Origin of the sequence: Paenibacillus sp. FSL L8-0436, assembly GCF_038593025.1 — a bacterium.
Taxonomy (GTDB): Bacteria; Bacillota; Bacilli; order Paenibacillales; family Paenibacillaceae; genus Paenibacillus_AQ.
On record NZ_CP151955.1, the window covers coordinates 7,026,008 to 7,083,678 of the forward strand.

Sequence of the window (57,671 nt, forward strand, 5' to 3'; positions counted from 1 at the left end):
GGCTACCAGGCTGATTCCGGTCTCCAGGCTCTTCAGCGCATCATCGGCCTTATACAGGGAGCCGACACCAATAACCGGAACATCATCTCCTGCGCGGTCCACAATTTGCTCAATCCTTGGACGGCTGTCGTCCGTGCCGCGGTGAGGCTTGGACCACAGATCCTGCTGCGAAACATGCAGATAGTCCAGCCCTTCCTCCTTCAGCGCATCAATCAGCGCAAAGGTCTCAGCCATCGTAATCCCCGGCGTTTCCGGCTCCTCGGGTGAGAAGCGGTAGCCGACCAGAAACGGCGACGAAGCATGCTCCTTCACCGCATGTTTGACCTGACGCAGCACGGCGAGCGGGAAAGTCAGCCGGTTCTCCAGGCTGCCGCCCCAGCGGTCTTCGCGTGTGTTGGAATGCGGGGAGAAAAATTGCTGCAGCAAATAGCCGTTCGCCCCATGAATCTCCACGCCGTCGAAGCCGGCCTCGATGGCCCGGCGTGTAGCCGCGCCGAAGTCGGCTATAATGCCGGTAATTTCTTCTTCGCTCAGCGCACGAGGAACAGGTCCGTGACCGCCGCGCGGCAGCTCAGCCGGAACATTGCTCGCGCTGACCGTCTGGCCATCCGGAAGCAGCTCAGGAGGACACTGGCGGCCGCCGTGGAAAATCTGCAGAACTGCCTTCGCGCCTGCACCCTTGATTGCTTCAGCCAACTCGCGCAGGCTTGGAATCAGTTCATCACGGTCTGCACCGAATTCGCCGGCAAAACCTTTACCGCCCCGCGTCACATATACACAGGCCGTAATCACCAGTCCCGCACCTTTGGAGCGGCGGGCATAATATTGCAATTCGGGACCGGATACCGTACCGTCCTCGTTGGAAGAAAAGTTGGTCATCGGTGCCATAACGACACGATTTTTTAATGAAATCCCGTTTTCGAACCGGTAGGATTCCAGCAGTGGACTATAATCTGTAGACATCTTTGATTTCCCTCCATTATATACTTAGTGCTACTGGCTCCACGCTTGCAGCTTGGACCGGCAGTCTGTAATCTATTGCTAACTAACGTTATCTATCCCCCTCAGGTATATCCTTCCAGATGACATTATTCCCGTAGTTTTTGCCCCAATCGTACATCATACGCAGTACAGGCAGCAGGCTCTGCCCGTATTCCGTCAAAGAGTATTCTACTCTCGGAGGGACCTCAGCATACACCTTTCTCAGCACAAGCTGGTCTTCCTCCAGCTCACGAAGCTGATTGGTCAGCATTTTTTGCGTAATATGAGGAATAAGCTTCTTCAGCTCACTGAAACGTTTGGTTCCTTCAAGGCCTAAGTGCCATAAGATGATCAGCTTCCATTTACCGCCGATAACGGCAAGCGTAAGCTCCTTCTCGCAGTTGATTTCCTTCAGATTGATACGGTCTTTAATATCCGTCGCCAAGGTATGCGGCCCCCTTTCGTTCTTTAACATCATACTACAAAACACCCGGGGGCCGCACATCGCCGGCAGGCGCACCGGGGCCATATTCCCTATGTACGCATACAGACCGCAGGCTCGGCCTGCGGTCTGTATGCTGCGTATGCGTTTTATTTGCTGGACAGGCTTCCCTGCAGGCTGGCTGCGCTGAAGTCCGGCTGCGCTTCAATCGTGGTGTCACCCGCTGCTTTGGCTTTTTCCAGTGCTTCGTTATAACGGGTATTCAGATCCTGAAGCTCCTTGTCCAAATCTCCGCCGTCAAAAATATATTTGTTGAAAACATCGACTTTCTTCGTTCCTTCCAGGCGTCCTTCGGTAGTCACCAGCGGAGTTGCCGGATAGATGGCATCAAATTTCGTTGGCAGGAAGTTCTCGATTCCCGGAATATCCGGAGCTTTCGCTGCAGCAGCAACGGAAGGAATAACCGAAACCCCGTATCCGCCTTCCTGATAGGCAATCTGCACCTCATCGCTGTACATCCACTCGATAAATTTCCAAGCCGCTTCCTTCTGCTCCGAATCCTTGCTCATCGCCAGGTAGCTGCCGGAGATAACCTGACTGGCACCATTTTGCTGGCCGTCCACTGTTGGAGGAAGCGCTGCGGCCCAGCGGATATCGGTCGGGAACTGGGTTTTGTATACGCTCGGCTCGACAGAATGGTTGAAGTACATCCCGATTTTACCCTGGGCGAATTGCGCACGCAGCGGGTCAATATCCAGCGATTCCGAGCCCGGCATCATGCTTCCGTCCATCGTGATCTGCCGCAGTGCTTCAAGCGCTTCCTTATACATACTGAAGTCGAACTGGCCGGTCTGGAAGTTGAAGCCCTCTGTACCTGCCGTTTTGCTGAGGGTCGTGATCGGATAAGCGATACGTTCAAAGCCGCTTGCGCTTTTGAAATTTCCGGCGAAGCCATAAGCACCGCTGGCTTTACCCGCCTCGGTAATCTTCTTGGCATCCTCCACCATTTCCGCCAGTGTGGTCGGCGGCTCGGTAATTCCGGCCTTCTCGAACAGATCGACGTTATAGATCAGGCGCCAGAACTGGCCGATATTCGGCAGGGTGTAGATTTTGCCGTCCACGGTGTTCTTCTCATTAATGAGTACCTTCTCGAACCGGCTTTTCATTTCCGGTGTAATATAACTGTCGAAGGACTCCAGGTAGCCTTTTTTCACCCAGGTTGGCACATTCCCCGTATCCACACGCAGAATATCCGGTGCTTGTTTACTGGAGAAGGCAATATCCACCGATTGGGCGTAGTTCTCGGCCATCACCTTCATTTCAATATCGACATCGGGATTGAGGCCCTCATACTCACTGATTTTCTGCTCTATAAAGTCAGAATCATGACGGTCGATGGTCCAGTAGACCAGCTTTGTTTTCTCAGCGGCTGTATTGCTGCCCTCCGCCTCCGTATTTGTATTGGACGAGGAGCACGCAGCCAGCGAACCGGCCAGCAGCAGCGAAACTCCAGTCAGCATCCACTTATTTCTTTTCATCTAAATTGCCTCCCTTTTCTTTTTGTAATCGCATTCATTTCATATAAAAATTATAGAATGTCCGCCCGATTCTAAGTGAAGGAGAAAACAACTATTCATGGGAGACGAAATCACTGTTTCTGCGCTGCGTGACCGAAGCGTATTTGGAGCGGAAGTCGGTAGGGGTCATGCCGGTATATTTTTTGAAGAGTTCAGTAAAATAGGGGCGGTCCTCATAGCCCAGCGAGACGGCGATATCCTGAACCTGCATGCCTTCCAGCACCAGTTCCTTGGCCTTCTCCATTCTGCGGCTGATAATGTATTGGGCGAGCGTCATCCCCATCTCCTTTTTGAACAGATTGGAGAAATAGCTCGGGCTGAGATGAACCTCTCTGGCACAATCAGCTACGGAAAGGTTGCGGTGCAGATTTCCATTGATATGGACGATGGCCCGCTCCACCAGCACACGCGCATCGCTGGACTGGCGGATTTGCACGTACGCACAGCCCTGGCGGCAAAATTCCCGGATCTGCCTGCGCAGCTCCTCAAAGGAGGCGGCTCCGTTCATGTCGGCCAGCTTCTTCTCCAGCGTCTTAACCTCCAAGTCTGAAGCCTTGTCGGAAAAGACACGGTGGATCGAATGAGCCAGTTCAAGACACATTGTCTTGACGATTGCCGGGCCCGGCAGGGCGGGAGCGCTCAGCCATTCATTCCAGATGTCGCCTAGCTGTTCCTCCGCTTTGGCCAGATTGGCCGAACGCAGGCAGTAGAGCAGTTCCTTCTCTTTGTCGTAAGAGTACCTGGGCAGCGCGGCATCCCCCTCCAGCGATTCCACATAACGGTATACGCTGTTCCCGCCGGTCAAAAAAGTATTCGCCAGCGCAGACAACGCCTGGGCATAGGACACGGACAACTGGCCGGCCTCCTCGATCTCCCCGCCGAGTCCGATCGACACCGTCTGGTACGTATGACGGCATACGTTCTCCCGGCATTTCTCCGCGAGCTGTTCCGCATCCAGCTCCGCCGGGGGATTCATGACGATGACGAATTGATTGACGTGCTCGCGGAAGACGAGGCCTTGCGTATAGGCAGCAACCGTCTCTTCCAGAATATTCTGCACCGCAAAACGGATCAGCTCGACCTCGGATACTGGCAGGGCGGCCGTGCGCTCTGCAAAAAAGTCTATTTCCGCCACCAGCACACAAAAGTCACGGCTGTTCATTGTAATGGCATAGAAATCCCACTGCTGGCTGAGGTGCTGCTGCCTGCTGCCATAGCGGATGAGCAGACGCATATACTCCTGGCGCAAATAAGGCATGCTCTCCCGCAGCTTCTGCTCCATCCCCCGCATCTGTTCGGCCTGGGAGCGTTCCCGCTCCAGCACCTCTTTGGCCTTCAGAACCGATTCAAGCACCTGAGGCTTGGTAAAAGGCTTGACGATCAGGTCAAAGGCCCCAAGCTTCACCGCTTCCTGGGCATATGTGAAATCGGAGTAGCCCGTCAGGAAAATCAGCTTGATGTCCGGCTGCTCCGCCTGAATGATCCGCATCATCTCCAGTCCGTCGGTAAACGGCATGCGGATGTCGGTCAACACAATATCAGGCCGGTGCTTGCGGATCTGCATTAGCCCTTCTTCTCCGTCGGCCGCTGTTGCTGCAACTACAATGCCGTGCTCCTCCCAGGGGATTCGCTGTGACAAGCCCCGGACAACGGCCGGGATATCGTCAACAATACATATTTTAATAGGTTCAGTGTGGTTCAGGATAAACTCCACCTTCCATTGGAAATGAGAGAACCGCTTCGGTTTCGATAAGTGGACGGCTGCAAAAGGATAATCCGGCCTCCTTGCTGTAATACAGCTGCAACCGGCTGCAAATATTGGATAGAGCGTACCCTCCGCTGCCGACAGGCTCCTTCAGCCGGACATTCAGCTTCTCCGCATCCATGCCCGCCCCGTTGTCGGTTACCCGGATTACAAGATTGTGCGCCTCCACTGCCACGGAGATCCGAATCCTCCCTCCGTTCCGCAGCTCCTTCAGCCCATGCAGAATGGAATTCTCCACGAGAGGCTGAATGATAATCTTCAGCACGGGAAGCTCCAGCAGCTCCGGCCCTGCGGTTATCGTATATTCGAACAATCCCTCGTAGCATTGCTGCTGTAGGTTCAGGTACTGGCGGACATGCTCCAGCTCCCTGCCCAGAGTCGTAATTTCCTGCCCGTTGTTCAGGCCCAGCCGGAACAGGGCGGACAGAGAAATCACCATCTGCTTCACATCTTCATATTCATCCATTTCGCATTTCCAGAAGATTGTATTCAGTGTGTTATATAAAAAATGGGGCTCAATCTGCGCCTGCAGCGCTTTGATCTCCGCTTTCCGCTTTTCTTTTTCCGTATCCTTGACTTCAAGAATCAGCTCGCCGATCCGGTCCAGCATCTGGTTGAATTTACGGCCCGCTTCCCCGATCTCATCCTGAAACGGACTCTGGAAACGGGCGCCCAGATCCTCCTGCTCCACCCGCGACATCGTCTTCTGCAGCTTCAGCAGCGGCCCAAGCAGCAGTGCGGACAAATATCTCGCCAGCAGCAGCGCGATCACAATACAGACAGCCATGATCATCAGCACCAGCCACTGAATGCTGCGCACAGGCTGGAGCAGCTCCTTCTTCGACTGGTAGCTGACCAGCAGCCAGTCGTCCGCATACCGTGATTCGGCATAGCTGACCAGCATCGGCCCGCCGCCGGCGGAATACTCGAAATTGCCGCTTTTTGCTTCAAGCAGCTTGTCCATAAATGCCGCCGAGCGTGACCATTCCGGCCGCTCCTTGTCTCCGAAGACGCTTGCCCCCGTCTTATTGATCAGCAGAAACTTTGCGCTGCCGAGGCTGGCACCTCCGCTGACCGTATCTTCCAGGATGTCCTCCTTTACATTGACGGTCAAAAAGACATCCGGCACGTAATTCTCCGTAAGCGGCTGCAGCAGCAGGGAAATGACCTGATGCTTTCCGGCGAACAGCTCATCCTGGTGGCTCTCCACCCAGTTCGATTCCGGATTGTCCTTGATCCGCTTATACAGCAAAGACTCCATAAATGGAGTCGCTGTTCTGCGCAGATTGCCGGCGGAATAGAAATCCCCGTCCGGCGTACTGATCAGTATAGATTCAATGGAGTTCTCCGTCAGCTCCGCCTGTGTAAAGGGGCCTTGCAGCAAGGAGAAATTGGCGAAAAACCGGTCTGTGTTATGCGCTTGTATGTCCCTTATGGTCTGCTTGTACGCTTCACTCAGCATCATCGTGGAGGAAGCCACAATAATCTGCTTCAGCTTCTGGTCCAGCACGTTGACCGACTGGTTCAGCACATTGCGGTTCAGGTCGATGGAATTGCGCTCCATAGCCCGCGAAGCAATGGAGTAGGCCCACAGGCCGGTAATAGAGATGCAAAAGACCGTCAGTGCAGTAAACGACAGCCATATTCTTTTCTTCAGCGAGGTCCGGTAAAGCCAGGCCTTCAGCATGGTTCCACATCCTTTGTTGACCGGCCGCCCGGAGAATCGCTGCGTTAGCCTCAGCCCTTTACAGAGCCGGCCGTCATCTGCATGAATGATTTGTTGGCAAAAATATAGACAATAATCATCGGCAGCATGGACAAGCATGCGCCGGCAAGCATTAACTGGGGCTGTGCCGCATCCCCGATACCGTATTTCAGCCCGGCCAAACCTACGGTCAGTGTCTGCAGGGCAGGCTGCGTCATGGTAAATACCAGCGGCAGAATATATTCATTCCATGCGCCGCGGAAGGTCCAGAGCGCAGTCACCCCCAGCGCGGGCGTCAGGAGCGGCAAGATAACACGAAAGTATACGCTATAGAAGTTGCAGCCGTCAATAAACGCCGCCTCGTCAAGTTCCTTCGGGATCGCCCGCACAAAACCGATCAACATAAAGAATGCGGTCGCATGGGCACTGATCAGAATGATGATGACGCCCCAGAGCGATTTTTGCAGATGAAGCGATACCATAAGATCAAACTGGGGACGCAGCACGACAGCACCGATGGAGATAAACAGAGTGCAGGACTGAATGACCACATACAGCCGTTTCCCGTAGAAATCAACCCTTGCTACTGCATATGCAGCCATCGTTCCTATCAATAGAGTGCCTATAGTAGTAAATGTGCTGATAAATACGCTGTTCCAGGTGAAGCGTGCGAAATTCGCTGAAGTCCAGGCCTGCGAATAGTTATCGAATTTCCATTCCTTCGGCAGCAGGGTTGTTCCTGTAGTCAGCTCCAGATTGGACTTAAGCGACCCGAAAAAGGCCAGAACAATCGGGAACACCGCAAAAGCCGCCACCAGAAGCAGGAAAATCCACAGCAGTACCTTGGACAGCAGCGCTTTGGTCTTAACCGAACGCTCAGCTTGTGCCGGAGACATTTTCGTTTCCGCATGCAATGTGCTCACTGTACATTCTCCTCTCTTTTAATAGATATCATTCAGCTTCTTGGATACATAAAAGTAAACCAGCGTGATCAGACCGACGATAACCGCAGTGGTGAACCCGACCGCGCTCCCGTAACCAAACTGCTGGATGCTTGATCCTCCACTCGATACAGGGAAAAACAGTTTATAGAGATACAGATACATGACTTCCGTCTTGCCGTACGGCCCGCCCTCGGTCAGCACCATAATGCTCTCGTAGCCTTTCAGAGAGACGGTAATGGCCAGCATGATGATCATTTGCAGCACAGGTCCCAGCATCGGAACGGTAATGCTCCACATCTTCCGCAGCGGCCCCGCGCCGTCCAGGGAAGCGGCTTCATAAAGATCCTCCGGAATATTCTGCAGCCCGGCAATAAAGAGCAGCATATAGTTGCCGACCGCACCCCAGATTGCGATAATAATCGCCGTGATTAAGGCGTGTTTGGCGCCCAGCCAGTCTATGGGAGCGGATACAATTCCGGCGCCCATGAGCAGCTGATTCACCATTCCGTTGTAAGAGTTGAAAATAACGTAGAACACAATCGCCATCACCGAAGCACTGATCACGGTAGGCATGAAATAAATCGCCCGCAGCAGCTGGCGCCCCTTCAAGGCGCGGTTGAGAATTACCGCCAGTACAAACGACAGCGGGATGGTAATCACAAGCTTGCCGCCTGCATAGATGAAGGTGTTGACCACGGACTGCCAGAAATCCTTATCACGGAACAGCCGCTCGAAATTATCCAGGCCGATGAAAAGCGGTGTGCCGAAGCCCTGATAATCGTAGAACATGTACTTTAAAGCCCAAAAGATAGGGTACACCCCAAAAATCAGTGTCAGAATCAAGCTTGGCGCTACAAAGGTCCAGGCGTTTATTTGACGTTTCGTTTCATTCATTGATTGTTCCTCCTGTCATTGGACTTGCGCTTCTGTCCTAATCATACGTCCCTCTGTGCATACACAGTTAGGGAGAAACCGACTGCGCTAAGGGGGAGAATTTCACTTTTTCATTTAAAATAAGCCCCGAGGTCAAGACCTCACTTTGCCGGGCAGTTTTCAGTCGCTTTGTCCCCTCTGCTTCCTGTTTTTATCCATCCCTGATTCAATCGCGGGACAGCTATAATTAAAGAAGAAACTATAAGTTGAACTAAAAAACTACTTGGAGGCAAAAGCAGCGGAGGGGAATTTTGGAACTGCAGGAGCGATAGCGACCGCCTTTGTCTACGGATTTCAACCGCAATAGCGGTATTCTTCAAGAAATCTGTAGACAACAGCGGCCGGAAGTCCAAACATTTACCGCAGTTGCGTTCTATGCCGGATCGGTAAATCTAAAGTTCAACTTATACAAATAACAGAACAGGATTACAACTTCACAGGGAGGTTTGATTCTACCAATGAATTCAGCATATAACGGCGCAGCCGAAGCCCGCCCCTTCGGCTGCTATGACCGGGAACAGCTGGGGGAAATCCGCAGCAGAATTGAACAGATTCCCGCAATTGCGCAGGAATACGCAAGACAGCAGCAGCTGTCCGGACATTTTGCCGCCCGTGAGGCAGCCGTGCCGCTTAGCGGCCTTGGTATATTCCGGGTGGAACCCTTCGTCTTCAAAGTTCCTGCCGGGGCCGCCTTCCTGAAGCTGGCTGTTCATGTCCGGGGACAGGGCGTTGCCCGTACCTGCGGCGTGCGCCTGACACATTCCCAGCTTGGGCTGCCGGTGGCACTGATTAACGGCAGCTTCGGGGAGGCGCTGAACGGCTGGACCCAAATGCCGGGAAGCGGCAGTACCATTGTGCTGGAGCAACTGTCCGGCATCGGCATCGGCCTGCAGCCTTCCGGGGTGACTCCGGCTGGCGGCGTGCCGGAGGACCATGTGCGGAGCGTACGAATCAGCAATACAGCGGAGGCAGAGTGGACGGTTCTACGTTATGAGGAGCTCCTGCCTGTATGCGCAGGGGATTATTATGGTATCCAGACAGAGCTCAGCCTGGAAGCCCCTCTTGTGAACGGCGGCATATGCACCGGGGTAACTTTTCTCGATTCAGCAGGAGTGCCGCTTGGACTGGAGCTGCTGTCCCCGCTTTTCAACCGGCCCACGCTGACCAACTGGGCGTATCTGCTGGAGGCTGCCGGTGCAGATGCCAACCTGTATATGGTCTCAGGTGAAGAGCTGTATGCCGGGCTGGCCAAGCGCAAGCTGCAATACATGCTTGCCGATATGCGCGTCGGCATGGATATTTTCCGACGGGACGGCTGGCATGACGACGACACCTACGGCGCTGTGCATATCGGCCGGGGACTGGCCGCCGCCTCGGTCATCTATGACCAGATTGCAGGCAGCGGAGCGCCCGCTGCCGGGGAAACGGCGGCACTGCTCGCCGATTTCCGCTATATCGCGGCGATGATGACGGATACCGCCTACTACCGGTTCGACCTTACGGCCTTCCCGGACGAGAAGGGCGGCAAGCGCAGCAACTGGAATGCCGACCGGGCAACCGGGCTCGGGGTCTATGCGCTCCTCTTCCCGCAGGAGGCCGAAAGCGGAGCATACCTGGAGCATGCCCGCTCCGTGATCGACTGGCAGCTCGCGGAAGTGGTTGATGCGGAGGGCGCATGGCCGGAAAATGTGCGCTATCACGGCGCCGTACTGCACCGTTATTTCCTTTTCTTTGCCCTGCTGAAGCGCCTGAGGGGAATTGATTATTTCCGGCATCCCAAGGTAAAGGCGATGTACCGCTTCCTGATAGGCATCGTGACAGCAGAGGACATTATTCAAGGCGGCCCTTCCGGTGCGCCCGTTCTGCTTACTCCGGCTGTCGGCGATGCCAATGTGCAGGAACAATGGTTCCGCCTGCTCGGCTACGCGGCCCGATTCTATGCAGAGGAAGATCCGCAGCTGGCAGCGGAAATGGTCTGGACCTGGAAGCACGGCGGCGCACCCGTCCAGGATACCGGCGCCTTCCCGCTGCCGCTGGTCGCGCTGCTGTATCCGCAGCCGGATCTTCCGGAGCGGCAACCTGCTCTCCGCTCCGTACATTATCCAGGCATCGGCTATGTCATCTTCCGCGGCGGAGAGCAGAACCTGCAGCATTATGCCATTTACGAGGCTTCACCACTGACCTATCACGCCCATCATGATGAAGGCCATTTCTCCATCTGGGCAGATGGGATTCCTCTGACGCTGGATGCCGGAACCGGCGGCTATTACAATGGGGACCGGCACTGGTATGTGTCCGGAGCCGCGCATAATGTCGTCCAGTTCACCGGTGAAACGGGAGACCTTCTGGACGGTCCGCTGCAAAGCGTCTGCCGGGAGGTCTGCTTCTCAGAGGAGCTGGATTATGCAAAAAGCCTCATTCCCGATGCGCGGGCCGGAGAATATGAGCGGCATTTCTTGTTCATCAAAGCGGGTTTTGACGCTTATCTGGTCTGGGACCGGATTGAGGGTGGGGCAGACAGTGTCTGGAATCTGCATACGCTGAGTACGGAGGCCGAAGTCACGGAGCAGGCCATTGACGCCATAGGCTTAGGAGGCATGCGGCTGAGCGCGCATATCGCCGAGCCTGCCCTTCCGGTCATTACGACCGGAGAGGGGGCCGTAGGCGGAGCGTACCCGCTGGCCGCGCAGCAGCATTTCCGTGTGCACGGCAACGCTGGCGAGGACTACGTGGTGCTGCTGCATCCCCGGGCAGCAGCGGCTCCCGCACTCCGGCTGGAGCCGCTGGAGTGCGAAGACGCCGGAGAAGGCGTCCGCTTGTATAAGATCACCCGCGCAGACGGCGTTTGGTGTGTCGCCGCCATCAACGGCTCCACAATGACCCGCCGCATCCGCGTTCCCGGTGGCGTTCCGCTCAGGCTGCTCGGCACAGCAGAAACGGCTTTGGCTGGAGGGGCAGAGGCTGGTTACACAGCGGCCCAAGCTGCGGAAGCCCGGCATTCGCAGGCTGGGCTGACAGTTCTCGAGGACTCGGAAGCGGACATCCTGTACCTTGAGCCTGGAACAATTCAGATTTCCGTTCCAAAAGGATTTGAACGGGTCTGACCCTATCTATTCATCTTCACGTTCAGACCGCGAGGCCCATCAATTGCACTTGATACAGCAGAAAGACCATAACTTGGCCTAAAAACTGAATCTCCTGCACTTCGTGCAACAGATTCGTAAAAAAAGGACTATTTCAACCAATACATCCGAAATCAGCTGCATGAAATACAACAGATTGAGTTTTGCCGCAGTGTAATACCTATTCTGTTGCATGAAATACAATCATCCTAAGCATCCGGCATTGCTGCCTCAATTACTGCCCTTGTCAGGCAGCAATTGTATTGCAAATTCAACTATCCTAAGGAGGAAATAGACATGAGCAATCTTGGAGTATGGGAACCGGCGGAGCCGGGCGTCAAACGCTGCATCCTGAATGCGGCAGCCAGTCTGATGATGATGGAGGTTCATTTCGAGGAGGGAGCCGAGGGCTATGAGCACAGCCATCCGCATGAGCAGATGAGTTACTGTCTGCGTGGAAGCTTTGTGTTCCGCATTGATGGCAAGGAATATGCTATAGGAGCAGGCCAGAGCATTGCCATACCGGGAAATGCCAAACATGGCGTGACTGCACTGGAGGCAGATTCCGCGCTGCTTGATGTCTTCACTCCTATCCGTGAGGATCTGCTTAAGCGCTAGGCTGCATCCATAGGATAAGCAGCAAAATACACCTAAACAAACCACGCCTGTCCGGGCAGCCGGACAGGCGTGGTTTGTTTTATTCCAAGTTGGCATGCTTGCCGAACATCTGCGTAGTGGTCTGGCCGGTCTGCTCCATCATCCGCAAAATCACAGCATCATAGAAGACGAGCAGGGTCTGTTCAAACAAGGAGGCCATAGGCTGGATGGTGGCGCGCTCTCCGCCGTTTTGTTCTTTCGGAGAGCCCGGCAACTTCACTGTATAATCAGCCAGTCTGCCGATCGTCGACTCCGGCGCAATGGTCACAGCGGCAACCGCCGCGCCAAGCGCCTTGGCTTTCTCCGCCATCGCGAGCAGACTCTTCGTTTCACCCGATCCCGAACCAAGCACCAGTACATCGCCCGCTTCGATTCCCGGCGTCACAGTCTCGCCGACTACATAGGCCTCTTTACCGGCATGCATCAGCCGCATAGCAAAGGCCCGGCCCATCAGCCCCGACCGGCCCGCCCCGGCGACAAACACCTTGCCGGAGCGCAGCAGCAGCACTGCAAATTCCTCAGCTTCTGCTGCATCAAGCTGCTCTGCCGAGTGCTGCAGCTCCTTCACTATTTCCTGTGCGTAGCTAACGGTATCCATACGAGCCCTTAGGCCTGGCTCACAAGGCGTTTCATTTCTGCCGCCGCTGCCTTCTGGTCACTTTCACCGGTGATGCCGCCGCCAACGATAACGAGGTCAGGTCCGGCTGCAATGACTTCCGGCAGTGTGCTCAGCTTAATCCCCCCGGCAATCGCAGTTTTGGCCCGCTTCACTACGCTTTTGATCGCATGGAGATCGGCGAAGGAATTTTTGCCTTCGGCCTGATGATCATAACCGGAGTGTACACACACATAATCCACACCCAGTGCGTCCACTTCAGCGGCTCTTGCCTTGATATCCTTGACGTTGATCAGGTCAACCAGAATCTCTTTATTCGTCTTCTTGGCTTCCTCAACGGCACCTCTAATCGTCGAATCATCGGAAACACCCAGCACGGTAACGATATCCGCACCCGCCTCCACGGCCTTCATCACTTCATAACCGCCTGCATCCATAATTTTCAGATCAGCCAGTACGGTCAGCGCCGGGAAAGCTTCTTTAATGGCCTTCACCGCGTGCAATCCTTCATTAATAACAATCGGTGTGCCGATTTCCACAACATCAATAAATTCGGCCACCTCCGAGACGATTTCCTTGGCTCCGGCGATATCCACAAGATCTAATGCTAATTGCAGCTTCATATGATAAATCTCCTCTTTAGTGTATTTTTGTAAGTGTTGCACTAAGTGTAAGTTCATACAGCCCAAAAGGGAAGTAGGCACTTTATTGTGATGTAGTTACCTGGAGGATACTATTGTGCTGCGCAGAGGCTTATTTGAGGCCGATTCTGAAAGAAATTCATCCAGTTTTTCATTATTTTCGTAAAAATACTGCATTTTCATAAAAGCTGTGCTAACATACATTTTGTTTGGGACTAAAGCATTTACATTAGTACGGGCAATAATTATAAGAAGGTGTATTATGGAGCAAGCAAAACATCAAGAGTTCAACCTGATTAAGCTGACCTGGCCGATTTTCCTGGAGCTGTTCCTGTTCATGCTTATGGGCAGCGTCGATACATTTATGATCAGTTCGGTATCGGACGATGCCGTATCCGGCGTGGGTGCAGCGAATCAGATTATAGCTGTAGCTATTCTAGTACTCAGTGTAATCGGAAACGGCGCAGCCATCGTCGTCTCCCAATATCTCGGTTCGAAGAAACCGCAGGAAGCGGCTAATGTAACCGGAAATGCAATTACGCTCAATCTGGCCGTAGGCCTCATTCTAAGCGCAGTTCTGCTGCTGTTCGGCGGAAGCCTGCTGACTGCGTTGAACGTGCAGGGTGATATCCTCGTCTATGCCAGAATGTATATGAACATTGTAGGAGGCGGCATTTTTCTGCAGGCGCTGCTTAACGCGCTGGCGACCACAATCCGCACGCACGGCTTCACGAAGCAGACGATGATGGTCTCCCTGCTCATGAATATCATTCATGTGGCCGGCAACTACATTCTGATCTTCGGACATTTTGGCTTGCCTGCAATGGGAGTACAGGGTGCGGCCATTTCCACAGTGCTGAGCCGGCTGATCACGCTGGTATTCTTCTTCCTGCTGCTGTACCGGATCGTGGAGGTAAGGGTCAAATGGACCTACTACATTCACCTCTCCAAAAAGTACGTGCTGCAGATTCTCAAAATCGGTATTCCGTCTGCTTTTGAATCCATTACCTATCAATCCTGCCAGCTGGTATTTACGCTGTATATTACGTATTTGGGCGCTGAAGCGATGGCCACGCGCCAATACGCGCTGAACATCTCGAGTTATATTTTCTTGTTCAGCGTCGCAGTATCCATGGGCACCTCGATCATTGTTGGACATTTGGTCGGTGCAAAACGTCCCGAGGAAGCCTATTCGCGGGTATTCTCCAGCGTGAAGTGGGCTCTGCTTGTCACCGTAATTATGGATGTTATCGTTATCGCCTTCCGTGTACCGCTATTCGGACTGTTCACCGACAATGAGAGCATTGTCCGGATGGGTGCCCAGGTCATCCTCCTCAGCTTCTTCCTGGAGACGGGACGCACCTGCAACCTGGTGATCATTAACTCTCTGCGGGCCTCGGGCGACGCTAAGTTCCCTGTTTATATGGGGCTGATCTCCATGGTCTGCATGAGTCTGCCGCTTGGCTATTTTCTGGTGTTCACGCTTGACCTCGGCCTGGCCGGGGTATGGCTGGCCACCGCTTTTGACGAATGGGTAAGAGCCGTGATGATGTATTTCCGCTGGAAGAGCAGAGCCTGGGAGAAACATGGGCTGATTCAGCATGACGCAGAGACACCGGTTAGCCCCTCCCCTGCTGCAGCACATTAAGTATTCCGCAAGATGAAACAGCTTATACCTTGAAGAAGGCGGTTCGCCAAGGTCTTTTCGACCTGACGAACCGCCTTTTTTCATTTATAATGATTCCATAAAAATACATAACAGGAGACGAGGCCGCATATGACCACACATTCACCGAAAGAAAGTGAAATTGAACATTTCAATGCCCTGGCCGCCGGATGGAATAACAGCGAGGAAGCCGTTGCACAGGCCCAGAAGGTTCTAGAAGCTCTGAGCATAAAAGCAGGGCAGAGCCTGCTGGACGTAGCTTCCGGCACCGGTGTCATACCCGCTGCGTTGCACAAGCTTGGCATCCGCCCAGGCCGCTATCTGGCCCTCGACATCTCCGGCGCGATGCTGGAAGCGCTGCGGGAAGGCTATCCTGAAGCAGAGACGCAGTGTGTTGACTTCGAAGATCCCTTCACTTGCGAGTCCGGCTTTGATTATGTGCTGATCTATAACAGCATTCCCCATTTTGTAAATCTGGAAATGCTGTTCGTCAACGCGGAGCGCAGTCTGAACCCCGGCGGCACATTTATGATTGCCCATTCCAGGACCAGGCAGGGACTTAAAGAGCATCATGTGCGGATTGGCTACAGCAGCACGCGTGAACCGATTCCTCCGGATCAGGAACTGATAGAACTGGCTGTCCAGCATGGTTTTGACGGGATTACGATTGAGGATGAAGAATTATACCGCTTCTCCTGCTCTCGCGTCAGCCTTTAACAGAACCGGCGGCAATGCCCTCGACAATCCGTTCACTCATAATCAGGAACACCAGCAGAATCGGCAGAATGCTGATCATCAGCGTGGCACCGATCGCCCCCCAGTCTGTAGTATACTGGCCGATAAAATTCTGGACCCCGACAGTTAACGTCTTGTATTTGTCGGAGCTGATGAATGTGTTGACGAAGATGAACTCGTTCCAGTTGTAGATCATATTGATAATGGCTGTTGTTGCCAGCACGGATGAAGTCATCGGCAGCACAATCTTGAAGAACATTCTGTTCACCGAGCAGCCGTCAATAATTGCCGCCTCCTCCACTTCCTTCGGCAGCGCATAGTAGAAGCCAAGCAGAATCATAATCGTTGTGGGCAGGTTGAACGCCACATACGACAGAATGATCGACAGCGGATTATCCGTTAAATGCAGCTTCAGAAACATACTGAACAGCGGAATCAATGTGGAATGGACAGGGATCATCAGCCCGACCATGAACAGGCCCAGCACCAGTGATCTGCCCTTCCAGATCATGCGGGTCACGGCAAAGGTGACGAAGCTGGCCAGCAGTACCGTAAGCACCAGGGCAACGGCCGTAATCCAGACGCTGTTCAGAAAATACTGTCCTATATTTCCGTTGACCCATACATTTTCATAATTGCTCCAGTGCGGATGCGCCGGAATGGCGAATGGAGCCATGTTGAATACTTCCTGATTGTTCTTCAGCGAGAAAATGAGCAGCCAGACTAGCGGCAGCACCTGGATCACAGCTACGGCGATAAGGGCGAGGTACATGACGCCATAACCGGTTCTGTGCAAGAGCGGTACCCCGCTGCGCTGCCGAATCGGCGGGTAGCCCGCAGCGGCTTGAGTTCTCATGATAGGCTCCTCCTTTCAAGGCGGGCAATATTTAAGAATACTGGATCGTATCTTTCGAAGCAGTCGCCTTACGGATCAAATAAGTGGCCACCAGACAGATGAGCAGCAGGAAGAACCCGACCGCGCTGCCATATCCGAAGTCAAAGCTGCGGAAGGCCTTGTGATACATATAAGATGCCATAACTTCACTTGCCCCGTTCGGCCCCCCGTCAGTCATGACATAAATGAGATCAAAATATTTCAGCGACCCCACCACCGACAGTACCACCGTCACCTTAATCACCTCACTGATCAGCGGCAGCTTGATCCGGGTGGCGATCTGCCAAGGATTGGCCCCGTCTATCCGCGCGGCTTCCATCAGCGATTCGGGAATGTTCTTTAAGGCAGCATAATAAATCAGAATATAAAAACCGGCATATTGCCAAATAATCGGGATAAACAATGCAATCAGCACGATGGAGGGCTCAGCCAGCCAGGACGGCGGATTGTCGACCCCGAGAGAAGTCAGCAGGCTGTTCAGCACACCATTGGTGGGATGATAGATCTTCATCCACAACTGCGCGATGGCTACGGAAGACAGCAGCATGGGGATCAGGTAAATTTTGCGCAGCAGATTTGCGCCCTTGATTTTGCCGGATAAGACCAGAGCAATCCCTAGATAACCGATGAGGCTGATGCCCGAGAACAAAGCAAGCAGCAGGGAATGCAGTGCGCTTTGCCAGAAGGCATTGTCCCGCACCAGCTCCTTATAATTGTCCAGTCCGATGAATACCATCTTGCCGATGCCGTCCCACTGGTTCAGTCCATAATAACCGGTCAGGACAATCGGAATATAAATAATGCCCATGATGAGCAGCAGGGAAGGCAGCACATACAGTGCGATCACCAGCTTGTTGGACATCACTTTCGCCATGGCGCAATCCCTCCTTTCCTTCCTGAAATACTCGCATTAAAGGGGGCGGAAGTCCCCGCAGCCAACCTGAGGCTTCCGCTTCACACTCTATTCTTAATTGCCTTTCTCTACAGCTTCTTTATGTTTGGCGGCGAATTGTTCGGGGGTTACCGCCTTGCCGAACAGCGCCTGAATCATATCCAGGTGGACTTGTGCAGCGCCCGGTTTCATTTGCACATCGGCAAACAGCGTGATGCTGCTGGCATTATTCAGCTCATTCAGCAGATCTACATACAGCTGAGGCAAATTGCTGTTCGCTGTATCGACCTTGGTAGCCGGGATTACGCCGGCAGTGGTAACGGATTCTTCACCCCACTTGGAGACAAAGTACTCCACAAACGCTTTAGCCTCTTCCTTCACCTTGGAGGACTCGGCTACGAACAGGCCGACACCGGGACCGCCCACCCAGCTGTTGATGTTTCCCTTGCCGCCATCGACGGTCGGGAATTTGAAGAAGCCTACCTTGTCCTTGAATTCCTGCGGAATATCAGGGTTTGTCGTAAAGTTCGGAAGCTCCCAGGTACCCATCAGGTACATAGCCGCTTTTTCATTCATGAATTCGGACTTGCCTTCATCGTTGGACAAGCCGTTGAAGCCCTTGTTGAAGGCATTCATGTCAACCAGAGTCTGCACTTCGGCTGCCGCCTGGATGAGGCCCGGATCATCGAAGGAGCCTGTACCGTTCGTAGCTTTCTTCAGCGTGTCACTGCCGGCAATCCGGTCGGCCAGATACATATACCACAGTGAACCGGTCCAGCGGTCTTTGTTGCCGAGGGCAACCGGCGCCACTCCATTATCGGATAGCGTTTTCACAACTTGCTTGAATTCCTCATAGGTGGCCGGTACTTGCAGATTATGTTTGGCGAAGATGTCTTTGTTGTAGTAAATCGGTGAAATGTTCAGCTCAATCGGTAACGCGTAGGTTTTGCCGTCCACCGCATAGGCTTCCGTAGTCCCTGCGACGAATTTATCCTTCAGCTGTGCCCCGCCCAGGATATCATCCAGCGGAGCGAACAAGCCGCCTTTTACATAAGGCTCCATGAAGCCTGCCGCCCATGTAATTCCGACATCGGGAAGCTCATTGGAAGCGGACAGCACCTTGAGCTTATTCTTATACTGCTCGTTCTCCAGCACCTCCTGCTTGATAGTAACGTTCGGATGCTCCTTCTGGTATTCGTCTATAATCTGTCCGACCAGTTTGTTCTGCTGGGCGGAGCTGCCCGCCGGCCATAAATGCATCATATTAATCGTGACTTTCTGCGCAGGAGCATCGGTAGCCGTTTCTGTGTTCCCCGCTCCCGCCTCGCTGCCACTTGCGGCGTTATTATTCTTCGTCCCGCCGCAGCCTGAGAGAATCAGCGCCAGCGTAAAAGTCAAAAGCAGGCCTCTAGTCAACTTGTTCCTTGGCATTGCTATAACCTCCATTTTTTCAGTTGTGCGGATTATGTAACCGCTCTCAAACAAATTTTAACATTGCAACCGGAGGTTTATAAGATCACACTCATTGGCAAAACTTCCACTTTTATTGGATTTCCGTCTGCCTATCCCCCATCTGCTGGCGGTAGCGGCTTGGGCTCATGCCTTCAAGGGATTTGAATACCTTGATAAAATATTTGTCCGTGCGGTAGCCTACACGCTCGCCGATCTCGCCGATGGACATTCTCGTCTGCAGCAGCATTTCCTTGGCCCGCTGAACCCTCAGCCGCGACACATATTCACTGAAAGGAACCCCCGTCTGTTCCTTGAACAGCACACTGAAGTAACTTGCGTTCAGGTGGATCAGCCCGGCCACCTCAGCCATGCTCAGCTGCTCTTGCAGATGCTGCTCCACGTAGACAAGCGCTTCTTTCACCGGCTCTCCCATGCCGCTGCGCTCCGGATCCATCTCCAGCAGTTTGTGGTCAACCAGCTTCTCCAGCTTCTCACGCCGCTGCTCCTCTTCCCCGCGCTTCAGGGCAGCCTCAACCACCTGCAGCAGTTCACCCTTGTCCAGCGGCTTGAGCAGATAATTGACTGCCCCCAGCTGCAGCGCCTGCTGCACATATTCAAATTCAGCATAGCCGGAAATGACGATCACCACCGGCTTACGCGTCTGCCCCTCCAGCGAGCGGATCAGATCCAGCCCGCTGACCTCCGGCATCCGGACATCGGTTATCAGCAAATGGACCCGCTCTCGCAGCAGCCGTTCACGGGCTTCAATCCCATTATCTGCGGTTTCCACGGTATATCTCCCTGTTGCCCATACTTCCAGCGTCTGCTTAATGCCCTGCCGGGTCCGCGGCTCATCGTCCACGACCAGAATCATTTTGTTGCCCAGGTTCATAGGTATATCCCCCATTGTTCGGTATTTCAAAGGTAATGGCCGTCCCTTGGGACGGTTTGCTGTCAATCATCATTCCTTGGAGATCCGCGCTTTCCCGGCCATAGTAGAGCTTAAGCCGCCGCTGAACATTAACGAGGCCCACACCATTTCCCTTGGAAGAGATCGAAGGTCCGCCCTCCAGCGAATTGTAAAGCGCCTGCAACGTGTCCGCATCCATTCCCGGACCATTATCGCTTACGGTTATTGTCGTCCAGCCCTGCCGGAGTGACGGCTGGACAACGACGCTGACCAACCCGCTGCCGACACGGCTCTCGACTCCGTGCAGAATCGCATTTTCGGCAATCGGCTGGATCAGCAGCTTCGGCACCGGAACAGCCGCCGCCTGCGGAGCCAGCTCGACATTCCAGGTCAGACGTTCGCCCATCCGCATCTCCATAATCTGCAAATACCGCCGGACCTGTTCCACCTCTTCTCCAAGTGTTACCCATTCATCCATGTTCGGATTGCCGATGATATAACGGAACAGCCGCGACATCACTACGACCAGACCGGCCAGCTCCTCTTCCCCCTTCTCCTCCAGCGACCAATTGAACGCCTCCAAGGTGTTGAACAGAAAATGGGGATTGATTTGCGCCTGCAGCGCTTTGAGCTCCGTGCGGCTTTGCAGCACTTCTTTTTCATAAACTACCCGGATTAAGTCGTTCATATTGGTGATCATGCCATTGTATGTGTTGTTCAGCTCCCGAAGCTCCACCGTAGATACAGACTGCAAATTGGGGGTCAGCACTCCGAGCCGCGATTTGCGCATCGCCCGGATCAGATGCATGATCGGCCGCGTAATCATGGTAGACAGCACAAACGACATAATCAAAAACAGCACCGTTCCGAGCGCCCCGGAAACCAGCAGCACCGTCCGCAGCACAGAGATCCCCTTCGTCACATAGCTGACAGGCGTAAGCACCAACAGTGTCCAGTTGGTCTTGTCCGAGCGCAGCTTGACCTGCACATATTCTTTGTCCTGAAAGCTGACGGTCTGGTCCTTGCTGTGGAGCAGCGGCAGCAGATTAGCCACCGGGGCTTCGCTGCTGCCCAGCAGCTGGCCGTCATCACTGACAAGCAGAATCGACTCGCCGCTGTCGCTGCCCGAAAGCGGATCATTCAGCTGAAAGTAACTCCGCTGGATCCGCGCCATGAGATAGCCGCCCCGTGAGAACCAGCGGTCCATCAGGCTGACCTGGCGGATCGCCAGCAGACTCTGGTCATCATTCGGATCGACGCCAATCCAGACCAGTCTGCCCTTTTGCACATTAGCTTCGCTAATATAGCTGCCGTTAATCCTTGTACTCAGGCTGCCGTCTTTAATCGGGAACAACAGCCGGTAATCGGCCGTATACAGCTCAAGGGAGCCGACGCTCGGCATGTAAGCCTGATAGCTGGATACAATCTTCAGCAGCGACTGCCGCTGGTTAAAGGACACTTTCTGCCCGTTAAGCTCTTCAAGCAGCAACTGCTGGACCGTCGGATGATTGGCCACCTGCTCTGTGAGACTGTCTATCTGGCCGATCAGTGCGTCCAGTCTTCCGTTGGCCTGAACCGCAGTCTGCTGGATATGCCGCTCGGAATTATTTTTCAGCAGCGAAGAGACCCGGTCATACACAAATGCTCCCGAAACGACAATAATGATCAGCATCACAAGCAGAAATCCGATAAAGATTTGATTGCGCAGCGTATTCAGCTCTTTGAATCTTCCGTACACTTTGGCCCCTCCTTCACTGACAGCGCTTCCAGCTCTATTTTCCAGAAGTGCTACCGCTTGGTCAAGACCTATTGTCATTGGGGGCACTCCAGGACAACAAAAAACCCCTAAGCCAGTCCCCGATTCAAGGGAGCTTAAGGGTATCGACGTTAGAAGAAAACCGGTCAAATCAACCGGGAAGAGCAAACTACGTAATTGTAATTCCCTTCTTTATTTCCTTCATCTCATGATTCGTGTTGACAAGCATAGGCAGGATCTTCATGCTTCGGGTCATTGGTGAATTGCATTGCCAGCAGGTAGGCACATATTGAAAGGCGAAATTATCGCGCATCCAACCGGTGCAGCCTTCTTTGGTGCAGGACCAAATGGTTGTGTCTTCCTGCGGAAGATCCTCCAGCGCTTTTTTACGAAAATACATAAGTACCCCTCCTTAGTTCGTATCCATACGATTCATTACCTTTTCAGGAACGTTAGGACAGGTATGCGTAATAAAAAAAGCTGCCCTCAACTTGTGTTAAGGACAGCTTTGATTTAAGAAATTACAGTTTTACAACGTTTTCGGCTTGTGGTCCACGAGCGCCTTGAGTTACATTGAACTCTACGCGTTGGCCTTCATCCAAAGATTTGAAACCTTCACCAGTGATTGCGGAGAAGTGTACGAATACGTCGCTTCCACCTTCAACCTCGATAAAACCGAAACCTTTGTCTGCGTTAAACCATTTCACTGTACCTGTTTGCATAATATTACCTCCAATATTTTATTTAACACATGTCCTTTTATTCCTACGTATTGTACGAACAAATAAAAATTCACACATTGGAAAAGGATTCATACGCACAAATGATAACCTTTTACAATATGTGAATTAAGGGTTAAATTTATGATTGACTTCATTGTAGCACATTAATTTACCGAAAGCAAAGAAAACAGCAAACTTTTTTTGGAGCAGCTGCCCATGATTCAACGGAGTGAACCATGAGCAGCTCCCAGCCGCAAGGTTTCTAATCAATATACCCTGCAAGCCCCTTGTCCATCAGATAGTCCATTTCTGCATCGAGAATATTCTCGACTGTCAGTTCATCCAGCTTCACATCACGCTGGGCTGTGACATAATCAACCAGATCATCGTTGTCTATATCAACTTCGCCTTTGCTGTTGGCTTTGGCATTGTTGATAAAGTTCTGCTCATGCTGCAGCACCAGCTTGATCAGCTTCGGATCAACCTTTGTTTTGGCGGACAGCACCTCCAACAATTCCTGCTCATTTACTTTATCGCTCATAATCGTTAGTCAGCTCCTCAGGCATTTATGCTCCATTATTGTAGCACAAGTCAACCTGCCGGCGCTTCGTTTCGGCTACAGGCTCCATCCGGGGATTTTGCGCAAATCTCCATCCCAGATCTGCAAGGTGCTCTTCACCGGAACATCCCGGGGAGAAGATGCCGTCTGAATATAACAGGAGTCAATCCCTACTGCTGCAGCCCCGGCGATATCCGTACGCGGATCGTTGCCAATCATAATCGCCGAGCTTAAGTCCGCACCGTAGGTGTCCGTCAAATAGCGGTAAAACAACGGGTCCGGCTTACTCACCTCCGCCTCCGAGGAGATGGCCACCCCATCAAACAAATGCAGAATGCCAAGCATAGTCAGTTCAGCCTCGACGAAGGTTTTCTGTCCGTTGGACAGCAGGAACACTTTTTTGCCGCCGGCTCTTAAGCTCTGGAGAATTTCTGCCACTCCGTCGTACAGGGAGATATGAATCATGGATAACGTCCGCACCCATCTCACCGTTTCATGCAGCCAATCCTCGTTCGGACTTCCGCCCAAATCCCGTGCCACCACCCGGAAGACTTCCTCCATAACGAAATCGGGAAACTGACAGCTCTGCGCAGCAGCGGCAAGCTGGATGTCCCGCTCCGCCAGGAACCTTTCCTGCAGCTCAGTTCCCGTGGTGTTCATACCGTGATAACTAAAGTGGAGCGCCAGCCGTTCCCATACCTCGGAACGTTCTTCATCGGTTTCAATATCAATCAGCGTACCGTACAGATCAAAAATATAGGTTTGATACATAAAAATGCCCCCTTTATTTCGTTTGTGTCCGGCCCACCGCAGTTAGAATGCCGGATAGAATTCGTATTTTTAGTTTACTATAACTATAGGAATCGAACCTATAATTCTTCTATTCTTCTATTTTGGGATTGGTCGTGGCTACAGAGAATTCAATCTATATAGAGTACTTTTAGATTCAATTCATAATAATTGCAACAAAATCAAAATGATCACCGTTAAGAAAATGACGCACACCTGACACCCTACTCAACTAAAGGAGACTACACACATGAACAAGTCACTGAAAACAAGCGTTGCCCTCTTAACATTGTCATTGGCCATTACTGCAGGAGTCGTATCGGCCACACCAGCCACAACCTCCATCAAAAACAACAAAACGCCACAGGCCTCCGCCAGCACGGCGGCTAAAACTTTCACTATTGAAATCAAAGGCTCGACCCTTTCTGATAGCGGATTTCAGCCTTCCAGTGCCAAAGAACCCTTGGTTCCCCTGCGCACCGCTGCTGCGGCGCTTGGGTTTACCGTCACATGGAATACAGAGACCAAAGCCGTTGATCTGAATAAGGGCAACATCTTTACAACCGTGAAGAACGGTGAAGACCGCTATGCCATCAATAAAATGTATACAACACTCGGAACAGCACCGCAGATGAAAGGGAACCAGTTGTATGTTCCAGCTTCCTTTGTAAGCCAGGTGCTGCACCAAACCATCTCCGTGGAGGGAAAACAAATCGTGATTACTCCAGCCGTAGAACATCAGAATGAGAGTGGTGTCATTACTGCCCTTCGCAATGACGGTAAGTTCCAATCTGTACAAATCAAAGGTACGGGCACCGCAGGTATTGTGCTGAATGTGGGCAAGGATACCATTATCCAAATGGCTGACGGCACAAAGCTTGCATTTACTGATCTTCAGCTCGGCATGACCGTGGAAGCAGAGCATGCCATGTTCGCCACCCTGAGTCTGCCGCCGCAAACCCCTGCTTACAAGATCACTGTACAGGACTCGAAAAAGCAAGGCACTACGCTGGCGACCCAAGGCACTGTGGAAGAAGTGATCAAAGCTGAAGACGGCTCGCTCAGCATCCGGATTAAAGGCACTGCCCTTAGCGAGCAATCGCCAAGCGAGGTTGTGCTTCGTCTGGCTGGAGATACCGCGCTTGTTAATGAAAGCGGCGAGGCTGTAGAGGCAAGCACACTGGTTCAAGGTGCCAAGGTTATCGGATTCTATAGCCCCTTAATGACCAAAAGCCTGCCGCCGATCGGCACAGCCCTGAAGGTCGTTGTAGAGACAGTCCAGGAATAATTGGGCAGAGCGACACAAAGATGATTTATACAGAAGACCACGCTGACTGCCTTTGCAGAAAGCGTGGTCTTCTGTATATTCCTTAAGAGATCCTATCCCTTAATTGCCTCTCTGATTACAGGCTTGCGGCCCAGCGTCACTCTATTCTTGCCGGCAGCCTTCGATAAATACAACGCCTCGTCAGCCTCACGGTATAAATCCTCAAAGGTAATATCACTGTGCTCTGTAAACGCAATCCCGATGCTTACGGTGAGCTGGATGCTGTATCCGCCGTCCAGTTGAACAATATGCTCGCTCATTATGGCGCGGAAGTTCTCAGCTTCTGCCAGTGCTGCCCTCTCACTGCCGGTAAAAAAGCATACGGCAAACTCCTCACCGCCCACTCTGCCGGCAATGCCGTTATCCTTGTACACCGCAAGTATTTTACCGGAGAGATCGACCAGAGCCTGATCACCCGCTATATGCCCGTATGTATCATTGATCAATTTGAAATCATCTATGTCGAACAGCAGCAGGGCCATCCCTGCCCCCTCACGAATCGTGTACTTCTGCACCAGCCGCATGAAATGCCTGCGGTTGTACAGCCCGGTCAGATCATCAACCGTTGCCTGATAGAGCAGCTCCCGCTCGTACCGTTTCTTCTCACTGAGATCGCTGACCACAATAAGCATGCCGGAAGGCCCCGTCTCTCTGCGCCCTGAAGCAATTAGCGACACCCCGTAACAGACGTCCATGGTGCCGGGGGCCTCGACTTCGAACTGCCCTTCAACCCGTTGTCTGTAATAACTGGCGATGTCACCGTAATGCTCCAGCAAATGATATATGCTCCGGCCTTCCCAGCTGCTTGCCTGCTCTCCAATCAAAGCCGATAACATGGTCTCCGCGACTTTATTGACGTCGATAATGCTGTCATAACGGTCCGTCAGCACGATGCCATCCTTCATATTCTCAAAGATCTTAATCTTGGCCAGCGGATATAGGGAAAGCCGAGGATCGCGGAACAAGGAGAGGTACGCCGCCAGTACCGGAGGCAGATATGTAAATGCTGTAAAGCCTGTAACCGAAATTTTGAGAAGTGGGAGGAAGAAAACAGAAATTACCGGAATTATAAGTCCGGCCAGCAAGAGCAGATTTCTCTTAAAAAAATACTTGGGTGCATTCAGCAGAGATAGGGCCAGCAGATAGACGGCATATATACCAAAGAGCTGGTCGTAGGCTATGAGGATCATACTCAGAACCGTCGGTTCAACCATTATTCCGCTTATCCCCGCTACAGTGGTTATGCCAACTTCACTGCGCATCAGGTGATGAGCGGAGTCCGTGAAAATCAGCACAACATCCAGCACAACCGGAACGCAAAAGAAGGCAAGCCGCCGGTCTAGCCCTTCCGAAGAACGGGACACATACTCTTTAATCGCCGCGTAAGTAAATATCGTGCTCAAAAACAGCGGAGCCTGCTGAACATTTTTCCAAAACAGCTTGGCCTGAAAAGAAAGGGAGAGGATTTCTCCGGCCGTAGCCGCGAAGATTGCGCTGACAAGCAACATTAAAATCCATAAATAGCGTCTTCCAGGTGTGTTGCGGTGCTTGTATGAACTGACGCCCATGTAGAGACTTAGAACACTGCCCATTAGTAAATAATACGGATAACCCTGCATCCATGGCATGTCATATTTCTCCTAATTTTGAGATAGCTTTGCCTTATTATATCCTACTATTTCGCACAAATGAATCACTCCTTGAAAAAATTACTTTCTTTTCGGGATTGTGGAAACTGAATGTCCAATCGGCAAATGCGCCGGTTACTGCAGAGGGCAGGCCAACATACAGGAAGACCCTACGGGCAGCCCGTAGAGTCTTCAAAAGGTGAGAAGCGATTTTTTAATTATGCCAGTTTCCAATTGCTAGGGTGCTGTTCCAGAAAACAATCGACGCAATCTCGATTTGGTCTTCCCTTTCAGATAGTACATGGGTTAATCAACTACCTTTCGGAATACACATTCACATGCCGTTCCATCCGTTAATTGATACCTTCCACTTCCCACCTGCTTATTATTACCCGCTCCCAGCGGCGCCAAACAATAAACGACAAAAAAAGAGATCCCGGTCCGCCATCTGCATGACTTCCGTAATCTCCCTGTTTGTCTGAAAATGTTATTTCTTCTGTGCCAGACGCTGTTTGAACTTGTCCACGCGGCCGCCAGTTTCTGCATCTCTTTGTTTACCTGTATAGAACGGGTGCGATGCGGAACTTGCGTCCACACGAATCACCGGATACGTGTTGCCATCTTCCCATTCCATTGTTTCACCGGATGACTTGGTAGAAGCGCTCAGGAATTTAAAGCCTACGCTGGCATCCAGAAAGATAACCTGGTTGTATTTCGGGTGTATGCCTTCTCTCATTGCAATAACCTCCTTCCCGGGTAAATAATGCTCTATGGTAACATGAAGCCATCTCTAGGTCTATTTAAGTAAAGATACTTAGACGAAGGGAAATGCGTAATTTCCACGATCAAATTACGCCACTCCATCATACGCGATCCCGCTCCCGGAGTCAACCTTTGTCCCGTTTTTATTCCTATTCTCTTCCGGTAAATGGCATTCTATTCCTTAAGTTTCTACAGATTCTACAGCGACTTTACCATGCCGCCGTCAACCAGAAGACATTGTCCGGTAATGTAAGTATTCGCGAAGGACCCCAGGAATACGGCGGCCTTTGCGAACTCCTCCGGAGTGCCTGTTCTCCCAAGCGGAATCTGGCTAAGGGCCTCCTGCTGAACTTGCTCCAGCGGGACAGCCCGGGCTTCGGCGCGTTTGCCGTCAAGCTGCATGATCCGGTCTGTTCCGATGCGCCCAGGTGCAACTGAGTTAATCAGAATTTCCTCCGGGGCAAGTTCGGTCGCCAGACTTTTGGTCAGCGCGTTCACACCGGCCCTGAACACATTGGACAAAATCAGCCCCTGGATCGGTTGTTTAATTGAAACGGAACTTATGCCAACGATACGTCCGCCACCCGCTGCGCGCAAATATGGCAGTGTTTCCCGGATCAGGCGCACCGTACTCATCAGCGTAAGCTCAAAGCCGCTGTTCCAGTCGGCATCCGCCATATCAGCAAACCCTCCACCAGGCGGCCCACCGGCGTTGGTGACAAGCACATCAAGGCCCCCGGCCTCCTCAGCCGCAGCCTGAACCGCCCGCCGGATATCCTCCAGGCTCGTCACATCCATTTCCAGTATAGCAACCTGCTGACCGGTCGCCTCCTCAATTTTGTCCCGGGCCGCAAGAAGCTGCTGGCGGTTTCGGCTGGAAATGGTCACCTTTGCTCCCTCACGCGCAAATTCCAGAGCAGTTGCCAGTCCCAGTCCCTTGCTCGCCGCCGCCACAAATACCGATTTTCCGTTCAGACCCAAATCCATGCTTCTTCCTCCCTGCTATGTAGATTGAATTTAAGATTAACCCATTTGGGCGAGGACGTAACTACGGTGAATATTTGGACTATTATTAGCTTGTCCTGGATTTTCATATTAAATTAAACGTCATATTCGAGCTGCTTCTTGGCCTGAACAATGAAATCAAACGGATTCTCGATGGTTTCGGCCTCATATTCCACAGCACCAATCTTCAGTCCCAGATTTACCTTGTATTTAGTGGAGAACTCCGTATCGTTTAATTCCTGAAGCTTAAATTTGATCCGTTCAATGACAATCTTAGCGCCTTCCCGGTCGGTAAACAACAGCAGGCCCCAGGTAGCATCGTCCTTATCCAGTAAATACAGCGCATCATTGGTACGGATGCTGGACTGGCTGAGCTGGGATACATCATAGATGGCCTCGGACAATTGGTCGTCCGGAATCAGCCGGCGGATCTCACTCCAATATTTCACTTTAATCACAAGCAGCGTAAGCGGGATCTTGTAACGGGTGGAGATACCTATAAAGAGGCTGGCATCCTTCTGGAAAGATACGCTGTTCCGCAAATCGGTATTCTCATCCACCGTGGCCAAATTGGCGGATTTCTTCATCAGCCGCTCGTTCTCTGCCTGCAGCTCGCGGCTGCTTGTAGTGAACACCCATAACACTACGGTAAGCAGCGGTGTCATGATCAGCCAGAAATAGGTGTCTACACCGATCGTTTCCCCCTGCGAAACCGTCTGGTAGACGATAAAGAAACCATAGCCGAAGATAAAGGCGAGATTCAGCGTGAGCCCGGCGGTTACCGTGGTGAAGTAGGTGACCAGCGCCAGCAGAAACGCAAGATTCAGAATGATGATATTCTGGATATAGTGATCCGGCGAACCGGAGATAAATACAATACATATGAATATCAGCACCAGAAAGGCCAGAAAGCCCAGGTCGGATACCAGTCCGCTGCGGTTACGTCTCACGCTGATCACCACGTTTCTTGAAATGTTTGCGAAGCAGCAGAAGCAGCGCCACAAGCACCAATGTGACCACAAGCACGACTGCCACCACAAAGCCCAGCACATCGCTGCGGGCTGTAATTTGCTTTAACACCGAATCCTTGGCCACACCGGTAATCGTCTTGAAGCGGTAAGCGCCGACGTTACCGTCCTTATCAAGGATGACCCCGTCGCCATACACCTTCCACTTATCCTTCTCGGTAGAAATCAGCTTGGAGGCCAGGTAATAATCCTCTGAGTTGACCCCGGTTACTGCCAGCAGCCCGCGCCCATTCTCATATGGGGAGTCGACAAGCTGCAAGGTTCCGATTTCTGCACCATACTTCTCTTCAATACTCATCTTCTCATTCGAGAGGAGCGTTGAACCGTCCGTATTGTAACGGAAATAGAGCCTGTCGTTATTGTCCCGGATTACCTTATTATTCTTGTAGGATCCTATGGCAATGATATTGTTATTCTTCAGATTATCGGCACTTACATCATCCGTATAGTAGTGGATATCTCCAGTATTGCCGCCGGCATACCGCCCAAGCAGATTGAAGACATTGCCCAGACTTTGATAGGAGTAATCATCCATCTCAGCAGGCAGCACAACGGCAACATGGTTATAAATTTCATCGCGCAGGAATGGATACGGATAGTTATTGAACAGCAGTTCCGTGCGGTCCTTTGTATTTAAATGCATCGCTGATTCCTTGCCGATATAGGCCCAAGGCATTTGCTCTGTATTTGGCGTACAGACGGCGCTTGCCATTTCCAGATCAAAAGCGACCGTGACAGAGAAGTTTCCGGAAATATTCAGGCTTTGCGGCACCGATACATTCAGGGTATCGCCATTAGCCAGCTCCTTCGTCAGCTTCTTGCTGCCAATTGGCGTATTATTAATGCTCACTGTAACCAGGGACCGCTCAAAATCAAGATTCTGGGCATAGCGGAAATCCAGACTGATCTTACCGGAATCGGCAATGGAACGGTTAGAGGGCAAGGAAACAAAATAAGTCCGTTCCTGATGATTGGGTCCGGTCAGCTTGTCCCCCGCTTCGGCAAAGGTTACATTCGAACTGATGGAATAGGCCGGATCGGCAACTTCGGTGGCAGCATCAACTGCCTTCACATCACTGCTGATCTGGCTGAGCAGCTCCTGGCTTGCGAGCAGCCGTCCGGCTTTGATCAGCAGGCTTTCGTCCTTCGAGGTTACCACCAGCGTTGGCCGGGTATCCTTCTGGACCAGCTGAATCAGGGCATGGGTGCTGAGATCCTCAGTGGAGCTTAGGAGCTTCTTCAGTCCGGCGGGAACATGGTCGTACATCGCCACCACGACCACGAAGCCCTTGTCCTTGATCGTATCCTCCCGGTAGGGCAGCAGCGGAATCGTCCGGTCTTCCAGCGTGTTCCCCTTTACCAATCCCGACAAAGCATAGGTGGCAGACTCCAACTCGGAGCCGCTGGCATTCTCCGGTATGGCAATAAGACTCTTATTGCTGTTTAACGTATCAATCCCGGAGAATCTTTCCGTAAAGTCACTGATGCCTCCGGTTAGTGCTTTCGGGCTGTACACCACTGCAATACTGGAGGTGTTGAACAGATGCAGCCAGCTGCCCTGCTTGTTGTCCACATAGCATATTTGGTCATCTGCTGTCGTAGTCCGCAGATTCCCTTGAATGCTCAGTACGTTGCTGCCCTCTCTCAGGAACCCTTTAGGTGCACTAAGGCTTAATCTCTGCTCCCCGTTATTCTGCAGTGACGGCCTGAACGAGTAGAATGGACTGCCGTTAAGCGACAGGGCGACACTTGAAATCTGCTCCGCTGTAATTTGCGAAACTTGAAAATGCAGATTGATCTTAAGCTCATCTACATTCCAATAATCCATTATTGTGAAGTTCTGCTGCATGGAGCCGGATCCCGAAAGGGCAGTATCCGTTGCGGTAAAGGATGTCTCATAAGTCAGCCTGCCATCTCCGGGAAGTGCCGGCGCGGCAGAAGCCGCAGGGAGCTGAATCAGGAGCAGGGAGAAGCAGAGCACCCATAACAACATCTGTTTTTTTATCATATTCCGTATCTCCTGTGCATCTTATTTCTCTTGCTCCGGCGCTTTAATAGCGTTCGGTTTTGTACCATTTGGCTTCCCGTTTGAAAATGACGTCCTTAAGATAGTTGTATAAACCGTAAGCGGCGACAACCATCCAGAGCTGGCAGTACGAAACATACATCAGCAGAATGATCCATAGATTAGACAGGCTCATCTCGCCCTTCTCCGTCGTCAGCGTGACGAAGATTCCAACCACGAATAGGATGATGGCAAGCAGCCACAAGAAGCTGCTGAGTCCGGCAATCGTAGTGTGAACATAACCCATCGCATGGAGAACCAGCAAGATATCTGATGTCACAAGCGAGATCAGGAGCAGGAAGTAGATCGACAAGTAATACAGGATATCGAAGCGTATTTTGGCAGCCGACTTATTGAAGAGCAGCGGAATGTTCTTGACGATTACATAGATGTTGCCTTTCGCCCAGCGAGTCCGCTGCTTGAACCAGACCTTCACCGTCTGCGGCTCCTGCTCCCAGGTCACCGATTTCGGCTGAAACTTGATCCGGTAGCCCATCATGTAAATCCGGAAGCTGATCTCGGTATCCTCAGCGATTGCTTTGACATCCCAGCCGCCGATGCTCTCCACAATAGACCTGCGCATAATAAAGTTGGTGCCGGGAATGGTGCAAAGCTTGAACAGCTTCCACCGTCCCGCCTGGGCCATCCACTGAAAAGACAACGTCTCAATATTAATAAACCGGGTGAGCAGGCTCGCATCACGGTTGCGGGTTCTGAATTTTCCGATTACTGCACCAAGTGTGGAGTCGTTAATAATCTCCGCCACCAGATAGCGCAGCGCCGTTCTTTCCGGTGTATTGTCAGCATCATAAATGGCGATCAATTCACCCTTGCTGCGGGCAAAACCTATATTTAGCGCATTGGATTTGCCTTTGCCTCCCGTGACCGCATCCGTATTAATGATCATCAGATTGCGCTGCGGATGTCTTTTCTGAATGCTCCCCAGCAGCAATGCACTATTATCCGAGGAGTTATCATTAATGACGATAATCTCGTAACGGTCATGCGGGTAATCGAGGGCCAGGAGCGACTCTACGGTCTTGCTGATGACCACTCCCTCATTGTGTGCAGGAACCATGATGCTGACAAAGGGATACTCGCCCTTAATCTCGGGGACATCTTCGTTTTCCGTTGTGATGTAATATAAATATCCCGCGATGATTAAAGCCACATTCACAAGCAGCAGCGACCAGATGCAGATCACCGCGATCACCATCAGCACATCCGATATCGTCATATTTTTCTCCTACTATTGATAAATTTTCTTTATTTCAAATATTTTCTCCGGTACATCCTGTAACCGATTATCAACAGGCTGCCGAACACGAGCAGAGAGATGATGATGACCACAATAAAAAACTGATTTTGCGCACTGAACAGCCGGGTGAAGCTTTTGACCTGCTCCTTCTGATACTGGTAATCGCTGTCCACCACTTCCGGGGCATACCCGACATTAAGTGCCTTGCCGCCCATTCTGATGACCCCGTCTACGGAGGCAATAGTGTTCGTACCGGTAACTACCTTATGGGCTCCCTGCTTATAATCGGCAAAAGAAATCCAGCTCTGCTCCAACGTGCGCAGCATGGATTCCAGTCCTTCGTTGTCCTCCGGAAGATCGACAACAACTGCGGTATCCAGCGGTAACTGGGGCATAGCCTTTCCGGTATGCCGCAAACTCAGGAGGAACTCCGGTGTCACACTGTACAGGCTGGAGGCAAAAACCGCCGAAGTGTCAGTCTGCTCCATATACCGGGCTTCTTCATCCGGATACAGCACAGCTGAGTCGAAAAAGCCCATTCCTGCCCCTGCATACTCTTTGTCGTAGGTCCAGTATCCTTCCGCTCCAATGCCCAGCGGTGCTATACCGCCCGCCACCAGCACATTGATGAACCCGTTCATCTTGCCCTTCAGTGAGCGGTCGCTCAAGCTGATAGGCGGTCTTACCGCAGGCGCATTCACCACAATACTGCCGTTGCGGGATTGCACAATTCTCAGCGCCTCCAAATAACGCTCCATCGCCGGGAAGTCGGTGTTGCCGAACACCGGCCGGACACTGGCAATGAACGGAATTCCGGTCTGATAGAGCCGGTCTGCTGTATTCTCCAGCAGCTCAAAATCCGAGAACGGGTAAATCTCCTTCAGTACCAGATAGGTTTGAGGTGCTGCAGAAGACGGAAGCCAGTCCTTCAGTACATAAGCCATTGCGACAGTACTGAAATTCCCTTTCTCCAAATAGGGTACATAAGTATATTGTCCCCGGCTCACGGCATAAGGCGCCTGCAGACTGCCGCCCTGAAATGAAAAACTGCCGTAGGCGTGTGTTGCCTTGCTCGCCGCAATATAGGGCATGTCTGGCACATTCAGGCTGACTCCGGAGAACTCTCCTATAGAAAGGCTGGCATATTGCCCGTGAAATACAGCCGTGGATAGCTGCAGCGTCTGCTTCATCTTGACTGGGATGTTGTAACCAACATGCAGAACCTTCCCCGGATAATTATCCGCATCTTCTAAGTACGCCTTATTCGTAATGGCAAGATCTTCACTGTTTAGGACTGTTATCACGCTGGAGTACGATGCCAGTGTGCCTTGCTCGTATTCATCCAGACTCATTAGTGTAACTTTGGTGCTGTAGGCGGCCAGCAGCCGCTGAAGCTCCGTGATATTGCCTTCCCGGGGCGTTCCTTTCGCCAAGCTGTCGAACAGCAGCAGGGTCTGCTGCGGTGCGGGAGCGGAATGTACGGGAACCGGAGCCGGAAGCAGCAGGGCGAATATAACCAGCAGCAAGCCTATGATCCTCTTGCGGTTCAAGCACTCACACCCTTTTCGGCTACGGGATATTCGCCTGCAGGGACGGCAGGGCTCGCGGGAGTTGCGGTTGAGATTTTCTTTTTCAAGAAGAGCCCCCGTCCAATGACACTTGATACGGTAAAGAAGGTCACCAAGTCAAACGACAACGTGAACAGGAATTCATGCTTGGCAATGTCGGCATCGCCCGCTCCGATAATAGATACAAAGATACCGGACAGCCCCACCAGCATCGTCGCTATAATTAGCAGCAATCTCTGCAGGCCTCTGAAATTCCCGGCTTTCGCTGCCGTCACAAAGGACGGCGTAAAAATCCCTATAATAACCGCCATCCATAAGAGGATAAAGGCGAAGGTTCGCGGGGCCAGCTTTTCTTTAAGCATACTGTAAAGGGTGAAGAAATGGCTTTGCGCGCGAAATTCCTTACCTACTGATTTCTCGTAGTTGCCCATCGCCGCAGGCTTGATGGTATAGGCGCTTTTCGCAGCAGTATCCAGTATAGAGCCCATCTGGGCAGGATTGGCCAGATAATATTTCAGAACCGAGACAAAGCCGTACTGGCTGTAGAAGTCCTTCTCCAGAATGTCCGATTTCACATCAACTGTGCCGTATTGGTCGTAATACGTATTTTCCCTCAGAATCGCGTATTGCTCGTTGATACCGAAGGACTTCAGGGCCGTTTCCGGATTGTCGGATTGCATCATCACCCCGCGGGTCATGGCATGATATTGGTTAATATTCACGAACTCCTTGGAGATGTTCAAATAGGTTGCCACACCCGTGATCATCATCAGCGCCGCAGCAGCAATAGTAAGCCAGCGGAAGAGACATTCCCTGCGAATCCAGATAAGCGAAAGCGCGAACAGGGAAATCACCATGCCCACCGGAGCATTCTGCTGCTTGGAGGTCGTCAGGATCAGCGTACTGATCAGAAACACCGCCAGCATGGCATAATCATTGTATCTTCCGCGGTAGAGAAGCAGCCATGACGCGAACATGAACAGCATAGTAATCATTACAATGCTCTCGCCAAAGAAGGAATTGAAATACGCCGTATAGCCGGTATCTCCGAAGATAACAATCGCAATGACCGCGGTGACCATCCCCCGTCTGCGGGACATGCGGCAAGTAACAGCCTCTATTAACAGATAAACAGCTGCGACATAAAGAATCAGATAAATGGCCGCCTGAAAGTGGATATCAAAGACCTCTTTACTGAAGAAAAGCTTATTGACGCCGATCGCCAGCTTAATAAAGAGGGATTGGGAGGAGACCAGCATGGAGCTGTTCTCATTATAATATTGATAGATTCCGAACTGTTTAACAAAATAGCCAAAATACTGGCTGTCATAATCGGGCAAGTTGAAATAGAGGCCGTTGCTGTAGATGATGCGGAAAAAGTCACCGTTATCGGCCATCCCCACATAGGGCGCCGTAAACAAGGCGAAGACTGTAATGATCAGTACGCCAATGGCCGCTGTCAAAGCAGGGGTTACCGTTAAATTAACAGGGATTAAACCTCTGCGCAAAGGTATTTTCATTGTGTTGTCATCCATGCGGGTTCACCTTCGTTACTATTAGATTAAATTAGTAGGAATACGCGAGTAAGGCCATAAGATTGTCAAAAGAATAGGCTTGCCCCGTCTCAGGATTTCCGAACCCGCCGTATAGGACACTCCCTGTATCCGTAACTCTAAATTCGTTCATTCTTTCTATACTTCTGCTATAAAGAGAGTCGTCGCCGATCTCCGCGCCAATCATTGCCGTAAGGGCATAAATTGCCGTGGAGCGGATATCATTGGCCGGCTGGCCATCCCTGGTGTATTGCCCGTACAGCGTTCCCGCCTCTACCTGCTCCTTGATATAGCCGATACTCTGTGGTTTCTGCCGGTCCACCTCAGCCAAATTCAGAATACTCAGCAGCGATTCCACCGTATTGATCTTTTCCGAGCTATAGTTTCCTGTCTTATAATTAAATCTCGTTTCATAGAACGGGAACTCATCTGACAGATACCCGTCCTCGAGAATTGTGTTCATGTTGTGTAATAAAATTCCGCGAATTTCGTCATTTATCGACAAATTTTGCAAGACATTCAGATTAATATAACATAAAGTAACAAAGTCATTGGTTACCCGGAAATCATTGTCATAGAAATCGTACATATATCCATCTTTTACATTATTGCGGTAAAAAATCTTAGAATATTCGGCTGCTTCGTTCGTATATTCCTTGTTGTCAAAGGTGTCTCCTGCTGCATATAGCGCGCCGATCAAGCGTAAATCATCAACGGCGGCATTAAGGGGGTAGTGTTTTTGGAGTTTCGGACTATAACGATAGCTGAAACCGCCCTCTGTACCGAACGTTTGCTTCGCCTTTGCCCATTCTGAGGAGAACAGCTCCTTATTGCCGCTCAGTACGGCGATCCTCATCATGAGTGAAGCAGACTCGCTTAGTACTTCGTGGCCAGTGGCAACTTCTGCCGTCTGGTCGGTGTCCTGCAAATTTGTATAGACGCCATAAGGACCCGTAAGCTGTTTTGCAATGAATGTGTACAACTCCTGTTCCTCTTTATCGATATGGACGGCTGGTTGGCTCTTCAAGGGAGTAGGGGATGAAGGTAAAGAACCCGTGCTAGTCTCCGGGGAAGATATCGGCTGCTCCCCATTGCTCTTGCAGGAGGCCAATAAACATAGAGACAGCATAATAGCCGCGGCTTGAATGCTTTTATTTCCCAATCTATCACTTCCTTTAGAGATAGCATTAAGGTTTTGATACTATTATAACGGTAATATAAGTCACTAAATGTAGATTAATGTTGATCATTATGTGTCAAACCAATAAAAAATATCTAAATATTTACATTTCATGCGCCGAATAGACAAAAGCCGCCCTACAGGGCATTTACCGGCCCGGGCAGCTTCATTTTTATGCATATAATGGCTCTATCCTTTAATTCTCCGGTACGTCTCCTCATCCGACACAATATATAATCTGGCATCTTGCGGAATGGGCTGATTAAGCTTGCGGTTGATGCTCAGGTCGCTGCGGTCGGACAACAGGGTTGCCCCCCGCGAGAGCAGATCCTGAAAGGCATCTCCATAGGTTTGCCAAGCAGGATTCCGCGGGATCTCATAAATGTCGTCGCCATGCTGGCGGCTGAGCAGCTGGGTGATGACTTCCGAATTCCCCTCCTGCAGGGCGGAACGCACAGCCAATCTGGAGATGGCATCATGCGACAGCACGAACTCATTCACCTGGACATGCCGGAAATTCTGAATATTCTTCTCCTGCATAATCTCTACAGTAGTATGTACCTGCGGCGCGATCCGCTCAATACTCGAAGCAATCAGCAGCGACTTGCCGTCAATCAGCGAAGCTTCGTCAATCCGGTTGTCACCGAACACAATGGCTGCCCTTGCTTCATGAATGTTAGCCTTCTGCAGAATTTCATCACTGGATGCATCGCCGCTGATAAAATGAACCTGTTCCATATGCTCCAGCGGATGACGCCCCGATTCGTCAATAATGACGATCTTGCATTTCGGTGTGTAGCATAGGATCTCTTCGACGGCTGCCTGCGTTTTGCGGCTCCAATTAATCAATACAATATGATCTGCGGCGTGAAAGCTCAAGGTTCCCGCTCCTCTCCTTCTCTGCACCTCTCCCATGGCCTCAACAATCTTTCCGATGACCAAGCTGAGCAGGCCGATGCCGAATACGTACAAAAATATGGTGAACAGCTTCCCCATTACCGAAGTCGCAAAAAAGTCGCCGTATCCAACGGTGGCCATCGTAGTCATGACCCAATAGAAGGCGTTGAACCAGTTATGAAACGTACCCGGCTCCAGAACAAACGCGATGGTTGCGCTCAGAACAATAAAAAAAAGGATTATCAGCCCAATCGACTTCTTCTTTAGACGCATCAGCTTTCCGGATATTCTGAGTAAAAAATGCACCCTTCCGCCCCGCTTCCGATGTTAAATAGGGCTGCCGCACCGTGACCCGGCACGCGCAGCCTTAGTCTGCCGGCCCCTGGAGGGAGCCTGCTGAATTAAATGATCAGACTGCTGACGGCAAAGGCAGTTCCGATGAATACCAGACAGAGCATTGTGCCTACGGCCACATTCCCTTGCTCCAGCTGCTCGGAAATCCTGAAATTGGGAGTAAACAGTTCAAAGATCCAGTAAGCGGCGATCAGGCAGACGTAACCTACCGCAAACCATAACATCATGTGCCAGATAGAAGTATTCGTGTATGCCGCTACGCCCAGTACGATCGCTGTGGCCAGAAATTTGCCTCCCAGCGCCAGAGCTACAGCCACATTGCCTTTCTTCAATTCCTCCATATCCTTGAACGGAGTCATCAAGCTGAATACAACCATGCCAAGCACCTGAAGCAGAATGATAGTCAGAACGCTGACTATCAAATTAATAACAATCGTCAATTGGCCCACCCCCGAAATTTCGCATAAGCCGAATCATAATCGGCAAAATCATGCACTTCCTCCAGCACCACGGAGGCTGTCTTCTCTTTCTCCAGCGCTGTATAACGCTTGTCGTCAATCGGCTGCTTGATCCGGTTGCCGGAAGGCAGCTCAAGCACGGCGAAGTTTCTTGTCTTCTCCTTGAACTTGGTCTTATAGACTCCGACAAGATCCACATCGGTGGTAATGGATACCTTTAGATTCTTCAGATCCTCTGCAGCCGTCTTCTGGTCTCCATACGATTTAAGCGTGGACCAGGCGGACAGGCGGATCTCATTCTTCTGGTCAGCATCCGTAACCAGCTCGGCATCCATGAACTGCAATGTCCAGATCTTATCCCCGGTGGCATAGTTGCCATCGTTCGGGAGTAGCTCGTTATCCGGCAAAACCGTCATGTCGCTGCCGATCAAATCCCCCACTGTGCTCTCCACTACCCGGTAATCCCACGGTACACGGGATACACTGTCCGTCGTTTCCGCTGCAGGAGTACCTGTATGAAACACACTGTCCTCATTGCTTGAGCATGCGCTCAGCAGCACCGACAAAAGCAGTATTCCAAGGACCGTGCCCAGCCGAATTACCCCAAAGCGCCCGGTCCGCACCTTTCTACTCTTACTCATCTCCAAGTTCCCTCACTCCTAGCGCGATAAAATGACTGGCATTGCCTGTAATCGGTCCGCCTGCCCGCCCGAGCAGGCCACAAGGTTTCCCGTTAATGACGAACATGCCGATGAGCAGATGAAACTCCCCTTCCGCTGTCTGAATCCGGGCCAATTCGGCTCTTTTCTGATAGACGGTGGGGAATAGTGTACTGCTGTCAAAGCCGTCCTCGTCCTGCAGCTCAAGTGTGCCGTTGTCATCGAAGAGACGTACAGAACCGCCTTCACGGCCGAATACAGACTTCGAGACAAAGCTCCCTGAGAATACCGGCTTATTGTAGGTCGGCAGAATATAGCGGGAGATCGCCTCGCGCTCTTCCTCACTAAACAGCAGCCCCAGCTCATACATCCCCCATACCGCCGCAATCAATCCCTTAGACTGCAGAAAGATGCTGTGCGGTCCGTTGAATAACTCCAGCTGTCCGCTCTCCACGGCGTAAGCAAGCGCATCGCCGCCTTCGTCTACGGCTATCCATTCCTTGGGATAGAGGGCGAACATCCGCTGAATTACCCGGTCCTCTCCATCCCGTACAGTCCCTTCATCAATCCATAGATCGAGACAATCCACGCACTTGATATCCAGGCCGCTGTGCTTCACAAGCGCCTCAATCGTGCCGGAGTCTTCCTGATGGGAACCGTAGGCGACACAAGCTGCCGTGTCCGGCCGTTCTGTGCCCCAAGCCGCCGCAAGAAGTCCCTTCATCGCTCCATTGGGGCTGGCGATGCCAGCCTGCTCGCAGATCCAGGGCGTAGCGATGGAGGCCTCCACATAACCGGTAGGCGTATCGGCATTCAATTCCAGCAGCTTAATCGCCCCGTTGTCCGCCACGGCGAAATCGAACCGGGCATAGAGGCTGATGCGGCCCGGCTCCGGAAGCGGGCATTCATCAAGCATCTGCCACAGGACGGGGGGAATGCCGAGCAAATCATATAGATCATGTCTACGGTGGACATAGCGGACTGTTTTGTCCAGTATAGCCCACAGCTTGACCGAGGCTTCTTCAAGTTCCTGATAAGTCTCGCCGCGCATCACCGCAATTGCATCAAGCCAGTATTCTTCATCCTCCAGGTCTGCCCAGGTGAAGCCAAGCTCACGCAGCTTCTCCACTCTTGGCGCCCGTTCTAGACCCGATTGATCCACAAATTGAAAGACACTCTCTGCAGAACTCATCCGCCGAAACCGCTCTTGCTGCTGGAGCTTCTGCCGGCGCTTGATTTTGACGATGAGGAGCTTGATTTACTGCCGGAGCCTAAACCGCTGGATGTGCCCCCAATGCCGCCTTTCTTCGAAGATGTCCCTCTTCTCGTGATGGAGCCGGTGGAGGAAGTAGAGGTTTTCGGTTTTGCCACAGATCCGGCTACCTTTTTGTTCTGGAAGCTGCCGCTGCTGTAAGTCGGCGGCTTGTAGGTAGTCCGGGTTCCTCCGTAATAGGTCGGCCGGTCATTGTACCAGCCTCTGGAGGAGTAGAACGAACCGCTGTTAAACAACATGTGGTACAGCAGCATATCATCCCAGCCGAAACCCGAGCTGTAACCGCCGTAATTATTAATGACGGTTGTCCCGCCGGAGGTTACTACCCCGCTGCCCTCCTGCACGGTCTCTTCCACATTCTCTTCCGGGTACGGAATATTCCAGTCTACATTTTTATCAAAATAGGCTTTGACCTCTTCGGTGGACCAGGAGACAAGCTTCGGCTCTTCGCCCGAGCTGCCGCTGGCACCCGCCCCGCCCGGTACAAACAGTGCATTGGCCAGCAGCGCAATCCCTAGCGAGGTGGACAATACACGCAGCGGTTTGCCTTCCGCATTGAACAATTTGGACACGGCGGGTTCTTTAGTATTTTCATCTTTTCCCAACATGGGCCCCTCCTTTCCTGACAATTTATCCTTCAGCACGCATCGGAACCAGCAAAAGCTCCAGCTTTCCCTCGTCCACGTTCAGCCGTCCTTCCACTGCCTCATACTCCCGGCTGCCCACAACAATATAATTGACATGTTCCAGGGCAGTAATCATATTCATGCTCCATGTACGTTCCTCGATGACACGCAGATCGCCTTCCGGCATTTTTTCAAACAGGATGACCTTCATTCCATTATCCACTTATTACCCTTCTTTCCTGATAACTGTTATGCTTCTGATACGCTGTAAGCACAATTTCGTTTCATGAGCCGCAGTCCATCCCTATCTATTTTATCTGTTAGGGTCCAAGTAAATTCTAGGGTATTGGAATAATCTTGGCAATCGGAAATACGTTAATGGAAGTCTGTTCACAATATGTTCCGAACCCGGCTATTCATTGGCTTTCCGGATGGATGCTATTTTGCTCTGTCTAAGGATGGATTCCCTCTGGGGATGGTGTAAGAGATCGTAGTTCCCCTGCCCGGCGTACTCACAATCATCAGACCGGTTCCGTATATTTTGAGCAGCCGCCTCTGGATATTCCTCAGGCCGATGCCTCCTTCGGAGTGCGTTTCGGACAACACTTGTTCAATCCGTTCCGGAGTGATGCCTACCCCATTGTCAGATACCGCAACAACGAGCTGCCCGGACAGCAGCTTAACGGACAGATTGACGGTCCCTCCGGCCATTTTCCGCATCAGGCCGTGGTTGATCGCATTCTCCGCCAGCGGCTGGATGCTGAGCGGAGGGACCAGTTCGCGCAGACCTTCCGGCACATCCAACTCGATATTCAGCCGCTCATCGAATCTCGCCTTCTCCAGCGCAAGATAGGACCTCACCAGCTCCAGTTCCTTTCCGATCGGCACCGTTTGCCCGCGGTTCTGGAAATCAAAGCTGCTGCACAAGTATTGGCTGAGATCAAGCAGCAGATCGGTCGCCTTATCCGGATCATCGGAACAAACTGAGATAATGGCATTAAGCGCATTATACAGAAAATGAGGTTTGATCTGGGCCTGCAGGAAAGCAATTTCCGTCTGTACCGACGTACGGATGGACTTACGCATATCCAGCAGCGTCTTCACACGTGCCCTGAATTCCCGCAGCTCTACCGGCTTGCTTAAGTAATCATTGGCCCCCGCCTCAAAAACAGCCTGAATCTTCCGGGCGGCTGCTGCCTGTCAGTACTAGGATCGGCAGTTCGGATAAAACAAACCGCTCGCGAATCGCCTTGCATAACACCAGTCCCGGCATTTCAGGCATTACCCAATCCATAATGATCAAGTCCAGTTCGGGATGATTCTGCATTTGTATAATCGCATCAGGCCCGCTGCCTGCGGTAATCACTTTATGCTGCTCCAGCTGCAGCGCATTGGCCAGCACCTGGAGATTGACCGGATCATTGTCGACAACCAGGATGTAGCAGCATTCCCCTTCAAGGGAAAGCGCAGGCTCTTCTCCCGGAGACTCCAAAGCCGCTGCCGACTCCCAGCCGGTAATCTCCAGAGAGTCCTGATCCAGAAACGCTGTTCGTTTCTGCAGTATCGGTATCGTGAAGCGGAATACCGAACCTTGACCCGGTTCAGATTCGGCTTCTATTCTCCCTCCGTTCAACTCTACCAGCTTTTGGGTGATGCTGAGGCCAAGGCCGTTTTCCCGGTAGGTTTTTTGGGCGTCCGCCCCTTGCGGATCGTACGCGTCAAAAATGGTACGCAGGCGCTCCGGAGCGACCCCTAAGCCAGTATCCGCTACAAGGATAGCAACATACTCTTCTTTAACCTCAGCAGACAGGGTTATCACACCCTGAGGGGTATTATTCACAGCATTTGACAACAGGTTGAATAAGATTTGCGACAGCCGCTGCTCATCTGTTTCTAGCAGCGGGAGAGACTCCGGCAGGTTCAGCTTGAAGACCAGACGGGAATTGCCCGATACATGGCGGGTAACCTCCATTACGGAAGAAGCTACTCTCCGCAGGTCCACCGCCTGCCGCCGCAGAAAGAAATCCCCGTGATTCAGCCTGGCGAAATCCGACATATCATTAATTAATGCAGTTTTCTTGCCGCCCCTCTGAAGAGGAGGCAGACGGACTTCCACTGCTGCCGATCTCCTGTCCGTTCACAAACACCTTGCTTGCCGTGCGGATATTAGCCGTCCGAAGGCCGTAAATAACATCCTCTCCATAGGGAATCATGGCCTGCAGCCGATAGGTGGCATAACCTCTGGCTTCTGGGCTGCCGGTATCCGACAGATAACGGTTCCATTTGTCCGGCACCTTGATTATGGTAGAAACCGGCACTCCCTCCCCGCCCGGATCAGCTTGGCTGAAATCCCCCGGCGTTAGCAGCGCATCGCGGTATAATTCCCATTCCCCGTTCAGCTTCACCACGCCGTCATGGCGGAAATCCCAAGCCCGAAGATCCATGACCCCTTGGCGGGAGACCGGCATATCTTGCTGGCCCGTAAAAAGATGAAGGACCGAAAGCAGCGGCAATAGGGATACCAGCAGCAGACTCCCGAGAATACGCTGCCAATATTTCAGCATATTTCCTCCCCCTTTCTAAAAAAAGCCGATTCCATTTATTTCGGAACCGGCGGTAATTCTTATTAGAGGTGCATATTGGAATTACTGTGCATCCTGCACGGCGGCAGGAGCTGTATTATCCTGTGTTTTGGATAAGAACAGATTCAGAATGATCGCAGTGAGCGACCCGGAAACAATACCATTCTGCAGCAGCATTCTGGCAAACTCCGGCAGTTGGTCGAACATGGAGGGCAATACCGCCGAGCCCAGGCCGACAGCGATGCTGCAGGCGGCAATCAGCAGGTTGCCATCCTTGCGCAGATCGACCTCGGAGAGGATCGACATTCCGGAAGCCGCGACCGAACCGAACATTACGATCATTGCCCCGCCGAGTACCGCATTCGGCACGATTGTGGTTAACGCAGCCAATTTAGGCAGCAATCCCAGCACAACCATGATACCGCCGGCGGCAAAAATCACATTCCGCGTCTTGACACGGGTCAGTGACAGCAGTCCAACGTTCTGGGAGAATGCGGTATATGGGAAGGCATTAAACAGCCCTCCAAGCATTATGGCGAGACCTTCAGAGCGGAGGCCGTTGACAATCTGCTTCTGCTCGACCTTCTGGTCTGTAGCCTTGCCTACGGCAAAGTATACGCCGGTCGATTCCACCATGGATACGATATTTACGATAATCATCGTGAAAATGGCCGTAACGTTAAACTCGGGCCAGCCAAAGTAGAACGGCTGGGCCACACTGATCCAAGAGGCAGAACCGACAGTGGAGAAATGTACAATGCCCATAAAATAGCCGATAGCTGTCCCGACAACCAGACCTACCAGTACAGAAACGGAACGAAGGAACCCGGTTGTCAGCCGGTTCACAGCGAGAATCACCAGCAGTGTAATCAAGGCCAGCAGCAAATTGCGGGGTTCTCCGAAATCAGGTTGTCCCTGACCGCCGGCCACATTATTCATAGCAACCGGAATGAGCGACAGCCCGATAATGGTCACCACAGAGCCGGTTACCACGGTCGGGAAGAACTTCAGCAGCTTCCCATAGATCGGGGCGGCAAACACAACGAACAATCCCGATATAATAATCGCACCATAGGCTGTTGCCAGATTGGAATCCAAGGCGATGGCAATAATGGGACTGACCGCAGTAAAGGTGCAGCCCAGCACCACCGGCAGGCCGCTGCCGAAATATTTGCTGCCCATGACCTGCAGCAGCGTGGCCAGTCCGCAAGTGAACAAATCCGCAGCAATGAGGTAGGCCATTTGTGTTCCATTCAGGTTCAGCGCCCCTCCGACAACAAGCGGCACAATGACCGCGCCGGCGTACATGGCCAGCACATGCTGGAGTCCTAATGCGAAGACTTTTTGTTTGCTTAACATCCTGCACTCTCCTTGATCATTTCTTTAATATCAGCAGTATTGTCTATAAAATGAACTTCTCCCGGCGCCATGGAAGCAATTCGTGCCAAGGCATACACGGGGATTCCTCTTTTCTCCAGCAAACTGCGTCCTTCCTGAAAGCTCTTCTCGATCACGCAGCCCACACCAAGCAGCTCTGCACCGGATTCCTCCACGATATCAGCCAGTCCCACCAAAGCAGCGCCCGTAGCCAGGAAATCATCGACGATCAGCACTTTGTCGCCCGGGCCCAGATATTTCTGCGAGATGCTGATCCGGTAATGCTCTTGACGGGTAAAGGAATGTACCGGGGCCGAATAGACTTCCTCCGACTGTGTGATGGCTTTCTTCTTCTTGGCATAGATGAATGGCACCTTTAAGGCAATGCCTGCCGCCATCGCAAACTGAATTCCGCTGGCCTCAACTGTCAACACCTTCGTAACCGGCAGATGCCCGAAGATCGTCTTGAATTCCTGCCCGATCTGCAGCGCAAGCTCCGTATCCACCTGATGGTTCAGAAACGAGTCCACTTTCAGCACCGTATCCGACAGAATCAAGCCCTCTTCTCTGATGCGTTCCTCTAATATTTTCATTACTGCGGGTGATCGCTCCTTTGATATGATCTGATGAATTCTTTAAATAAAAAAGACAGATCCCCTTGAGTGTTTCTCAAGTGAATCTGTCCCTCTGGGTTTTTGTCCCTAAGTGGTGTAACACATAAGCAGTGTCCGCATCGCTTGGACCAGTCTTTCTTATGCCGATGCACAAGAAACGGAACCCTAGACGCGCTATTTCACTCATAGTCGGATAATTACAGTGGTTATCCGGTAGAAACTTATGGGCCATATTCCCAAGATTATATGAGTTATTTATGAAAAGTCGTAGTAAATACCTTGTATATCTTACACGCTCTGTCCGAACCTTACAAGCAAAATTTTAAGCATTATTTCATCCATTTATGACATGTTTTCATGAAATACATATGTTTTCAATCAGCCTATTAGGCAAGCGTTTGTTTCTAAGCACACTCCGCCCGTATTGCTCACGATTTCCGCCCCCATGCATTTATGATAAGGAAAACTACTCAGAGAGGAACGATACGGGTGGCCAAACAAATTGCTTCCCCTTATACACGCCAGCAGCAGAGCGTCGGCGCCGGAGGAGATGCCGCTAACCTGGGGAGCAAAGGACGAAACGGAGGCAAACATCCTCTCCCTTTGATCTGTCCGCCCGGCAAGGAGATCGTCGTTGTCATCAACAACCAGACGGTCAAGCTCCCTAAAGGCAGCATGAGTTCATCGGCGACACAGGTAGGCAGCGGTGGCGGAACATACAGTACAGGCGGAACCAACTCTGCCATCGACAGCCCCTTATACACGCCAGCAGCAGGCGGTCGGCGGGGGCGCAGGAGGCCATGCCCTGAACAGGGGTTCATCCAAGCACCGCCAGAGAAGAAGACGGTCCCGTTAACTTTTGTCCGCAATTCATAGAGAAATCTGAGAATAACGACAGTAAATCCTGTTTTTTTGCGGATTTGCCGGCGTTTTCTCCTGCCTTCCCCTATCGCCTCCTCTCTATTAAAAGTATAATTAAAGGTGATTCGTGATACTAACTAGACAAAGGACGGGCTAGCATGACAATAAAACAACGGGTTTGGTTAGCATCATCTGCCTTTATCCTTTTTCTCAGCAGCATGATTGCTGTATCTATAATTTATCTTGAAGGGGTTCCTCTACTCCTGTCTTTAGCATTTGGGGCAGCCGGCATTATTCTTGGAAGTGGACTCATGATGAGTATCCAGCGGAACATCCGCCGCGGTCTGGATAGAATTATGAAAATATCCGGAGATATTGCGCAAGGCACCCTCGGTTCCTCCGCAATCAGCCCTGAAACTGGAGATGATTTCGGGGAGTTGGCATATTCCTTTCACGCTTTAGCTGTTAATCTGGAGCACAAAAGTACAGAAGAACGCAGCCTGCGGCTTCAAGCCGAAGAGCAGGCCTGGATTAATACCCAAGTTACAGAAATAGCCCTGATGCTTCAGGGGTCGGTACATTTAGAGACCGCAGCCCGGGTTTTTATCAGCAAGCTGAGCGCCGCTGTCGGCGGAACCTACGGAGCGGTCTATCTGAAGCAAGGGGACAAGCTGCACTTCACCGCCGGTTATGCCTTCGATGAAGCCGCTAGCCGCCGCGAACCCTTTGCGCTTGGCAGCGGACTGGTTGGACAATGTGCACTGGATCAGAAGATGGTCGTGCTGCATGATCTGCCGGAGCATTACATCCGCGTGCATTCCGGACTGGGTGAAGCTGCCCCCACTACGCTGATCCTGGTTCCTGTCATTTATGAGCAGGATGTTGTCGCCGTGGTCGAGCTGGCTACCCTGAACACATTGGCTGACAAAGAGTACGAATTGATTAAACGGACCGGCCAGAACATGGGCGTGCTGATCAATACTTTGGCAGACGTGGCCAGAATCGAAGAGTTGCTGGGTGAGACCCAGCTGCAGAAGGAAGAGCTGGAAGCCCAGACGGAGGAACTGCAGGCCCAGACGCAGGAGCTCGAAGCGCAAACCGAAGAGCTGCTGGCACAGACCGAGCAATTGCAGGCGCAGGGAGAAGAACTGCAGATGCAGGCAGACAGCCTGCTGACCTCGAATGAGCAGCTGCAACGGCAGATGGAATTGACGGAAGAGCAAAAATCCGAAATTGAAGCCCAGGCCGATGAATTAAAGCTGCAGACGGAAGAACTTTTTGCCTCTAACCAGGATTTGCAGAAGCAGATGGAGATTTCTGAACAGCAAAAGGAAGAAATACAGGCACAAGCCGACGAGCTGCTGGCACAAACCGAAGAACTTCAAGCGCAGACGGAAGAGCTTCAGGCGCAGACAGAAGAGATCTCTGCCGCAAATATTAACCTGCAGCAGCAAATCGAACTGACCGAGCAGCAAAAAGAGGAAATCAAAACCCAGGCGGAAGAAATCTTCATGGCCGCCCAGTACAAATCAGAATTTCTGGCCAATGTATCGCATGAGCTGCGCACTCCGCTGAACAGCCTGCTAATTCTGTCGCAGATTCTTGCTGAGAACAAAGAAGGTAATCTTGGCCCTAAGCAGCTTGAATATGTGCATACCATTTTCTCGGCAGGCAAAGATCTGCTGCAGCTGATCGACGAGATTCTCGATTTGGCCAAGCTTGAGGTAGGCAAGATGACCGCTATCCTTGAACCGGTCTCCTTGCATGATCTAAGCAACCACCTGTTCCGCCACTTTGAGCAGCAGGCCAAGAAAAAGAATATCCGCTTTGATGTCCATTGTGACAGCAGGCTGCCTGACCATCTTATGACCGACGGCCACAGGCTGCAGCAAATCATCAACAACCTGTTATCGAATGCCGTTAAATTCACTCCGGAGCAGGGCTCCGTCTCTTTATCTATCCGCATGAGCGGAAATGAGGCGGTCTTCTCCGTCAGCGATACCGGTATCGGGATTCCCGAATCCAAGCTGGAGAGCATCTTTGAGGCCTTTCAGCAGGCGGACGGCACAACCAGCCGCAAATATGGGGGAACCGGTCTTGGCCTGACCATCTGCCGCGAGCTTTCCACCATGCTGGGTGGAAGAATTGAGGTTGAATCCACAGAAGGCAAAGGCAGCACCTTCTCCCTGGCTATTCCCGCTGTTGAGCCGGAGGGTGACGCTCTTGCCCAGGCAGCTGCAACGTTCGCAGCTGCCGCCAGCAGTGAGCTTCTCAATCCGGACACCAGCAGCCGGGAGAATACCGCCTTCCGGGAATCCTTCGTGCCCGATATTTCCATATCCAATCCGAAGCTGCTGCAGTTCGCAGAAATGGAGGATGACCGGGGAAATCTGCTCAGCGATGACACGCTGCTCCTGATCATTGAAGAAGATGCCGAGTTCGCGGGGATTCTGTTGCAGCTCGCTCGCAGCAGAGGCTTCAAAGCGATCGTCGCCTTTCAGGGCGATCAGGGCCTGGCTCTGGCACATGCCTACAAGCCGGATGCCATCCTGCTCGACCTGCATCTTCCCGTCCTTGACGGCTGGTCAATCATCAGCCGTCTGAAGAGCCGGCCGGAGCTGCGTCATATTCCGGTGCATGTGATCTCGACCGCGGAAGAGAATCAGCAGAGCCTGGCCATGGGCGCACTCTCCTTCTGGAAGAAACCCAGCGATCAGGCCGAGCTGGAGGCTGCCTTCCTGCAGATTGAAACCTATATCAGAAGGCCGGTAAAAAGCCTGCTAATTGTTGAGGACAACAAGGATCTGCGCAGCAGCCTTGTAGAGTTCATCGGGCATCCCGATGTACGCATTGTTGCAGTGGGGACAGGACGGGAAGCATTGGAGCAGCTGGTGAGCCATCATTTTGACTGCATGGTCCTTGATCTGGGCCTGTCGGATATCAGCGGCTTCGATTTGCTGGAGCAGGTCAAAACCAACCGCAAACTGCAAACCCTGCCGGTCATCATCTATACGGGCAAGGACCTCAGCAAGGGCGATGAACAACGTCTGAAGCATTATGCCGAGAGCATTGTCATCAAGAACGTGCGCTCCATGGAGCGGCTGTACGACGAAACCGCACTGTACCTGCACCGCAAGCATGCCGATCTGCCGCCGGACAAGCAGCGCCTGATCGAGAAGCTGCATAATCCGGAGGCGGCTTTTGCCGGGAAGAGTATCCTGCTCGTGGATGATGATATGCGCAATATCTTTGCGTTATCAAGTGTCCTGGAAGGTTATAATATGGATATCAGTTTTGCGCAGAACGGCAAAGAGGCGTTACAGCATCTGGAGCAGCATCCCGAGACCCAGCTTGTATTTATGGATATTATGATGCCGGAGATGGACGGGTACGAGACGATGAAGCATATCCGTGCCATGCCGGAGTATGACCAGCTTGTGATTATTGCCCTGACCGCCCGGGCTCTGGAAGAAGACAGGGTTAAATGTCTGCAGGCAGGCGCTTCTGATTATATTTCCAAACCGATTAATACCACCCAGCTGGTTACTGTACTGAAGGTGTGGTTAATTCAATAATTACCAGACAGACTTCACATTTTAGAAATTTTAGCTGGCTGTGGGAGGAAATATGGATTATCCTGTGAATATTTTACTTGTTGATGACCGTCCGGATGAATTTCTGTCCGTTCAGGCGCTGCTTGCAGACACTCCTTATCGCCTGATTGGCGCCAGCTCCGGTATGGATGCCTTGAAATGTCTGCTGGAGCAGGAATTCGCCCTGATAATTATGGATGTGCTGATGCCGGATATGGATGGTTTCGAAACGGCGAAGCGGATTAAAATGCGCCAGAAATCGCGGGATATCCCCATTATATTTCTAACCGCACTAACCTCCGAGCTGGAGAATTATATGATGGCGTACACGGCGGGAGCGATTGATTTTCTGACCAAGCCCTTCCATCCCATTGTCCTGAAAAGCAAAATAGACGGTTTTGTCCGCCTGTATCAGACCCATAAGGAACTGCAGATCAAATCGCAGGAGCTGGAAGCGGCAAATGTCGTCCTTACTGAACTGAAGGAGACTGCCGAGGTCGCCCTGAGGATCAAGAGCGGGTTTCTGGCCATGATGAGCCATGAAATCCGCACCCCCTTGAATGGAATTATCGCAATGTCGGATGTGCTCAGAACTTCAGAGCTGGAGACAGACGATCTGGAAATGGCAGAAATCATTCATACCAGCGGTCACGCACTCCTGTCCGTAATTAATCACATTCTCGATTTTACAAAGATTGAATCGGGCAAAATGGAGCTGGACTACGAGCTGTTCAACCTGCATGCCTGCCTGAAAGAAACGATGGATCTGTTCAGGGCACTCGCCAAAGAACGCAACTTAAGTATGGAAATGGATATCGACCCGGCGATTCCCGCGCTGCTGGTTGGTGATCCAAACCGTCTTAGACAGGTCCTGAACAATCTGATTGGCAATGCCATCAAGTTCACGGCAAGCGGCGGTGTAAAGGTACATACCCGTCTCAGACAATCGCTGGATGGGGTCCTGCAGCTGGAGTTTGTGGTTGAAGATACGGGCATTGGCATTCCGGCGGATAAAATGGGTTATTTATTTCAGCCCTTCACACAGATCGGCGCGACCATCAACCGCAAGTTCGGCGGAACCGGCCTCGGGCTGTCCATCTGCAAAATGCTGGTTGAACTCATGGGCGGCACTATCTACGCCAAACCGGGCATCGAACAGGGTGCCGTATTCATTTTCACCATCCAGGTTACCGAAGGCCAGCCGGATTAGTCCGCTTATGGGAACACACAAAAAACCGCAATCGCTCCATTCCTTGGAGGCTTGCGGTTTTTTTGTGTTAGTCTGGCAGGCTCTATGGTTGTAAAAGAGAGTGCGATCCCGTTATCCTGCGCTTACTTATTCACCGTATCCACCGGCAGGAGCCGGATGGGCAGCGATATATTCCAGGGCATTGTAGATCAGTTCCGCTGCTTCTGCGCGGGTAATCTCCTTGGCCGGATGGAATTTGCCCGCGGTGTCCAGACTGGCGATTCCAAGGGCAAGCGCCCGCTGAATGGAGCCGTCGTAACCGCTTGTAAAATCAGTTGCGTCGGCAATATCCACTGGCATGAGCTTGATCATCGGAAGGTTGCTGTGCTTCTCAATCGCCAACATCAGCTGATGGGTGAATTCTTCCCGCGTCCAGTTCTCCGCAGGGTCCAAATCTGCCGGCAGGCCAATATTGTTATTGGCAGCGATAATCAGCGCATCCGCATACCAGGCTGTATTGCTGGCATTCGGGAAATAGTCCGTCGCCTGCGGGGCTTTGATGAAGCGAACCATGTCGATATTCAGATCCAGGGCGTTGACGATTAGTTGAATGCCTTGGGCAGCGGTAACCGGAGCATTCGGCAGGAATTTACTATCAGTGACCCCGTGAATGATCCCCTTTTGCTGCAGCTCTTCAATTTTTGCTTTAGCCGGGATACCGGCCAGATCCTGAAAAGAAGCAGCGGCGGCAAAGCTCTGTCCGGCAAATGTCAACGTCAGCACTGCCGCTGCGGACAGCACAAGCTGTTTGAATGTATGATTATTCATGTCTACTCACCTCGCGGTAGTTTTACTTGCTTGATTGTGCCTTCTTTCTACCAGACGAAGCCGATTATTAAAAGTTGCAGTTCATCTGCTGCTATTGGAACGTAGGAAAACCCCGGCACAATGCGTCATTTCCGCACAGAGCCGGGGCTGTTCAGTCTGCCTTTTTGTGGTTCAGCACGTTGTCCTCCAGAACAGCAAATTTATCGCCATATTCCCTGATGATATGCTGCTCCCCCCAAGCGCAGAGGGAATCCAGAATCGACCGCAGCGACAAGCCGTATTCACTGAGCTCATATTCCACTTTAGGCGGCACCTGGTTGTAGCTGATCCGGTTGACGATGCCGTCCTGCTCCAGCTCCCGGAGCTGCTGGGTAAGCATTTTCTGTGTAATATTCGGCATATGGCGCTTCAAATCACTTGTCCGCATCTTGCCGTGGGTCAGGTGGCAGAGAATAACGCATTTCCACTTGCCGCCGATCACCTCCAGCGTCGCTTCCACGGATATATTATATTTTTTAGCCATGAGGATTCCTCCTGAAAAGTTTGGTGGGCTTTGTCTTCAAACACTCCTGCGGGTACTTTTTAGTACCTATAGCACTAAAAAGTACGTACTATCCTTTAACGTCCTGGTAATCCATAATAGCACTTACCGGCCGGTGATTACCATACTGTAGGAGTGGAAAACATGTCCTTAGATAAAAGAAGAAGCACCCTGGCGCTGCTGGCTTTGGCGATCAGCGCCTTTGCGATAGGAACAACCGAGTTTGTCAGTGTCGGCCTGCTGCCGCTCATTGCTGATGACCTGCATATATCCGTAACCACAGCGGGATTGACCGTCACTCTATATGCGCTGGGTGTTACCTTCGGCGCACCTGTGTTAACGTCGCTGACCACGGCAGTCTCGCGCAAAACCCTGCTGCTGGCGCTGATGGTTCTGTTCATCGCCGGCAACAGTCTGGCCGCTGCCGCTGACGGAATTGCCATGCTGCTGACTGCACGGGTCATTTCGGCCCTCTCACATGGCCTGTTTATGTCCATTGCCTCAACCATTGCTGCCGATCTCGTGCCCGAGGACCGCAGGGCCAGCGCCATTTCGGTGATGTTCACCGGACTTACGGTTGCTACCGTAACCGGAGTGCCGCTCGGTACGTTCCTCGGGCAGCAGCTTGGCTGGCGGGCTGCCTTTATCGCCATAGTCATTACCGGCATCGCCGCGCTGATCGGGAATCTGCTTCTCGTTCCCTCCGGTCTGCGCAAAGGCACAAAGACGCCTTTGCGCGACCAGGTCAAGCTGGTGACGAATGGCCGCTTGCTGCTCGCTTTTGCAATTACAGCTTTGGGATACGGCGGCACCTTTGTCGTCTTCACCTATTTATCGCCTCTGCTGCATGATATCAGCGGCTTCAAGGAAAAGACGGTTGCCGTCATTCTGCTGGTGTACGGCATCGCCATCGCCATCGGCAATGTGATTGGCGGCAAGGCGGCCAACCGCAAGCCGATGAATGCCTTGTTCTATATGTTCGCCCTGCAGGCTGTCGTTCTGCTGGTCTTGGCCTTCACAGCACCCTTTAAGGCCGCAGCACTGGTCACCATCTTCTTCATGGGGCTGCTCGCATTCATGAACGTACCGGGCCTGCAGGTTTTTGTCGTAATGCTCGCCGACCGGTATGCGCCAAGCGCCAGAGATATCGCCTCTGCTGTCAATATTGCCGCCTTTAACGCCGGCATTGCCATCGGAGCATACCTTGGAGGGCTTGTCACCGATCATATGGGCCTGATTCATACCACATGGGTAGGATCAATCATGGTATTCGGGGCTGTAATCCTTACCGCCTGGAGCCGTGCGCTGGAACGAAAAGATGAGCTTACACTTCAGACTGAAGCCGCCTGATCACCTGCCGCTCCATTCAATCCTGTTTCGAATACACAACGTACAAACTGCAAATCACTAATCACATTACATTCTGGAGGTTATTATATGATGGCACAGCATTTACAGGATACGACTACACTGCAGAACGGCGTGAAGATGCCCTGGCTAGGATTGGGAGTCTTTAAGGTCGCCGACGGGGAGGAGCTGGTACTGTCCGTGAAGCAGGCCATTGCCCACGGCTACCGCAGCATTGATACCGCTGCTGCTTATCAGAACGAACGGGGCGTTGGCCAGGCGATAGCCGAGGCTATGAAGGATAACGGACTGAACCGTGAAGATCTGTTCATCACCTCCAAGGTCTGGAACGCTGATCTCGGCTACGATGCAACACTTGCCGCCTATGAGGCCAGTCTGGAGAAGCTGGGCCTGGAATATCTGGATTTGTATCTCATCCATTGGCCGGTAGAGGGCAAATACAAAGAGTCGTGGCGGGCGCTGGAAACGCTGTACACAGCGGGCCGGGTCAAAGCGATCGGCGTCAGCAACTTCCAGATTCATCATCTGGAGGATGTGATGAAGGATGCCGTAATCAAGCCGATGGTCAATCAGGTGGAGCTGCATCCATACTTGTCCCAGCAGCCCCTGAGAACCTTCAGCAAGGAGCAGGGCATCCAGATCGAAGCCTGGTCGCCACTCATGCAGGGACAGCTGCTGGAGCAGCCTGTACTGCAGGAAATCGCCGCCGCATACGGCAAATCCGTAGCACAGGTTATCCTTCGCTGGGATCTGCAGCATGGCATTATCACAATTCCGAAGTCAACGAAGGAACAGCGGATTATCGAGAATGCCGCTTTGTTCGACTTCCAGCTCAGCGATGAAGACATGAGCCGGATTGACGGGCTGAACCGCGATGAGCGGGTCGGTCCGGATCCCGATAACTTTGATTTCTAAGCAGACACCGCGCTAGAATCACTACAATAAAAGAAACGACGGCAGCCATGGACAAGAATAAAGTCCTAGACTGCCGTCGTTTTATATTTCTCCTTCAGATACCGGAAATAATCCGCCAAATAATGCCTAACGAATGGGGGCGTGTATAATAACATATGAGGTGAATTGCAAGGACCCCTACCGAGCATCAACCTACCTACACCATCGGGCAGGCTGCTTCCATGGTTAACACTACTGTTAAAACCCTTCATTTATATGATGAAATTGGCCTGCTGCGGCCTTCAAAACGCACTGAAGGAGGGCATCGGCTATACTCTGCTGCAGATTTATGGACATTGGAGCTTATTGGAACCTTGCGCTATGTTAATTTCAGCCTTGAAGATATACGCAAAATGATTTCAGGAGAACTCAGCATGACAGAGGCTCTAAACCTGCAAATTGATGCATTAGAGGTAGAGTTTGGTGCGATCTCCTCGATGCTCGCTATTTTGAAACAAGCGAGACAACGCACCACTCATAATAGCTCAGAGGATTCCATGCATTATATTGCCGAGCTGGTTGCTTCACGCTCTGCCCATTCTGTAAAACGCCAACAATTTATCAATAATAAAATAGAAGAGACAAAGCTGTTAGAGGATCTGCCGGAAGATTGACAAGCATCATTTATGCATTTTTTCAACAAGTACATTATGAAGGAGTCCAAGCTAACCGCCCGCCAGACACAAGCATGGATAGAGCTGCAGAAATTGATGAACGATTCAACTTATATGCAGGAGCTAGCCAATTGTAAGCTTCCATTCTTCCGTATGGCGCTTCATCCCCAGCATCAAGCCCACGATTGGATTGGGCAAATGGAGTAAATCCGCCTTCGCACCCTGGAAGCTATCCAACGCCAATGGCCGCCAAGCAGCCCTGCAGTCCAGACCCTTACACATAACTTTCTTTTACTATATGCAAATGTGGAGGAGCTTGGTCAGCCTGACGAGTCCATCCCAAGACAAGCCCGGCATCTGCTGGACTCCGTAACGGAGCGAACTTTGCGATTTAATAAGCTCTGTACCCTTTTAAACCCGGAGTGGCAAGATATTACGGGTGGAATGGAACTGTTGATGCAGGGCATGCAAGCATTATTGGCCAAGAAATAACCATAACCGGCACACACAAAGGAATGTCCGAACATTCCAAGACGCTCCAGATCGAGGTGTCCCGTAAAGCGATCATGCGAATCGTTTCCATTAAGGGCTTCCAGCTCATCCAGTACAAATTTAACATCCCTCACCCATGTTTGATTGAGCTTGTCCATAAAATCAAATTGCAGCTCTTCACACCCCTTCCTCCCTTGGGAGTCAAACAAAGCAACCCTGCCATCAGGAAAAACTGAAGCCAGACTGCTGTAGGTATGATTAATGCCAACCACGATGTAGCCCCTGGCTCACGAGCTGCTCTACCTGAAACGTATTTTGACTCTCATATCCATGCAGCCCATGGGAGAAAATAAGCACGGGATAAGAAGCTTCCTCTTCTGATAATGCTGCTTGCTCTACTGCATGTGTACGAACATATTCTAAGCTGGTGAAAAGCGGCTGGGGAAGACCTAATACCTCCTGAAATGCCTCAGCATAAACCTTAGGGTCAGGCACATAGGCTGAAGTTATTCCCTGAGCTTCCTTATCTGCAGGGTACCAAATCTGTACTCTCAACTCCCGGTCGCTGCCTCTTCCGGCAGCAAAGGTTGCCCTTTCCGCCTTAGAGCCGGTAGCATTAACCCTTCTGCCTTAATCTCTTCTCGCAGTCTCTTCCTTCGTTTTCGCCCTACCCTCCTGCAGAAGCTCGATTCTCTTACCAATTGAGAAGACACCCTTTAATCCAGGCATGGTTTAAACCATGCCCAGGTTGCAACCAGTACACGTAAAAAAGGCTCCAGGGAGACCCCAGAGCGCCAATATATTTTATTACACATTACATCCCTTAATAAGGAAAATGATTAAATTTATTGACCATAATATTGTTAATGTTAAAATAGGAACACACGTTCTTTATTTTGGAAATTGGTTGTAAAAATATAATTTCATTTCTCTTTATTACGTAGGAGTAATCTCTTCACAAGGAAGAAGGGGACTTATATTGAAAACGGATGATGAGGTAAATCGTCGTTTTATCAAGTATATGGCCAATCTTATTCACTATAACTCTATCAATTATGACAAAAAGAGACGAATGAAGGACAGCCGATTCCCGCTGACTTTAGACAACGATGAAAACCTAGAATCTGTCTTACTTACTGTTCATGATTCAGAATCTGTGCCACCAAATTTAAAAGATCATATTACGGATCTTTCCCTTTTTAAAGCTTATGAATCCCTACCAGCGCAGCAACAACAGATTCTATCTTTTGCTTATGTA

The 57,671-nt window shown here is 51.7% G+C and carries 54 protein-coding genes and 1 riboswitch (2 of these 55 running past the window's edge); of the genes, 12 read left to right on the forward strand and 42 right to left on the reverse strand.

Annotated elements, in window-relative coordinates; all coding sequences use genetic code 11:
* From NSS79_RS32375 to NSS79_RS32405, 7 genes are all read right to left on the reverse strand, one after another.
* Nucleotides 1-963 carry the 5' portion of an NADH-dependent flavin oxidoreductase gene (locus NSS79_RS32375; protein ID WP_342437558.1) on the reverse strand. Its footprint begins 171 nt before the window's first position, so 963 of the gene's 1,134 nt are visible here — the first part of the coding sequence; it begins with the start codon at nt 961-963; its stop codon lies beyond the left edge, outside the window.
* A gap of 88 nt (nt 964-1,051) precedes the next feature.
* Nucleotides 1,052-1,426: a helix-turn-helix domain-containing protein gene (locus NSS79_RS32380; protein WP_038597780.1), complete on the reverse strand. Its 375-nt coding sequence runs from the start codon at nt 1,424-1,426 to the stop codon at nt 1,052-1,054.
* Between the two features lie 146 nt (nt 1,427-1,572).
* Nucleotides 1,573-2,961: a sugar ABC transporter substrate-binding protein gene (locus NSS79_RS32385; RefSeq protein WP_342437559.1), complete on the reverse strand. Its 1,389-nt coding sequence runs from the start codon at nt 2,959-2,961 to the stop codon at nt 1,573-1,575.
* A 91-nt stretch (nt 2,962-3,052) separates the two neighbouring features.
* Entirely contained in the window at nt 3,053-4,714 is a 1,662-nt protein-coding gene (locus NSS79_RS32390) for a response regulator (RefSeq protein WP_342437560.1), read from the reverse strand.
* Nucleotides 4,689-6,452 carry a histidine kinase gene (locus NSS79_RS32395; protein ID WP_342437561.1) on the reverse strand — a complete coding sequence of 588 codons (1,764 nt, stop codon included), beginning with the start codon at nt 6,450-6,452 and terminating at the stop codon, nt 4,689-4,691. Before NSS79_RS32395 ends, NSS79_RS32390 begins: the two co-directional genes overlap by 26 nt.
* Before the next feature lie 50 nt (nt 6,453-6,502).
* The gene (locus tag NSS79_RS32400) at nt 6,503-7,366 is read right to left on the reverse strand and encodes a carbohydrate ABC transporter permease (protein WP_342440483.1); all 864 of its coding nucleotides are present in this window, start codon (nt 7,364-7,366) and stop codon (nt 6,503-6,505) included.
* 45 nt (nt 7,367-7,411) lie between these two features.
* On the reverse strand, nt 7,412-8,308 hold the full coding sequence (locus tag NSS79_RS32405) for a sugar ABC transporter permease (RefSeq protein WP_038597786.1): 897 nt from the start codon (nt 8,306-8,308) through the stop codon (nt 7,412-7,414).
* 497 nt (nt 8,309-8,805) lie between these two features.
* Here NSS79_RS32405 and NSS79_RS32410 point away from each other — a divergent pair, with 497 nt between their 5' ends.
* The gene (locus NSS79_RS32410) at nt 8,806-11,451 is read left to right on the forward strand and encodes a heparinase II/III family protein (RefSeq protein ID WP_342437562.1); all 2,646 of its coding nucleotides are present in this window, start codon (nt 8,806-8,808) and stop codon (nt 11,449-11,451) included.
* Nucleotides 11,452-11,766: 315 nt separating this feature from the next.
* Nucleotides 11,767-12,087, forward strand: coding sequence for a cupin domain-containing protein (locus NSS79_RS32415; RefSeq protein ID WP_342437563.1), 321 nt, complete (start codon nt 11,767-11,769; stop codon nt 12,085-12,087).
* Nucleotides 12,088-12,166: 79 nt separating this feature from the next.
* Here the strand turns inward: NSS79_RS32415 and hxlB are convergent, their stop codons facing one another.
* Together hxlB and hxlA are read right to left on the reverse strand one after the other, a co-directional pair.
* Nucleotides 12,167-12,724, reverse strand: a complete 558-nt coding sequence (gene hxlB / locus NSS79_RS32420) for a 6-phospho-3-hexuloisomerase (protein ID WP_342437564.1) — start codon at nt 12,722-12,724, stop codon at nt 12,167-12,169.
* Between the two features lie 8 nt (nt 12,725-12,732).
* The gene (gene hxlA / locus NSS79_RS32425) at nt 12,733-13,365 is read right to left on the reverse strand and encodes a 3-hexulose-6-phosphate synthase (protein WP_038597793.1); all 633 of its coding nucleotides are present in this window, start codon (nt 13,363-13,365) and stop codon (nt 12,733-12,735) included.
* Between the two features lie 280 nt (nt 13,366-13,645).
* Here hxlA and NSS79_RS32430 point away from each other — a divergent pair, with 280 nt between their 5' ends.
* The gene (locus NSS79_RS32430) at nt 13,646-15,031 is read left to right on the forward strand and encodes an MATE family efflux transporter (RefSeq protein ID WP_342437565.1); all 1,386 of its coding nucleotides are present in this window, start codon (nt 13,646-13,648) and stop codon (nt 15,029-15,031) included.
* A gap of 129 nt (nt 15,032-15,160) precedes the next feature.
* Nucleotides 15,161-15,766, forward strand: a complete 606-nt coding sequence (locus NSS79_RS32435; RefSeq protein ID WP_342437566.1) for a methyltransferase domain-containing protein — start codon at nt 15,161-15,163, stop codon at nt 15,764-15,766.
* Here the strand turns inward: NSS79_RS32435 and NSS79_RS32440 are convergent.
* The 9 genes from NSS79_RS32440 to NSS79_RS32480 form a co-directional block, all read right to left on the reverse strand.
* A complete protein-coding gene (locus NSS79_RS32440; RefSeq protein ID WP_038597797.1) occupies nt 15,756-16,640 on the reverse strand; it encodes a carbohydrate ABC transporter permease in 885 nt (294 codons plus the stop codon). The genes NSS79_RS32435 and NSS79_RS32440 overlap by 11 nt on opposite strands.
* A 31-nt stretch (nt 16,641-16,671) precedes the next feature.
* Nucleotides 16,672-17,553: a sugar ABC transporter permease gene (locus NSS79_RS32445; protein ID WP_038597799.1), complete on the reverse strand. Its 882-nt coding sequence runs from the start codon at nt 17,551-17,553 to the stop codon at nt 16,672-16,674.
* A 93-nt stretch (nt 17,554-17,646) separates the two neighbouring features.
* Entirely contained in the window at nt 17,647-19,002 is a 1,356-nt protein-coding gene (locus NSS79_RS32450; RefSeq protein ID WP_342437567.1) for an extracellular solute-binding protein, read from the reverse strand.
* Nucleotides 19,003-19,114: 112 nt separating this feature from the next.
* Nucleotides 19,115-19,915 carry a response regulator gene (locus NSS79_RS32455; RefSeq protein ID WP_076110975.1) on the reverse strand — a complete coding sequence of 267 codons (801 nt, stop codon included), beginning with the start codon at nt 19,913-19,915 and terminating at the stop codon, nt 19,115-19,117.
* Nucleotides 19,875-21,671, reverse strand: coding sequence for a sensor histidine kinase (locus NSS79_RS32460; RefSeq protein WP_076110974.1), 1,797 nt, complete (start codon nt 21,669-21,671; stop codon nt 19,875-19,877). Before NSS79_RS32460 ends, NSS79_RS32455 begins: the two co-directional genes overlap by 41 nt.
* A gap of 187 nt (nt 21,672-21,858) precedes the next feature.
* Nucleotides 21,859-22,089, reverse strand: a complete 231-nt coding sequence (locus NSS79_RS32465) for a cold-shock protein (protein WP_342437568.1) — start codon at nt 22,087-22,089, stop codon at nt 21,859-21,861.
* A 121-nt stretch (nt 22,090-22,210) separates the two neighbouring features.
* The gene (locus NSS79_RS32470) at nt 22,211-22,411 is read right to left on the reverse strand and encodes a cold-shock protein (RefSeq protein ID WP_036722718.1); all 201 of its coding nucleotides are present in this window, start codon (nt 22,409-22,411) and stop codon (nt 22,211-22,213) included.
* A gap of 262 nt (nt 22,412-22,673) precedes the next feature.
* The gene (locus tag NSS79_RS32475; RefSeq protein WP_342437570.1) at nt 22,674-22,952 is read right to left on the reverse strand and encodes a hypothetical protein; all 279 of its coding nucleotides are present in this window, start codon (nt 22,950-22,952) and stop codon (nt 22,674-22,676) included.
* 75 nt (nt 22,953-23,027) lie between these two features.
* Nucleotides 23,028-23,741, reverse strand: a complete 714-nt coding sequence (locus NSS79_RS32480; protein ID WP_342437571.1) for an HAD family hydrolase — start codon at nt 23,739-23,741, stop codon at nt 23,028-23,030.
* 268 nt (nt 23,742-24,009) lie between these two features.
* Between NSS79_RS32480 and NSS79_RS32485 the strand changes: the two genes are divergently transcribed.
* A complete protein-coding gene (locus NSS79_RS32485) occupies nt 24,010-25,047 on the forward strand; it encodes a copper amine oxidase N-terminal domain-containing protein (RefSeq protein ID WP_342437572.1) in 1,038 nt (345 codons plus the stop codon).
* Nucleotides 25,048-25,139: 92 nt separating this feature from the next.
* On the opposite strand, the gene NSS79_RS32490 is transcribed toward NSS79_RS32485, so the two are convergent.
* The 20 genes from NSS79_RS32490 to NSS79_RS32585 form a co-directional block, all read right to left on the reverse strand.
* Nucleotides 25,140-26,714, reverse strand: a complete 1,575-nt coding sequence (locus NSS79_RS32490) for a diguanylate cyclase (RefSeq protein WP_342437573.1) — start codon at nt 26,712-26,714, stop codon at nt 25,140-25,142.
* Nucleotides 26,715-27,201: 487 nt separating this feature from the next.
* Nucleotides 27,202-27,450, reverse strand: a complete 249-nt coding sequence (locus NSS79_RS32495; RefSeq protein ID WP_038597814.1) for a type B 50S ribosomal protein L31 — start codon at nt 27,448-27,450, stop codon at nt 27,202-27,204.
* Nucleotides 27,451-27,674: 224 nt separating this feature from the next.
* On the reverse strand, nt 27,675-28,463 hold the full coding sequence (locus NSS79_RS32500; protein WP_342437574.1) for an SDR family oxidoreductase: 789 nt from the start codon (nt 28,461-28,463) through the stop codon (nt 27,675-27,677).
* A 113-nt stretch (nt 28,464-28,576) separates the two neighbouring features.
* Nucleotides 28,577-29,431, reverse strand: a complete 855-nt coding sequence (locus NSS79_RS32505; RefSeq protein WP_342437575.1) for a diguanylate cyclase — start codon at nt 29,429-29,431, stop codon at nt 28,577-28,579.
* Nucleotides 29,421-31,517, reverse strand: coding sequence for a cellulose biosynthesis cyclic di-GMP-binding regulatory protein BcsB (locus NSS79_RS32510; protein WP_342437576.1), 2,097 nt, complete (start codon nt 31,515-31,517; stop codon nt 29,421-29,423). Before NSS79_RS32510 ends, NSS79_RS32505 begins: the two co-directional genes overlap by 11 nt.
* Nucleotides 31,518-31,560: 43 nt before the next feature.
* Nucleotides 31,561-32,811 (reverse strand): glycosyltransferase, encoded by a 1,251-nt coding sequence (locus NSS79_RS32515; protein ID WP_076110961.1) that lies wholly within the window; start codon nt 32,809-32,811, stop codon nt 31,561-31,563.
* Between the two features lie 29 nt (nt 32,812-32,840).
* Complete coding sequence (locus NSS79_RS32520) at nt 32,841-34,358, reverse strand: hypothetical protein (protein WP_342437577.1); 1,518 nt, start codon at nt 34,356-34,358, stop codon at nt 32,841-32,843.
* A 20-nt stretch (nt 34,359-34,378) separates the two neighbouring features.
* Nucleotides 34,379-35,920: a hypothetical protein gene (locus tag NSS79_RS32525; RefSeq protein WP_342437578.1), complete on the reverse strand. Its 1,542-nt coding sequence runs from the start codon at nt 35,918-35,920 to the stop codon at nt 34,379-34,381.
* A 46-nt stretch (nt 35,921-35,966) separates the two neighbouring features.
* Entirely contained in the window at nt 35,967-36,935 is a 969-nt protein-coding gene (locus tag NSS79_RS32530) for a hypothetical protein (protein WP_342437579.1), read from the reverse strand.
* Between the two features lie 387 nt (nt 36,936-37,322).
* Nucleotides 37,323-38,336, reverse strand: a complete 1,014-nt coding sequence (locus tag NSS79_RS32535; RefSeq protein WP_342437580.1) for an ion channel — start codon at nt 38,334-38,336, stop codon at nt 37,323-37,325.
* A gap of 95 nt (nt 38,337-38,431) precedes the next feature.
* A complete protein-coding gene (locus tag NSS79_RS32540) occupies nt 38,432-38,824 on the reverse strand; it encodes a DUF350 domain-containing protein (RefSeq protein ID WP_342437581.1) in 393 nt (130 codons plus the stop codon).
* Nucleotides 38,821-39,483: a signal peptide protein gene (locus NSS79_RS32545; RefSeq protein ID WP_342437582.1), complete on the reverse strand. Its 663-nt coding sequence runs from the start codon at nt 39,481-39,483 to the stop codon at nt 38,821-38,823. The genes NSS79_RS32540 and NSS79_RS32545 overlap by 4 nt, the downstream gene beginning before the upstream one ends.
* Nucleotides 39,476-40,693: a glutathionylspermidine synthase family protein gene (locus NSS79_RS32550; RefSeq protein ID WP_342437583.1), complete on the reverse strand. Its 1,218-nt coding sequence runs from the start codon at nt 40,691-40,693 to the stop codon at nt 39,476-39,478. The genes NSS79_RS32545 and NSS79_RS32550 overlap by 8 nt, the downstream gene beginning before the upstream one ends.
* Entirely contained in the window at nt 40,690-41,382 is a 693-nt protein-coding gene (locus tag NSS79_RS32555; RefSeq protein ID WP_342437584.1) for a hypothetical protein, read from the reverse strand. The genes NSS79_RS32550 and NSS79_RS32555 overlap by 4 nt, the downstream gene beginning before the upstream one ends.
* 22 nt (nt 41,383-41,404) lie before the next feature.
* Nucleotides 41,405-41,623, reverse strand: a complete 219-nt coding sequence (locus NSS79_RS32560; protein ID WP_179091750.1) for a hypothetical protein — start codon at nt 41,621-41,623, stop codon at nt 41,405-41,407.
* A gap of 215 nt (nt 41,624-41,838) precedes the next feature.
* Nucleotides 41,839-42,504: a histidine kinase gene (locus NSS79_RS32565; protein ID WP_342437585.1), complete on the reverse strand. Its 666-nt coding sequence runs from the start codon at nt 42,502-42,504 to the stop codon at nt 41,839-41,841.
* A gap of 58 nt (nt 42,505-42,562) precedes the next feature.
* Entirely contained in the window at nt 42,563-43,516 is a 954-nt protein-coding gene (locus tag NSS79_RS32570) for a hybrid sensor histidine kinase/response regulator (protein ID WP_342437586.1), read from the reverse strand.
* Nucleotides 43,461-43,964 carry a hypothetical protein gene (locus tag NSS79_RS32575; RefSeq protein WP_342437587.1) on the reverse strand — a complete coding sequence of 168 codons (504 nt, stop codon included), beginning with the start codon at nt 43,962-43,964 and terminating at the stop codon, nt 43,461-43,463. Before NSS79_RS32575 ends, NSS79_RS32570 begins: the two co-directional genes overlap by 56 nt.
* An 81-nt stretch (nt 43,965-44,045) precedes the next feature.
* Nucleotides 44,046-45,341 (reverse strand): nucleobase:cation symporter-2 family protein, encoded by a 1,296-nt coding sequence (locus NSS79_RS32580; RefSeq protein ID WP_341097107.1) that lies wholly within the window; start codon nt 45,339-45,341, stop codon nt 44,046-44,048.
* The gene (locus NSS79_RS32585) at nt 45,335-45,952 is read right to left on the reverse strand and encodes a xanthine phosphoribosyltransferase (protein WP_342437588.1); all 618 of its coding nucleotides are present in this window, start codon (nt 45,950-45,952) and stop codon (nt 45,335-45,337) included. Before NSS79_RS32585 ends, NSS79_RS32580 begins: the two co-directional genes overlap by 7 nt.
* A gap of 187 nt (nt 45,953-46,139) precedes the next feature.
* Nucleotides 46,140-46,243: riboswitch (purine riboswitch) on the reverse strand.
* A gap of 219 nt (nt 46,244-46,462) precedes the next feature.
* Between NSS79_RS32585 and NSS79_RS32590 the strand changes: the two genes are divergently transcribed.
* The 3 genes from NSS79_RS32590 to NSS79_RS32600 all read left to right on the forward strand — a co-directional run bounded on the left by NSS79_RS32590 (nt 46,463) and on the right by NSS79_RS32600 (nt 51,637).
* Nucleotides 46,463-46,849, forward strand: a complete 387-nt coding sequence (locus tag NSS79_RS32590; protein ID WP_342437589.1) for a hypothetical protein — start codon at nt 46,463-46,465, stop codon at nt 46,847-46,849.
* 296 nt (nt 46,850-47,145) lie between these two features.
* On the forward strand, nt 47,146-50,409 hold the full coding sequence (locus NSS79_RS32595; protein ID WP_342437590.1) for a response regulator: 3,264 nt from the start codon (nt 47,146-47,148) through the stop codon (nt 50,407-50,409).
* Nucleotides 50,410-50,461: 52 nt separating this feature from the next.
* Complete coding sequence (locus NSS79_RS32600; RefSeq protein ID WP_340896055.1) at nt 50,462-51,637, forward strand: ATP-binding protein; 1,176 nt, start codon at nt 50,462-50,464, stop codon at nt 51,635-51,637.
* Nucleotides 51,638-51,763: 126 nt separating this feature from the next.
* On the opposite strand, the gene NSS79_RS32605 is transcribed toward NSS79_RS32600, so the two are convergent.
* Together NSS79_RS32605 and NSS79_RS32610 are read right to left on the reverse strand one after the other, a co-directional pair.
* The gene (locus NSS79_RS32605; RefSeq protein ID WP_342437591.1) at nt 51,764-52,444 is read right to left on the reverse strand and encodes an S-layer homology domain-containing protein; all 681 of its coding nucleotides are present in this window, start codon (nt 52,442-52,444) and stop codon (nt 51,764-51,766) included.
* 151 nt (nt 52,445-52,595) lie between these two features.
* Nucleotides 52,596-52,967, reverse strand: coding sequence for a winged helix-turn-helix transcriptional regulator (locus NSS79_RS32610; protein WP_341097114.1), 372 nt, complete (start codon nt 52,965-52,967; stop codon nt 52,596-52,598).
* 162 nt (nt 52,968-53,129) lie between these two features.
* On the opposite strand from NSS79_RS32610, the gene NSS79_RS32615 reads away from it, so the two are divergent.
* From NSS79_RS32615 to NSS79_RS32625, 3 genes are all read left to right on the forward strand, one after another.
* Nucleotides 53,130-54,335 (forward strand): MFS transporter, encoded by a 1,206-nt coding sequence (locus tag NSS79_RS32615; RefSeq protein ID WP_342437592.1) that lies wholly within the window; start codon nt 53,130-53,132, stop codon nt 54,333-54,335.
* A gap of 90 nt (nt 54,336-54,425) precedes the next feature.
* Nucleotides 54,426-55,268, forward strand: a complete 843-nt coding sequence (locus NSS79_RS32620; protein ID WP_342440484.1) for an aldo/keto reductase — start codon at nt 54,426-54,428, stop codon at nt 55,266-55,268.
* 203 nt (nt 55,269-55,471) lie between these two features.
* Nucleotides 55,472-55,921, forward strand: coding sequence for a MerR family transcriptional regulator (locus NSS79_RS32625; RefSeq protein ID WP_342440485.1), 450 nt, complete (start codon nt 55,472-55,474; stop codon nt 55,919-55,921).
* Nucleotides 55,922-56,241: 320 nt separating this feature from the next.
* Here the strand turns inward: NSS79_RS32625 and NSS79_RS32630 are convergent, their stop codons facing one another.
* Both NSS79_RS32630 and NSS79_RS32635 read right to left on the reverse strand, forming a co-directional pair.
* Nucleotides 56,242-56,685, reverse strand: coding sequence for a hypothetical protein (locus NSS79_RS32630; protein ID WP_342437593.1), 444 nt, complete (start codon nt 56,683-56,685; stop codon nt 56,242-56,244).
* On the reverse strand, nt 56,672-56,968 hold the full coding sequence (locus NSS79_RS32635; protein WP_342437594.1) for a hypothetical protein: 297 nt from the start codon (nt 56,966-56,968) through the stop codon (nt 56,672-56,674). Before NSS79_RS32635 ends, NSS79_RS32630 begins: the two co-directional genes overlap by 14 nt.
* Nucleotides 56,969-57,392: 424 nt before the next feature.
* Between NSS79_RS32635 and NSS79_RS32640 the strand changes: the two genes are divergently transcribed.
* A protein-coding gene (locus tag NSS79_RS32640; RefSeq protein WP_342437595.1) for a sigma-70 family RNA polymerase sigma factor crosses the window boundary here: on the forward strand, nt 57,393-57,671 show its 5' portion. It continues 117 nt past the right edge of the window; 279 of the gene's 396 nt are visible here — the first part of the coding sequence; the start codon lies at nt 57,393-57,395; its stop codon lies off the right edge, out of view.

What these genes read in the sequence shown, in the direction of transcription:
- NSS79_RS32385 (WP_342437559.1), bottom strand. Translation starts at nt 2,961, where the DNA reads ATGAAAAGAAATAAGTGGATGCTGACTGGAGTTTCGCTGCTGCTGGCC.
- NSS79_RS32395 (WP_342437561.1), bottom strand. Translation starts at nt 6,452, where the DNA reads ATGCTGAAGGCCTGGCTTTACCGGACCTCGCTGAAGAAAAGAATATGG.
- NSS79_RS32400 (WP_342440483.1), bottom strand. Translation starts at nt 7,366, where the DNA reads ATGTCTCCGGCACAAGCTGAGCGTTCGGTTAAGACCAAAGCGCTGCTG.
- NSS79_RS32405 (WP_038597786.1), bottom strand. Translation starts at nt 8,308, where the DNA reads ATGAATGAAACGAAACGTCAAATAAACGCCTGGACCTTTGTAGCGCCA.
- NSS79_RS32410 (WP_342437562.1), top strand. Translation starts at nt 8,806, where the DNA reads ATGAATTCAGCATATAACGGCGCAGCCGAAGCCCGCCCCTTCGGCTGC.
- NSS79_RS32415 (WP_342437563.1), top strand. Translation starts at nt 11,767, where the DNA reads ATGAGCAATCTTGGAGTATGGGAACCGGCGGAGCCGGGCGTCAAACGC.
- hxlB (WP_342437564.1), bottom strand. Translation starts at nt 12,724, where the DNA reads ATGGATACCGTTAGCTACGCACAGGAAATAGTGAAGGAGCTGCAGCAC.
- hxlA (WP_038597793.1), bottom strand. Translation starts at nt 13,365, where the DNA reads ATGAAGCTGCAATTAGCATTAGATCTTGTGGATATCGCCGGAGCCAAG.
- NSS79_RS32430 (WP_342437565.1), top strand. Translation starts at nt 13,646, where the DNA reads ATGGAGCAAGCAAAACATCAAGAGTTCAACCTGATTAAGCTGACCTGG.
- NSS79_RS32435 (WP_342437566.1), top strand. Translation starts at nt 15,161, where the DNA reads ATGACCACACATTCACCGAAAGAAAGTGAAATTGAACATTTCAATGCC.
- NSS79_RS32440 (WP_038597797.1), bottom strand. Translation starts at nt 16,640, where the DNA reads ATGAGAACTCAAGCCGCTGCGGGCTACCCGCCGATTCGGCAGCGCAGC.
- NSS79_RS32445 (WP_038597799.1), bottom strand. Translation starts at nt 17,553, where the DNA reads ATGGCGAAAGTGATGTCCAACAAGCTGGTGATCGCACTGTATGTGCTG.
- NSS79_RS32450 (WP_342437567.1), bottom strand. Translation starts at nt 19,002, where the DNA reads ATGCCAAGGAACAAGTTGACTAGAGGCCTGCTTTTGACTTTTACGCTG.
- NSS79_RS32455 (WP_076110975.1), bottom strand. Translation starts at nt 19,915, where the DNA reads ATGAACCTGGGCAACAAAATGATTCTGGTCGTGGACGATGAGCCGCGG.
- NSS79_RS32465 (WP_342437568.1), bottom strand. Translation starts at nt 22,089, where the DNA reads ATGTATTTTCGTAAAAAAGCGCTGGAGGATCTTCCGCAGGAAGACACA.
- NSS79_RS32470 (WP_036722718.1), bottom strand. Translation starts at nt 22,411, where the DNA reads ATGCAAACAGGTACAGTGAAATGGTTTAACGCAGACAAAGGTTTCGGT.
- NSS79_RS32475 (WP_342437570.1), bottom strand. Translation starts at nt 22,952, where the DNA reads ATGAGCGATAAAGTAAATGAGCAGGAATTGTTGGAGGTGCTGTCCGCC.
- NSS79_RS32480 (WP_342437571.1), bottom strand. Translation starts at nt 23,741, where the DNA reads ATGTATCAAACCTATATTTTTGATCTGTACGGTACGCTGATTGATATT.
- NSS79_RS32485 (WP_342437572.1), top strand. Translation starts at nt 24,010, where the DNA reads ATGAACAAGTCACTGAAAACAAGCGTTGCCCTCTTAACATTGTCATTG.
- NSS79_RS32490 (WP_342437573.1), bottom strand. Translation starts at nt 26,714, where the DNA reads ATGCCATGGATGCAGGGTTATCCGTATTATTTACTAATGGGCAGTGTT.
- NSS79_RS32495 (WP_038597814.1), bottom strand. Translation starts at nt 27,450, where the DNA reads ATGAGAGAAGGCATACACCCGAAATACAACCAGGTTATCTTTCTGGAT.
- NSS79_RS32500 (WP_342437574.1), bottom strand. Translation starts at nt 28,463, where the DNA reads ATGGATTTGGGTCTGAACGGAAAATCGGTATTTGTGGCGGCGGCGAGC.
- NSS79_RS32510 (WP_342437576.1), bottom strand. Translation starts at nt 31,517, where the DNA reads ATGATAAAAAAACAGATGTTGTTATGGGTGCTCTGCTTCTCCCTGCTC.
- NSS79_RS32515 (WP_076110961.1), bottom strand. Translation starts at nt 32,811, where the DNA reads ATGACGATATCGGATGTGCTGATGGTGATCGCGGTGATCTGCATCTGG.
- NSS79_RS32525 (WP_342437578.1), bottom strand. Translation starts at nt 35,920, where the DNA reads ATGAAAATACCTTTGCGCAGAGGTTTAATCCCTGTTAATTTAACGGTA.
- NSS79_RS32545 (WP_342437582.1), bottom strand. Translation starts at nt 39,483, where the DNA reads ATGAGTAAGAGTAGAAAGGTGCGGACCGGGCGCTTTGGGGTAATTCGG.
- NSS79_RS32550 (WP_342437583.1), bottom strand. Translation starts at nt 40,693, where the DNA reads ATGAGTTCTGCAGAGAGTGTCTTTCAATTTGTGGATCAATCGGGTCTA.
- NSS79_RS32555 (WP_342437584.1), bottom strand. Translation starts at nt 41,382, where the DNA reads ATGTTGGGAAAAGATGAAAATACTAAAGAACCCGCCGTGTCCAAATTG.
- NSS79_RS32575 (WP_342437587.1), bottom strand. Translation starts at nt 43,964, where the DNA reads ATGCTGAAATATTGGCAGCGTATTCTCGGGAGTCTGCTGCTGGTATCC.
- NSS79_RS32580 (WP_341097107.1), bottom strand. Translation starts at nt 45,341, where the DNA reads ATGTTAAGCAAACAAAAAGTCTTCGCATTAGGACTCCAGCATGTGCTG.
- NSS79_RS32585 (WP_342437588.1), bottom strand. Translation starts at nt 45,952, where the DNA reads ATGAAAATATTAGAGGAACGCATCAGAGAAGAGGGCTTGATTCTGTCG.
- NSS79_RS32595 (WP_342437590.1), top strand. Translation starts at nt 47,146, where the DNA reads ATGATGAGTATCCAGCGGAACATCCGCCGCGGTCTGGATAGAATTATG.
- NSS79_RS32600 (WP_340896055.1), top strand. Translation starts at nt 50,462, where the DNA reads ATGGATTATCCTGTGAATATTTTACTTGTTGATGACCGTCCGGATGAA.
- NSS79_RS32605 (WP_342437591.1), bottom strand. Translation starts at nt 52,444, where the DNA reads ATGAATAATCATACATTCAAACAGCTTGTGCTGTCCGCAGCGGCAGTG.
- NSS79_RS32610 (WP_341097114.1), bottom strand. Translation starts at nt 52,967, where the DNA reads ATGGCTAAAAAATATAATATATCCGTGGAAGCGACGCTGGAGGTGATC.
- NSS79_RS32615 (WP_342437592.1), top strand. Translation starts at nt 53,130, where the DNA reads ATGTCCTTAGATAAAAGAAGAAGCACCCTGGCGCTGCTGGCTTTGGCG.
- NSS79_RS32620 (WP_342440484.1), top strand. Translation starts at nt 54,426, where the DNA reads ATGGCACAGCATTTACAGGATACGACTACACTGCAGAACGGCGTGAAG.